Origin of the sequence: Actinopolymorpha sp. B11F2, assembly GCF_040195635.1 — a bacterium.
In the GTDB taxonomy this organism is placed as follows: Bacteria; Actinomycetota; Actinomycetes; order Propionibacteriales; family Actinopolymorphaceae; genus Thermasporomyces.
The window spans coordinates 456776-513445 of sequence record NZ_JBEFTX010000002.1; the positions used below are offsets into that span (position 1 = coordinate 456776).

General features: G+C 68.8%; 53 protein-coding genes (2 of these 53 only partly in view). 28 read left to right on the top strand and 25 right to left on the bottom strand.

Annotated features, from left to right (window positions below):
* From ABN034_RS05960 to ABN034_RS05970, 3 genes are all read left to right on the top strand, one after another.
* Positions 1–296: the end of a sigma-E factor regulatory protein RseB domain-containing protein gene (locus ABN034_RS05960; protein WP_349689962.1), read on the top strand. 1111 nt of this gene lie to the left of the window's left edge; 296 of the gene's 1407 nt are visible here — the last part of the coding sequence; its start codon lies off the left edge, out of view; it ends in the stop codon at positions 294–296.
* Between the two features lie 61 nt (positions 297–357).
* Positions 358–1752: a S1C family serine protease gene (locus ABN034_RS05965; protein WP_349689963.1), complete on the top strand. Its 1395-nt coding sequence runs from the start codon at positions 358–360 to the stop codon at positions 1750–1752.
* 109 nt (positions 1753–1861) lie between these two features.
* On the top strand, positions 1862–2413 hold the full coding sequence (locus ABN034_RS05970) for a sec-independent translocase (protein WP_349689964.1): 552 nt from the start codon (positions 1862–1864) through the stop codon (positions 2411–2413).
* 192 nt (positions 2414–2605) lie between these two features.
* Here ABN034_RS05970 and ABN034_RS05975 read toward each other — a convergent pair whose 3' ends face one another.
* From ABN034_RS05975 to ABN034_RS06010, 8 genes are all read right to left on the bottom strand, one after another.
* Positions 2606–3757: an Mrp/NBP35 family ATP-binding protein gene (locus tag ABN034_RS05975; protein ID WP_349689965.1), complete on the bottom strand. Its 1152-nt coding sequence runs from the start codon at positions 3755–3757 to the stop codon at positions 2606–2608.
* A 9-nt stretch (positions 3758–3766) separates the two neighbouring features.
* Positions 3767–4315, bottom strand: a complete 549-nt coding sequence (locus ABN034_RS05980; RefSeq protein ID WP_349689966.1) for a DUF1003 domain-containing protein — start codon at positions 4313–4315, stop codon at positions 3767–3769.
* Positions 4305–5561: a magnesium transporter MgtE N-terminal domain-containing protein gene (locus ABN034_RS05985; protein WP_349689967.1), complete on the bottom strand. Its 1257-nt coding sequence runs from the start codon at positions 5559–5561 to the stop codon at positions 4305–4307. The genes ABN034_RS05980 and ABN034_RS05985 overlap by 11 nt, the downstream gene beginning before the upstream one ends.
* 130 nt (positions 5562–5691) lie before the next feature.
* Positions 5692–6267, bottom strand: a complete 576-nt coding sequence (locus ABN034_RS05990) for a hypothetical protein (RefSeq protein ID WP_349689968.1) — start codon at positions 6265–6267, stop codon at positions 5692–5694.
* A gap of 1157 nt (positions 6268–7424) precedes the next feature.
* Entirely contained in the window at positions 7425–8213 is a 789-nt protein-coding gene (locus ABN034_RS05995; protein WP_349689969.1) for an ABC transporter permease, read from the bottom strand.
* Positions 8210–9265, bottom strand: coding sequence for an ATP-binding cassette domain-containing protein (locus ABN034_RS06000; protein ID WP_349689970.1), 1056 nt, complete (start codon positions 9263–9265; stop codon positions 8210–8212). Before ABN034_RS06000 ends, ABN034_RS05995 begins: the two co-directional genes overlap by 4 nt.
* A 218-nt stretch (positions 9266–9483) precedes the next feature.
* Entirely contained in the window at positions 9484–10230 is a 747-nt protein-coding gene (locus ABN034_RS06005; protein ID WP_349689971.1) for a PadR family transcriptional regulator, read from the bottom strand.
* A gap of 289 nt (positions 10231–10519) precedes the next feature.
* Positions 10520–11668, bottom strand: coding sequence for a magnesium and cobalt transport protein CorA (locus tag ABN034_RS06010; RefSeq protein WP_349689972.1), 1149 nt, complete (start codon positions 11666–11668; stop codon positions 10520–10522).
* A 603-nt stretch (positions 11669–12271) separates the two neighbouring features.
* Between ABN034_RS06010 and ABN034_RS06015 the strand changes: the two genes are divergently transcribed.
* A complete protein-coding gene (locus tag ABN034_RS06015; protein WP_349689973.1) occupies positions 12272–12754 on the top strand; it encodes a YflT domain-containing protein in 483 nt (160 codons plus the stop codon).
* Between the two features lie 34 nt (positions 12755–12788).
* The gene (locus ABN034_RS06020; RefSeq protein ID WP_349689974.1) at positions 12789–13364 is read left to right on the top strand and encodes a histidine phosphatase family protein; all 576 of its coding nucleotides are present in this window, start codon (positions 12789–12791) and stop codon (positions 13362–13364) included.
* A gap of 17 nt (positions 13365–13381) precedes the next feature.
* Here the strand turns inward: ABN034_RS06020 and ABN034_RS06025 are convergent, their stop codons facing one another.
* Both ABN034_RS06025 and ABN034_RS06030 read right to left on the bottom strand, forming a co-directional pair.
* Positions 13382–14323: a helix-turn-helix transcriptional regulator gene (locus ABN034_RS06025; protein WP_349689975.1), complete on the bottom strand. Its 942-nt coding sequence runs from the start codon at positions 14321–14323 to the stop codon at positions 13382–13384.
* A 92-nt stretch (positions 14324–14415) separates the two neighbouring features.
* A complete protein-coding gene (locus tag ABN034_RS06030; protein ID WP_349689976.1) occupies positions 14416–15294 on the bottom strand; it encodes an alpha/beta hydrolase in 879 nt (292 codons plus the stop codon).
* Positions 15295–15421: 127 nt separating this feature from the next.
* On the opposite strand from ABN034_RS06030, the gene ABN034_RS06035 reads away from it, so the two are divergent.
* From ABN034_RS06035 to ABN034_RS06050, 4 genes are all read left to right on the top strand, one after another.
* Complete coding sequence (locus tag ABN034_RS06035; RefSeq protein ID WP_349689977.1) at positions 15422–16057, top strand: DUF6758 family protein; 636 nt, start codon at positions 15422–15424, stop codon at positions 16055–16057.
* 62 nt (positions 16058–16119) lie between these two features.
* The gene (locus ABN034_RS06040; RefSeq protein ID WP_349689978.1) at positions 16120–16998 is read left to right on the top strand and encodes a PHP domain-containing protein; all 879 of its coding nucleotides are present in this window, start codon (positions 16120–16122) and stop codon (positions 16996–16998) included.
* A 98-nt stretch (positions 16999–17096) separates the two neighbouring features.
* Positions 17097–18080, top strand: coding sequence for a RecB family exonuclease (locus ABN034_RS06045; RefSeq protein ID WP_349689979.1), 984 nt, complete (start codon positions 17097–17099; stop codon positions 18078–18080).
* A gap of 52 nt (positions 18081–18132) precedes the next feature.
* A complete protein-coding gene (locus ABN034_RS06050; protein WP_349329827.1) occupies positions 18133–18387 on the top strand; it encodes a hypothetical protein in 255 nt (84 codons plus the stop codon).
* Here ABN034_RS06050 and ABN034_RS06055 read toward each other — a convergent pair.
* On the bottom strand, positions 18356–19072 hold the full coding sequence (locus ABN034_RS06055; protein ID WP_349689980.1) for a helix-turn-helix transcriptional regulator: 717 nt from the start codon (positions 19070–19072) through the stop codon (positions 18356–18358). The genes ABN034_RS06050 and ABN034_RS06055 overlap by 32 nt on opposite strands.
* 417 nt (positions 19073–19489) lie before the next feature.
* Between ABN034_RS06055 and ABN034_RS06060 the strand changes: the two genes are divergently transcribed.
* Positions 19490–20188 carry a L,D-transpeptidase gene (locus tag ABN034_RS06060; protein ID WP_349689981.1) on the top strand — a complete coding sequence of 233 codons (699 nt, stop codon included), beginning with the start codon at positions 19490–19492 and terminating at the stop codon, positions 20186–20188.
* Positions 20189–20345: 157 nt separating this feature from the next.
* On the opposite strand, the gene ABN034_RS06065 is transcribed toward ABN034_RS06060, so the two are convergent.
* A complete protein-coding gene (locus tag ABN034_RS06065; protein ID WP_349690061.1) occupies positions 20346–22136 on the bottom strand; it encodes a DEAD/DEAH box helicase in 1791 nt (596 codons plus the stop codon).
* Positions 22137–22337: 201 nt separating this feature from the next.
* Here ABN034_RS06065 and ABN034_RS06070 point away from each other — a divergent pair, with 201 nt between their 5' ends.
* Positions 22338–23081 carry a ferritin-like fold-containing protein gene (locus ABN034_RS06070; protein WP_349329824.1) on the top strand — a complete coding sequence of 248 codons (744 nt, stop codon included), beginning with the start codon at positions 22338–22340 and terminating at the stop codon, positions 23079–23081.
* Between the two features lie 23 nt (positions 23082–23104).
* On the opposite strand, the gene ABN034_RS06075 is transcribed toward ABN034_RS06070, so the two are convergent.
* The 6 genes from ABN034_RS06075 to ABN034_RS06100 all read right to left on the bottom strand — a co-directional run bounded on the left by ABN034_RS06075 (position 23105) and on the right by ABN034_RS06100 (position 28557).
* Positions 23105–23380: a GlsB/YeaQ/YmgE family stress response membrane protein gene (locus ABN034_RS06075; RefSeq protein ID WP_349689982.1), complete on the bottom strand. Its 276-nt coding sequence runs from the start codon at positions 23378–23380 to the stop codon at positions 23105–23107.
* Positions 23381–23590: 210 nt separating this feature from the next.
* The gene (locus ABN034_RS06080; protein WP_349329822.1) at positions 23591–23818 is read right to left on the bottom strand and encodes a DUF3107 domain-containing protein; all 228 of its coding nucleotides are present in this window, start codon (positions 23816–23818) and stop codon (positions 23591–23593) included.
* Between the two features lie 120 nt (positions 23819–23938).
* Positions 23939–24550: a TetR/AcrR family transcriptional regulator gene (locus ABN034_RS06085; protein ID WP_349329821.1), complete on the bottom strand. Its 612-nt coding sequence runs from the start codon at positions 24548–24550 to the stop codon at positions 23939–23941.
* 108 nt (positions 24551–24658) lie between these two features.
* The gene (locus ABN034_RS06090) at positions 24659–24826 is read right to left on the bottom strand and encodes a hypothetical protein (RefSeq protein ID WP_349329820.1); all 168 of its coding nucleotides are present in this window, start codon (positions 24824–24826) and stop codon (positions 24659–24661) included.
* A 148-nt stretch (positions 24827–24974) separates the two neighbouring features.
* Positions 24975–25895, bottom strand: coding sequence for a non-homologous end-joining DNA ligase (gene ligD, locus ABN034_RS06095; protein ID WP_349689983.1), 921 nt, complete (start codon positions 25893–25895; stop codon positions 24975–24977).
* A gap of 376 nt (positions 25896–26271) precedes the next feature.
* On the bottom strand, positions 26272–28557 hold the full coding sequence (locus tag ABN034_RS06100) for an immune inhibitor A domain-containing protein (protein WP_349689984.1): 2286 nt from the start codon (positions 28555–28557) through the stop codon (positions 26272–26274).
* Positions 28558–28901: 344 nt separating this feature from the next.
* On the opposite strand from ABN034_RS06100, the gene ABN034_RS06105 reads away from it, so the two are divergent.
* Positions 28902–29843: an aldo/keto reductase gene (locus tag ABN034_RS06105; protein ID WP_349689985.1), complete on the top strand. Its 942-nt coding sequence runs from the start codon at positions 28902–28904 to the stop codon at positions 29841–29843.
* Positions 29844–29965: 122 nt separating this feature from the next.
* Here the strand turns inward: ABN034_RS06105 and ABN034_RS06110 are convergent, their stop codons facing one another.
* On the bottom strand, positions 29966–30697 hold the full coding sequence (locus ABN034_RS06110) for a hypothetical protein (RefSeq protein WP_349689986.1): 732 nt from the start codon (positions 30695–30697) through the stop codon (positions 29966–29968).
* A 154-nt stretch (positions 30698–30851) separates the two neighbouring features.
* On the opposite strand from ABN034_RS06110, the gene ABN034_RS06115 reads away from it, so the two are divergent.
* The 3 genes from ABN034_RS06115 (at position 30852) to ABN034_RS06125 (ending at position 32596) form a co-directional block, all read left to right on the top strand.
* Complete coding sequence (locus ABN034_RS06115; RefSeq protein ID WP_349329815.1) at positions 30852–31154, top strand: hypothetical protein; 303 nt, start codon at positions 30852–30854, stop codon at positions 31152–31154.
* Entirely contained in the window at positions 31151–32062 is a 912-nt protein-coding gene (locus ABN034_RS06120; protein WP_349689987.1) for a hypothetical protein, read from the top strand. Before ABN034_RS06115 ends, ABN034_RS06120 begins: the two co-directional genes overlap by 4 nt.
* Before the next feature lie 72 nt (positions 32063–32134).
* Entirely contained in the window at positions 32135–32596 is a 462-nt protein-coding gene (locus ABN034_RS06125; protein ID WP_349329813.1) for a YbaB/EbfC family nucleoid-associated protein, read from the top strand.
* Here the strand turns inward: ABN034_RS06125 and ABN034_RS06130 are convergent.
* Positions 32553–33518, bottom strand: coding sequence for a DUF418 domain-containing protein (locus ABN034_RS06130; RefSeq protein ID WP_349689988.1), 966 nt, complete (start codon positions 33516–33518; stop codon positions 32553–32555). The genes ABN034_RS06125 and ABN034_RS06130 overlap by 44 nt on opposite strands.
* 390 nt (positions 33519–33908) lie before the next feature.
* Here ABN034_RS06130 and moeZ point away from each other — a divergent pair, with 390 nt between their 5' ends.
* Both moeZ and ABN034_RS06140 read left to right on the top strand, forming a co-directional pair.
* Positions 33909–35081, top strand: coding sequence for an adenylyltransferase/sulfurtransferase MoeZ (moeZ, locus tag ABN034_RS06135; protein ID WP_349689989.1), 1173 nt, complete (start codon positions 33909–33911; stop codon positions 35079–35081).
* A 32-nt stretch (positions 35082–35113) separates the two neighbouring features.
* On the top strand, positions 35114–35419 hold the full coding sequence (locus ABN034_RS06140; RefSeq protein WP_349329809.1) for an MGMT family protein: 306 nt from the start codon (positions 35114–35116) through the stop codon (positions 35417–35419).
* A gap of 158 nt (positions 35420–35577) precedes the next feature.
* Here the strand turns inward: ABN034_RS06140 and ABN034_RS06145 are convergent, their stop codons facing one another.
* Positions 35578–36111, bottom strand: a complete 534-nt coding sequence (locus ABN034_RS06145; RefSeq protein ID WP_349689990.1) for a GbsR/MarR family transcriptional regulator — start codon at positions 36109–36111, stop codon at positions 35578–35580.
* Between the two features lie 174 nt (positions 36112–36285).
* Here ABN034_RS06145 and ABN034_RS06150 point away from each other — a divergent pair, with 174 nt between their 5' ends.
* From ABN034_RS06150 to ABN034_RS06180, 7 genes are all read left to right on the top strand, one after another.
* Positions 36286–36480 carry a hypothetical protein gene (locus ABN034_RS06150; RefSeq protein WP_349689991.1) on the top strand — a complete coding sequence of 65 codons (195 nt, stop codon included), beginning with the start codon at positions 36286–36288 and terminating at the stop codon, positions 36478–36480.
* A 149-nt stretch (positions 36481–36629) separates the two neighbouring features.
* Entirely contained in the window at positions 36630–37550 is a 921-nt protein-coding gene (locus tag ABN034_RS06155; RefSeq protein WP_349689992.1) for an ABC transporter ATP-binding protein, read from the top strand.
* On the top strand, positions 37547–39160 hold the full coding sequence (locus ABN034_RS06160; RefSeq protein WP_349689993.1) for an ABC transporter permease: 1614 nt from the start codon (positions 37547–37549) through the stop codon (positions 39158–39160). Before ABN034_RS06155 ends, ABN034_RS06160 begins: the two co-directional genes overlap by 4 nt.
* A 141-nt stretch (positions 39161–39301) precedes the next feature.
* Entirely contained in the window at positions 39302–40120 is an 819-nt protein-coding gene (locus tag ABN034_RS06165) for a class I SAM-dependent methyltransferase (protein WP_349689994.1), read from the top strand.
* Between the two features lie 281 nt (positions 40121–40401).
* The gene (locus ABN034_RS06170; protein WP_349689995.1) at positions 40402–41520 is read left to right on the top strand and encodes a LacI family DNA-binding transcriptional regulator; all 1119 of its coding nucleotides are present in this window, start codon (positions 40402–40404) and stop codon (positions 41518–41520) included.
* 34 nt (positions 41521–41554) lie between these two features.
* Positions 41555–43177, top strand: coding sequence for an FAD-dependent oxidoreductase (locus tag ABN034_RS06175; RefSeq protein ID WP_349689996.1), 1623 nt, complete (start codon positions 41555–41557; stop codon positions 43175–43177).
* Between the two features lie 134 nt (positions 43178–43311).
* Positions 43312–45282 (top strand): ABC transporter substrate-binding protein, encoded by a 1971-nt coding sequence (locus ABN034_RS06180; RefSeq protein WP_349689997.1) that lies wholly within the window; start codon positions 43312–43314, stop codon positions 45280–45282.
* 78 nt (positions 45283–45360) lie between these two features.
* On the opposite strand, the gene ABN034_RS06185 is transcribed toward ABN034_RS06180, so the two are convergent.
* Positions 45361–45822, bottom strand: coding sequence for a MarR family winged helix-turn-helix transcriptional regulator (locus ABN034_RS06185; protein WP_349689998.1), 462 nt, complete (start codon positions 45820–45822; stop codon positions 45361–45363).
* Positions 45823–45931: 109 nt separating this feature from the next.
* Here ABN034_RS06185 and ABN034_RS06190 point away from each other — a divergent pair, with 109 nt between their 5' ends.
* The gene (locus tag ABN034_RS06190) at positions 45932–46567 is read left to right on the top strand and encodes a class I SAM-dependent methyltransferase (RefSeq protein WP_349689999.1); all 636 of its coding nucleotides are present in this window, start codon (positions 45932–45934) and stop codon (positions 46565–46567) included.
* Between the two features lie 880 nt (positions 46568–47447).
* On the opposite strand, the gene ABN034_RS06195 is transcribed toward ABN034_RS06190, so the two are convergent.
* Positions 47448–47696, bottom strand: a complete 249-nt coding sequence (locus ABN034_RS06195) for a hypothetical protein (RefSeq protein WP_349690000.1) — start codon at positions 47694–47696, stop codon at positions 47448–47450.
* 263 nt (positions 47697–47959) lie between these two features.
* Between ABN034_RS06195 and ABN034_RS06200 the strand changes: the two genes are divergently transcribed.
* Entirely contained in the window at positions 47960–48124 is a 165-nt protein-coding gene (locus ABN034_RS06200; RefSeq protein WP_349690001.1) for a hypothetical protein, read from the top strand.
* A gap of 169 nt (positions 48125–48293) precedes the next feature.
* On the opposite strand, the gene ABN034_RS06205 is transcribed toward ABN034_RS06200, so the two are convergent.
* Positions 48294–48659, bottom strand: a complete 366-nt coding sequence (locus tag ABN034_RS06205; protein WP_349690002.1) for a hypothetical protein — start codon at positions 48657–48659, stop codon at positions 48294–48296.
* A 2-nt stretch (positions 48660–48661) separates the two neighbouring features.
* A complete protein-coding gene (locus tag ABN034_RS06210; RefSeq protein ID WP_349690003.1) occupies positions 48662–49345 on the bottom strand; it encodes a hypothetical protein in 684 nt (227 codons plus the stop codon).
* Between the two features lie 298 nt (positions 49346–49643).
* On the opposite strand from ABN034_RS06210, the gene ABN034_RS06215 reads away from it, so the two are divergent.
* Together ABN034_RS06215 and ABN034_RS06220 are read left to right on the top strand one after the other, a co-directional pair.
* Positions 49644–52934 (top strand): ATP-dependent helicase, encoded by a 3291-nt coding sequence (locus ABN034_RS06215; RefSeq protein WP_349690004.1) that lies wholly within the window; start codon positions 49644–49646, stop codon positions 52932–52934.
* Positions 52935–52998: 64 nt separating this feature from the next.
* On the top strand, positions 52999–56670 hold the 5' portion of the coding sequence (locus ABN034_RS06220; protein WP_349690005.1) for an ATP-dependent helicase. The gene runs 6 nt beyond the window's last position; the window shows 3672 of its 3678 coding nt (coding positions 1–3672); it begins with the start codon at positions 52999–53001; the stop codon falls past the right edge of the window.

Below are 56670 nucleotides of genomic sequence, written 5' to 3' on the forward strand. Positions count from 1 at the left end.
TCAGCGGCGCCTCGGTGTTCCAACAGCGGGGGCGGCTTGACGGGTCCGCGCTCGACGGCTTTGCGGAGATCCGGGTGGACCGGGCGAAGATCTACGTGCGATACGGTCTGTCGTCGTACGCGGTCTGGGCGCATGACGACCTGGTTTACACCGCGGTGTGCGATACGCCTGATGCCGTGGATGCCGTGGTTGGGGCGTTTCCGCACAGTGATCCCACGCGAGATGGGACCGGCCTTGCACAACGACTGGACCGGGGGATGTCCCGGATGGTCTCCTGGTTGAATCCCTTCGAATAACGGTTGACGCCTGCGGTCCGGTGCCACATCGGGGTGTGACAAGGGGAAAGGGCGGGGCTACATGACCGAGCGACGTGATCGTCCGGAAGGTCCTCGCGACGAGGCCTCCGCCGTCCCGGGCAACGGGGAGGCGGTAGCTACTCCGCCGAGCGGATCGGCTTCCCCCACCCAGCAGGTCCCCGCGCAGCGGGCCGGATGGGTGCAGCACTTCCCGGCTGAGCGTCCCGACTTCGAGCCGCCGCCGCCGTGGGCACGACCTGTCCCGGGCGGCAGCCACAACGGTGCGGGACCGGCCAACCGGGCGCTCGGGGTGCCTCCCACCAGTCCAGTCCAGGCGAAGGAGCCGTGGTTCGGGCGCTATCCGCGGCGTGCGGTCCTGGTCGCGCTGGCGGTCACGATCGCCCTGGTCGCCGCCGCTCTCGGTGGGACGGCGGGCGTCCTCGCGACCCTGCAGTTCGGCCCGGCGCTCATCTCTACCGAGGCGCCGGCGAGCGAGGACGACCTCGGCGCGGAGGGCAAGGCGTTCCCGAAGCCGGAGAACGTCGCCACCGTCGCGCAGGCCCTGCTCCCGAGTGTGGTTCAGATCAAGGCCACCGGCGGACCGGGCAGCGCCAGCGGGTCGGGCTTCGTGATCCGCAAGGACGGCTACATCCTCACGAACAACCACGTGGTCGCGCCGGCCGCGAGCGGCGGCACGATCAAGGTGTCGCTGCACGGTGGCGAGGAGGTCCCGGGCCAGATCGTCGGGCGGAGTCCGGCGTACGACCTGGCGGTGGTCCGCGTGAAGGACGTGGAGAACCTCAAGCCCGTGGCACTCGGCGACTCCGACCGGGTGCGGGTCGGTGAACCTGTCGTCGCGCTCGGCTCGCCGCTGGGCCTCACGGGCACCGTCACCACCGGGATCGTGAGCGCCCGGAACCGCCCGGTGACCGCTGGCGGAGCGGAGTCGGAGATGTCCTTCATCAACGCGCTGCAAACCGACGCCGCGGTCAACCCGGGCAACTCGGGCGGTCCGCTGGTCAACCTCAAGGCCGAGGTGATCGGGGTCAACTCCGCAATCGCGACCGTCGGCGACCAGGAACCGTTCAGCGGGGGGGAGCAGCAGGGCAGCATCGGCCTCGGCTTCTCCATTCCCATGAACCAGGCGCGGCGGACCGCCGACCAGATCATCCGTACCGGCCACGCGGTCTACCCAGTGGTGGGTGCGGTGGTCGACGTACGCCACGAGGGTCCCGGCGCCCGCCTCGGCGACATCCAGCCGGACAGTGCCGCGGCGAACGCCGGTCTCGCGCGAGGCGACCTGGTGACGGTGATCAACGGGCACAAGGTCACCGGGGCGGACGACCTGATCGTGCAGATCCGCAGCTACGTACCAGGCCAGCGGGTGGAAATGGTGTACCAACGCGGCGGCAAGGAACGTAAGGCGATCGTCACTCTCGGCAAGGAAACCGGCTAGCGGTCAGGGCGCCGTCGCCTGAGCCGGTGCTGGGCTCCTGGACTGGCCGGGGGAGGACCTGGCCAGCCGTGCCCGGCCGTCACCTGGACGGGAGGGTTACGCTGGGCCCGTGTTCGACATCGGTGCCCTGGAGTTCGTCGTGCTGGCTGTTGCCGCGCTGTTCATCTTCGGGCCCGACCGGCTGCCCGACATTGCCCGGCAGGCCGCTCGTGGCCTCCGCCAGGTCCGCAACATGGCGGCCAACGCCCGGCGGGAGCTGAGTCGCGAGCTGGGGCCGGAGTTCGAGGACCTGGACATCCGCGATCTCAACCCGCGGAACTTCGTTCGCAAGCATGTGCTCGATGATCTCGACGAGGACGACCTGCGGATCGACCGCGATCTCGACATCCGCGACGACCTCCGTGTCGACCACAAGCCAGCGAAGTCCACCACGTCCAAGGTCAACGGGTCGACGAACGGCTCAGGGACGACGAGCAAGAGTGGGACGAGCGACGGCGATGTGACGGTGGCGACCCCCGACGGCGTGGATGCCGGAGCCGAGGGCACCGACACGCTCGTCGAGACGGCACCCGCGCCCGAGGCGGACGCCGAGCTCGAGTCCGAGACGGGCGCCGACCACAAGCTGGTCACCGTCCCGCCGTTCGACACCGAAGCCACCTGACTTTCCGGCCGCCCCGGCAATGACCACGCTGCCCATGTGAGTGCCGGGCAATGACCACGCTGCCCACGTGAGTGCCGGGCAATGACCACGCTGCCCATGTGAGTGCCATGTGGAATAGGCGTCGGTGCCTGTCTGGTTGCCACTGGCCTGCTCAGCGTGGTCATTTGCGCCCGGTGCGCCGCCGCAGCCGCCTTACCGCGAAGTCGGCGTGATGGTGAGGGAACGCCCCACCAGGCTTGGCCGACGGTCGGCGAGTTCCTTCGCCAGACCGTGCAGGACCTCGGAGGCGGCGGCATCGGGCTGGTCCAGCACCACAGGGACGCCGGAGTCACCACCCGTACGCAGCCGCGGGTCGAGGGGCACCTCACCCAGCAGCGGAACGTCGTAGCCCAGGCGTTCGCTCAAGGTCGCGGCCACGCGGGTGCCGCCACCCGTGCCGAAGACGTCGATCCGGTGGTTCGGACCGCAGTGCGGGCACGGCAGCCACGACATGTTCTCCACCACGCCGACCACCTTCTGGTGCAGCATCGACGCGATCGTGCCGGCGCGTTCGGCAACCTCGGCCGCGGCTTCCTGCGGCGTGGTCACCACCACAACGTCCGCGTTGGTGAGTTGCTGGCCCACCGAAATCGCCATGTCCCCGGTGCCCGGCGGCAGGTCGAGCAGCAGCACGTCGAGGTCGCCCCAGAACACGTCGGCGAGCATCTGCCCCAGTGCGCGGTCGAGCATCGGACCCCGCCAGGCGACGACGTGCTGGCGGCCCGGCTTGAGCATGCCGATGCTCATCACCTTCACGTCGTACGCAGGGACCGGCATGATCATGTCCTCGACCCGCGTGGGCCGCAGGTCGGCGATCCCCAGCATCGACGGGACGGAGTGGCCGTAGACGTCGGCGTCGAGCAGGCCGACCTTGAGCCCCTGGCTCGCCATCGACACCGCGAGGTTGACCGTGAGCGACGACTTGCCGACACCGCCCTTGCCCGACGCCACGGCGTAGATCCGAGTGAGCGAGTCAGCCCGCGCGAACGGGTTCTCCTTCGCCTGAGTGGACCCCCGGAGCCGACCCTGCAGCTCCTGGCGCTGCTGGTCCGACATCACGTCGAGGGTCACCTGGACGTCGTTCACCCCTGGTAGGGCGGACAGCGCATTGGTGACGTCCCGGGTCAAGGTCTCCCGCATGGGACAGCCGGCGACGGTGAGGAGCACCGTGGTGACGGCCGTGCCGTCCGGGCGTACCTCGGCGGACTGCACCATGCCGAGCTCGGTGATCGGCCGGCGGATCTCGGGGTCGTTCACGCCGGCCAGGGCGGCCTGGATCTGCTCCTGGGTGGGCAGGCTTGTCATACCCCGATGCTACGGGCCGTCGCCGCGTTGTTCCGGGCGGGCACCGCGAACGGCGCGCTCGTCGAGCTCGGCCAGGAGCGAACGCAGCTCTGAACGCAGGTAGTCACGGGTCACGACCTCGCTCATCGCGAGGCGAAGGGACGCCACCTCGCGGGCCAGGAACTCCATGTCGGCGCGGGTGCGGATGTTCATGTCGCGGTCCTGGTCGTACTGCACGCGGTCGCGGGCCTCCTGCCGGTTCTGCGCGAGCAGGATGAGCGGTGCGGCGTAGGACGCCTGGGTGGAGAAGAACAGGTTCAGCAGGATGAACGGATACGGGTCCCAGTGCAGCCCGAAGATCCCCACCAGGTTGACGGTCACCCACACGATGACGAACGCCGTCATGTACGCAAGGAAGCGGGCGGTGCCCATGAACCGCGCGAAGCCTTCGGCGAAGCGCCCGAAGATCTCCGGGTCGTAGCGCGGGCGGAACGTCCGGCCAGGCTGGCGCGGGATGTCCAACCGCCGCGAGTGCGGTCCGGTGCCAGGGCCGTCGCCCGACCACGGGTCATGAGCCACGGTTCACCTCTGCGAACCGTTCCCGCCAGTCCTCCGGCAGCAGGTGGTCGAGCACGTCGTCGACGGAGACGGCGCCGAGCAGCCGGCCGGACTCGTCGACGATCGGGGCGGCCACCAGGTTGTACGTCGCGAGGTAGCCGGTCACGTCCTGCAGCGAGGACTCCGGCGACAGCGGCTCGAGTTCGGTGTCGATGACGCCGGAGACGAGCGCGGACGGTGGCTCCCGGAGCAGCCGCTGGAGGTGTCCGACGCCGAGCCACCGCCCAGTGGGCACCTCGAGCGGGGGCCGGCAGACGTACACCTGTGCGGCCAGGGCCGGGGTGAGGTCGGGGTTGCGGACCCGGGCGAGTGCCTCGGCGACCGTGGCGTCGGGCGGCAGGATGACCGGCACGCTGGTCATGAGGCCGCCGGCGGTGTGTTCTTCGTAGGTCAGGAGGCGGCGGACGTCCTCGGCCTCCTTGGGCTCCATCAGGGTGAGCAGGTGCTCCGCCGTCTCCTGCGGCAGTTCGGCCACCAGGTCGGCGGCGTCGTCGGGAGACATCTCCTCGATGACGTCGGCGGCGCGTTCGACGTCGAGGCCGCGGAGGATCTCCACCTGGTCCTCCTCCGGCAGCTCCTCCAGCACGTCGGCGAGGCGTTCGTCGGCGAGTGCGGCGGCCACCTCGGCGCGGCGTTTCGGCGGCAGGTCGTGCAGAACGCTCGCCAGGTCGGCGGCCCGCATCGACTCGAACGTCGCCAGCAGATGGGTCGCGCCCTGGTCCTCCTCGGGCAGGCTGAGCCCGGTCACGGCGTCGACGTCGACGACCAGGGTCTGCCCGCGCCGACCGAATCGCTTGGCCGGCTTGCGGATCGCCACCTTGGTGATCAGCCAGTCCCGTGTCCTGGCCTGCTCCATGCCGAGGTCGAAGACGGTGACATCCTCGGCGGTCTCGCGCAGCGTCACCGTCTTGTCGAGCAGCTCGCCGAGCGCCAACGTCTCGGTCGGGCGCTGCTGGAACCGCCGCATGTTGATGAGCCCGGTGGTGACTATGCGGCCGACGTCGATCCCCAGGACCCGCGTCATGGGGACGAAGATGCGCCGCCGGCCGAGAACCTCGACGACCAGACCGAGCACCCGCGGCGCTCGGCCCTGCGGGCGTAGCGTCACCACGACGTCGCGGAGCTTTCCCACCTGGTCGCCGCGCGGGTCGAACACGGCCGTGGACGCCAGCCTCGCGAGGAACACTCTGCTCGGGGTTCCGCTCACGATGCCCGCGCCCCCTTCGGCTTCGGCGTACCACGTCGCCCTGGTCAGGCTAACCCGGTCGCTGACCTGCGTACTTGCTCGCGCGAAGAAAGCGCCCAGCGGAGGCTACAGGGGATGCCGTGGCGTGTGCTCAGGACAGGCGCGGACGTCCCCGCGGCCGCTTGTGCACGACCCACGGGAGGCGCCCGGTCGTGGTTGCGGGACTGTCCGGTGGCGGAACGGCCGTGTCGTCGGTGGGCATCCGGCCCGGTCCTTCGAGGACCTCGCCGGTCGGGGTGAGCCGGAGGATCGTGTCGGACGCACTCCAGCGTTCGAGCAGGTGGGCGGCGTCGGTCGCGTTGAGCCGGTCGCCCGCGAGCGCGGCCGCCGCGCCTTCCCATTCCGGCGTACGCGGAGTGAGCTTTCCGACGCGGGCCCGCCAGGTGACAAGGCGGGCACGGCTGTCCTTCGCCCGGCAGGTCACCGTGGTGGTCTCCGCTTCGGCGAGTCCGGGAACGTGCTGCTCGATCTCGCCCAGCCGCCCTTGCTGGCGGTCTGCCTCCGGGCCGGCGATGACGACGTAGGCGGCGCCGTCGTGCCAGACGTGCCAGGCCGGCCGCGCACGCGCATGGTCGCCGTAGCGCAGCCAGATGACCGAGGACTTGCGCGTCGACTCTTCCACGAGTGCCCGAAGGACCTCGGGCGAGGGCTGGTGCTGTGCTGCCACGTGCACGAGGCTCCCACATGGTGATCCGGGCGGCTACCCTGCCGCCATGGATGGGTACGGCACCACTCCGCCGGCGCCGAGGACCGGACCCGGAAGTGGGGGAGATGCCGCCCGGTCGCGCTGGCGGCGTTTCCTGGCGGCGGACCCGACCGACGGGACTCGGCTCGCGATCCCGTCCTCGGCAGGCGTCATCCGTCGTGAGGGCCGCGACATCCTTGTTCCCCCTGACATCACTCATACCGATCGGGTCCGCGTCTGGCGGTCGGCGCAGCGGTGGCTCACTCACACGACCGAGCGGGTCAACGCCGTCGGGGTCGTTTTCGTCGTGGGCTTTGGGCTGCTCTGGCTCTTTCTCGTCCTGCAGCCGAACATCGATCTGGTGGCGCGGGCCGTGATGCTCCTGCTGGGCACCCCGGCAGTCGGTCATGTCGCCTGGCAGGTACGGCGGCACGTCAACGGGCGACGCGACGACGCCGAGGTTCGACCGCAGGTGATCATCCCCGACCAGGACCTGCACGAGAAGGATCGGCGGGCGATGCGCGAGGTGGTCGACGCAGTCCTCCTGGTCGCCTGCTCCCGTGCGCAACGGGACGGCCAACTCGGTGACGGTGTCGCGCTGCTCGGCGGTGAACAGTGGCGGATCGCGAACGCGCTGGTCCAGTTGGCGGCGGCGAGGCGGCTGCTGGGCGAGACCGGAGGTGGCCTGCCCGAGCACGCCGCGGCGGTGCGTACGGCCGAGGCTGCCATCGCCCGCCGGATCCAGGCGGTCCACCGGTACGCCGAAGCGGTGCAGCGGGTCGACCAGATGCTCCTCGCCGTCGATGCCGCGGTCCAGTCCGAGACGATCCATCACCGGGTCCGCGACGCCATCGCCGCGCTCGGTGACGACCAGGGTCTGGTCGACCTCGTGAGCGACGCGTGGCACTGCCGAAGCTGGCGTGCGGGCCGCCCTCGACGCACTACGCGACGAGGCCGAGTCACTGCGCGCGATGTCCACGGCCCCCACCACCCCCGTGATCATGATCGTGATCAGGGAAGGTTTTGTCGGCGTATATGCCGGTTTCCGTTCATGATCATGGAAGAGGCCGCCACCTACAACCGAGCGTCACCTACACCGAGCGCGACCTACACCGAGCGCGACCTACACCGAGCGCGACCTACACCGAGCGGTGGTACGAACGAAACGCCCGCGTGGCAAGGAATCCGAGCGCTCCCGCGAACACCGCCAGGTACCCACAGTGCAGGAGCACCGCGCCCCACTCCGGATCGGCCGACAACGCCCCACGACTGGCTGTGGCCGCCCAGTCGACGGGATTGAAGGTGGCCGCCCGCTGGATCCACGCCGGCGCGATCTCCTTCGCCATCAGCGTCGAGGACAGGAACGACATCGGCAGCACCAGGAACTGCGACGCCGCGATGAGCGACTCGCGCCGGCGCACGAGCAACGCGACCGCGCTGGAGAACGAACCGAAGCCCACGGCGAGCAACACCGCGACGCAGACGGTCACGGCCACCCCGGCCACCCCACCTGGGTAGCGCGCACCCATCGCCAGGCCGATGCCGACGACGATGAGCACCTGGATCGCGAGGCTGGCCGCGAGATGGGCCATCTTGCCGGCGAGGATTGCGCCCCTGCTGGTCGGCGAGACGAGGAACCGGTTCATGACGCCGCGTTCCATGTCGTCGATCAGGCCCATGCCCGTCCACGCACTCGTGAAAAGCGCCGTCATGACGACGATCCCGGGCGTCATGAAGGTGATGTACGAACCGCCGGCGAATCCTGGAATCTCCACGACCCGCTTGAAGAGTTGGCCGAACAGCAGCAGCCACACAAGGGGCTGGACCAGCGACACCGCGATGTACAGCGGCTGCCGCAGCAGTGCCCGGATCTCCCGAAGGGTGAGGTTTCCGGCCTGGACGAACGTGGCAGCCATGGGGGCACTCATCGGCCGACCTCCTCGGTGTGGCGCGTGGCGGTTCCGTTGCTCAGCTGGCCGTCCCGCTCGTCGAACCGCCGTCCTGCGTACCTCAGGTACACGTCGTCTAGCGACGGTCGGGCGACAGTGACCGACGCGACGCCGACCCCGGTCGCTTCGAGGGTGGCGAGAACGGCAGGCACCGACCGTGCCCCATGATCGGCCCGCGCGCGGACGCTGGCACCGTCCACGCTGATCTCGCGGATGCCGTCGAGGCGGCCGAGGGCGGCGGCGATCTCGATGTCAACCGCGGGTTGCGCAAACTCGACCAGGATCGCGTCGCCGCGCAGCTCACTCTTCAGGCGTTCGGGGCTGTCCTGGGCCACGATCGCGCCGCGGTCCACGATCGCCACCTCGTGGGCGAGCTGGTCGGCCTCGTCCAGGTAGTGCGTCGTCAGCAGAATGGTCAGTCCGTCGTCGCTCGCCAATCGGCTGATCTCCTTCCACATGTCGGCGCGCGCGTGCGGGTCGAGGCCGGTGGTCGGCTCGTCGAGGAACAGAACCTTCGGTGTATGGACGAGGGCGAGCGCGACGTCAAGCTTGCGTTGCATCCCACCTGAGTACGTACGCGCCGGCCGATGTGCGGCGTCACCGAGCCCGAACCGTTCCAGGAGTGCACGAGCCAGGGTTCTGAGGCGTTTGCGTGGTACGCCGTACAACCGCCCCTGCAGGTAGAGGTTCTCGCTCCCTGTCGCCTCGGGATCGAACTGCGGCTTCTGCGAGACGTAGCCGATCGACCGGCGTACGGCGTCGGGGTGCCGAAGCACGTCGTGACCGGCGACTGTGGCGGTTCCGGCGTCCGGTCGGGTCAGCGTGGTGAGGATCTTGACGGTCGTCGACTTGCCGGCGCCGTTCGGGCCGAGCAGCGCGAAGACCGTGCCGGCTCCGACCGAAACGCTCAGGCCGGTCAGAGCGCGAACCTTTCCGGCGTAGGTCTTGGACAGATCGCGGGCCTCGATGGCGAAGCCGTCTCGGCTCGGCGGTGCCCCGCCGGGCGGGGACGTGGTAGTTGTGCTGGACATGCGGTGGTGAACCTCCCATGGGACTACCTACTGGGACGGTCCGGTCCGGCGAGCGGTCCTCGCGGGTGGGCACGTGAGACACGGCCTAAGGTGGGAAGTGCGGTCTTCGGGTCGCGAGGGTTCGTTCGTACGGACCGGAACGATGCGGAGATCTCGGCCCTGGCCCAGGTGTTGCCGCACCTGTGCCAGGGCCTTCGTGTGTTGGCGCTGCTCTGGTCTCAGACGCTCTTGAGCCTCCCTTTCCGGCCGGAGGCCTTCCGTTGTGGGACGTCGGCGGTCGTGTCCTTGTCTGCACCGCCCACACCCCGTGTGTCACTGCCTCGTGTGTCGTCGGCCGGTACGTCGCGGGCCGGGTCGGCGAGGTCGGGCGGGGTGTCATCGGTGTGGAACGCCCGCCAATCTGCGAGGCCGTCGAACGAACCGTCGCGGATCTCGCCGACGAGCTTCCTGGTCCAGTGCAGGTCGGTCTCGAGATGGGTGCGTACGTAGTCCCACTCGATCCAGAACAAGCGCGGCAGCGACGGCGCGCTGGCCTTCAGGATGGCCTCGGAGGAAGCGAGGGAGTGCTCGAGCTGGACGCAGCGCTGGTCGAGCAGGTCGACCACCTCTTCGGGCGGGAGGCCCGGGAGAAGGGAGAGTCCGGCCTCGAACTGTGAGAACTCCTTCACGGGAATGGCCAGGAGCTCGGCCAGCCAGTCCTCGAACTCGGCTCGGCCGGCGCTGGTCGCGCCGTAGACCGTGCGTTCGGGCCGTCGGCCGTCGCGGACCGTCTTCTGCGGCTCGATCAGGCCATGGGCCACCAGTTTGTCGACGACCGAGTAGAGCGAGCCGTAGTTGAGCTTGATGCTGCCTTCCTTGTTGCGTTCCCGGAGCGTGCGCGACATCTCGTACGGATGCATGGGGCGCTCGAGCAGCAGGGACAGCACGGCGAGGGCGAGGGGGTTGGACACCTTGCGCCTCGTCATCCGGTCCTCCTTGCCTCGGGCCCGGTCCTCGGGGCCGTGCCGGTGCGGTGGTGGGTCAGTCGCGGCGCGCGGTGGGCCGTGGAGGTGGCCGACCGCCTCTTCGCCCTGGTTGCACCGAATACTCTGCATCGAGTATTCGGGCGAGGTCATTCGATGTCAAGGCATCTGGCGACGCCGCGGCCGTGATCATGCGTGACGAATGGCAGCTTCTCGGCTCGGCAACCAGCCATTCGTGACACCTGATCATGAAACGGCCGAGCGATAGCGTCGGGCAGCCGGACCCGAGGCTTCAGAGCCAGCCGTTGCGCTTGAAGTAGCGGTGCAACGTCACACAGATGACGAGCGTCACCAGCAGGACCGCCGGATAGCCGAACCGCGAATCTGCCCCTGGTAGGTGGGTGAAGTTCATGCCGTAGATCCCCGCGATCATCGTCGGCACCGCCAGGATCGCCACCCACGCCGAGATCTTCCGCATGTCCTCGTTCTCGGCGACCGTGAGTTGAGCAAGGCTCGCCTGCAGGATCGACGTCAACAACTCGTCGAAGGCGGCGACCTGCTCGCGGACCCGGGTGAGGTGGTCCTCGACGTCGCGGAAGTACTCCCTGATGTCCGGCGCCACCAACCGCAGCGGCCGCTCGGCAAGGTGGCGCAACGGAACGGTCAACGGTGCGACGGCCCGCTTGAGCTCGAGGACCTGCCGCTTGAGCTGGTAGACCCGGCCGACGTCACGGGCGCCACGCGCCGAGAAGACCGAGATCTCCAGCTCGTCGATGTCGTCCTGCAACCGGTCGACGGCTGCCAGGTAGTCGTCGACCACCCGGTCGGCCACGGCGTGGAGCACGGTGGACGGACCGTGCGCCAGGTGCTCGGGGTTGTCCTGGAGTTGGCGGCGTACCTGGCCCAGGTCACTGTGTTCACCGTGGCGGACCGTCACCACGAACTCCGCACCGACGAACGCCATCACCTCACCGGTCTCCACCAGTTCGCCGGATGTGGCGACCTGGCCCTGTGGTGCGTAGCGCACGGTCTTGAACACCGCGAACAGGGAGTCGTCGTAGCGTTCGAGCTTCGGTCGCTGGTGCGCGGTCACCGCATCCTCGACCGCCAGGGGATGCAGGTCGAACTCGTCGGCGAGGCCGGCCAGCTGGCTCTCGGTCGGCTCGAAGAGACCGATCCAGACGAAGCCGCCACCCTGCCGTGCCCGGCGTACCCCCTCGGCGTACGACGTGACGTCATCCTGCCGCTTGCCGTCGCGGTAGAACGCCCAGTCGACGATCGCCTGTTCGGGACTGGTCGTCGTCGCCCCCGCGTCAGCGGACGGCACGACGAGCCGGTCGGGCAGGGATCGGCGGCGGATCGCACGCATCATCGCGCGGGCGCGGCGCCCTGCGAGCACGGCGTTTCGGGCGGGACGGACAGATGTGCTCGATGCTGCCATGGTCGACTGACCTCCTCGTCGGCGGAAACGGCAATGAAGGCGCCCACGATGTGAACGTGGGCGGCGGAGGTCCTCCGAGGCCGCTCTGGACCAGACGAGATCGAACCGGGCTCGTGTCGACGGTCAGCCTCGGGCGGATGTCAGGGCGTCGACCGCCTGCTAGCGCGCGAGCTCAGATCGGCGTCGGAGGACGCTGGTACTGCAGGGATAGGCAGGTTTCACCTGCGACCACCTCCTCGACGCCGGGCCCTCGCAAGGGCAAAGCCAGCCGCGACCTCGGCCTTGGCCGGAATGATCACGCATGGGTGATCATTCCCCACGACTGGTGGCGAATTCACCAAGCATCGTGGGGAATTGCCAACCTTGCCTGATGATTGACTTCGAGAGTCATAACAACCGGGCGATGTCGCGACAAGACGACGCGAACCGCGGCCAGTTTACCAGCGGCAAAACCGCCGATCTTGCGCATCGCCCGCAACAGGTGGGGCATCCTCGAAGGAGAACACTTCAGCTGCCGACGACGAACCGCGACTGGTCGATCTTGCGCGTACGGGCAAAGACGGCCCGCGGACCGGTGAGACCTTCGAGAGGAAGGTGTCCACGATGGCTGCTCCGCTTCCCGAGCCGCCCAGCGGCCTCAAGGTCGGGTCGTACCCCAATTACGCGGACGCGCAACGCGCGGTCGACTACCTGTCGGACAACAAGTTCCCGGTCGAGAACGTCACGATCGTGGGCAGCGACCTGCGGTTGGTCGAGCGAGTGACGGGCCGTCTCACTCAGGGCCGCGCCATCGCCGTCGGCGCCGGCGCCGGCGCGTGGTGGGGGCTCTTCGTCGGCATCCTGATAAGCCTGTTCGCCAGGACCGGGGGCAGCGCGCTCGCCCTGGTGATCACCGGAGTCGTGATCGGCGCGATCTTCGGCGTCATCTTCGGCTGGGTCGGCTACCGCGCGACGGGCGGCCACCGCGACTTCACCTCCCGTACGCAGGTGGTCGCGTCGACCTACGACCTCCTGTGCCAACCGCAGAAGGCGGAGGAAGCGCGCAACCTCCTCGCCAAGCTGGCCTTGCACACAGGCACCCTGTGACGAAGGAGCCAGCCGTACGCACTGCGAGCGCCGGATGACCCGCGGCCAGCCCGACCTGTGGGTGGCCAGGCATGGCGAGACCGAATGGAGTCGTACGCGCAAGCACACCAGCGTGACCGACCTGCCCCTCACCGCCGAAGGCGAACGCGCGGCGCGGGAGCTGCGGACCCGGTTGGCCGGTACGTCGTTCGACCTCGTCCTCACCAGTCCGCTCCTACGTGCCCGCGACACGGTCCAGCTGGCCGGCTTCGGGGACCGTGCTGAGGTCGATGCCGACGCCCACGAGTGGAGGTACGGCGAGTACGAAGGCCTGACCACCGCGCAGATTCAGCGGGACAGCCCTGGCTGGACCATCTGGACCCATCCGGTGCCTGGTGGGGAGAAGGCGTTGGAGGTGGCCGAGCGGGTGGACCGGATCATCGACCGGGTACGCACGGAAGCCGGCGAGCGCGCCCTGCTCTTCGCGCACGGCCACCTCCTGCGGGTCTTGGGAGCCCGCTGGATCGGTCAGCCCGCTGAGGCCGGCGCCCACCTGGTCCTCGACACCACGACTGTGAGCGTGCTCGGCTGGGAACGCGACACTCCCGCCATCCTGAGCTGGAACGCCTGACCCGCCGCATGCCGGACCTACGTGTTGGCGGCGACGAATGCCTGTGCCATCGCGACCGCGTCCGTGCGTAGCGCGGCTGGTTCGACGACGATGACGTCATTGCCGAGGGTACGGATCACGTCGAGGGCGTTGTCGGGATCTTCCACCACCAGTTCGACGTCGGACCAGCCCTCGGTGTCGGGCTCGGCGATGGTGCGGGACCGGGCCTGCACCCACTGGGCCCGAAGGAGTGCGTTGCCGCGGAGGCGGAGCTTCACCGCCATGCGGCCGAACGTCTCGGCGTACGCCGCCACCGCGTCCTGCCAGTGCCGCACAAGGTCGAAGTCGGCAGGACGGACGAAGCACTTCTCGGTCACGCTGAGACTGTGCAGGCGGGACACGCGGTAGGTCCGGATGGCGGTGCCGCGGAGGGCCAGCAGATACCAGGGGGTGCCCTTGCAGACCAGGCCGAGTGGCGCCAGTTCGATGGCCGATGTGGTCGTGCCGTAACGCACGAGGATCAGCCGGTCGGCCCAGATCGCCTGGTGCAGTTCGGGAAGCAGCGGTTCGGCCAGCGCCTCCTGTCCCCAGGGCACCAGGTCGACATGAACCCGCTGCCGTGCGTGCTCGGCACGTTCCCGAGCGGTCTGCGGGATCGCCGCGAGCAGCTTGCGTTGGGTCGCGGTCGCGACCTCGCTGAGGCCCAGTGCGGCCGCCGCGGCCGGCACGCCGGTGAGGAACAGCGACTCGGCCTCGTCGGCCGTGAGCCCGGTCAGCCGGGTGCGGTAGCCGTCGAGAAGGCGGTAGCCGCCGTCGTTGCCGGGCTCGCCGACCAGGGGGATACCGGCGGCGTTCAACGACTCGACGTCGCGGTAGATCGTACGTACGGACACTTCGAGGGTTTTCGCCAGCTCCTCCGCTGTCATCCGGCCCCTGGCCTGGAGCAGCAGGACGACGGAGATCAGTCGGCTTGCCCGCACGCGCCCCAGTGTGCAGTACGCCACGGACGCTCTGAACCTCCGCCGGCCCACCACCCGGGTGGTCCGGGGGAGGTGCACGCTCGCGGCAACCGTCAGAAGTTCCAGGCGAGGAACTCGAACTGCTCAGGCACCATCCGCCGCCAGTAGCCGGCCGTGTGCGCCCCCGGCTGGAACCCGCCCGCCGGCCGCGTCGGCAGGCCGTCGACGAACGCCTGCGTCGCGTCGACGAACGGATCGTCGCGCCCGCAGTCGACCCGGATCCGGATGTCCTCGAACGCCGACGGGTCGGCGAAGACGTCATGGGCCCGGAAGTCGGTCTCGCCGTCGAACGCACCTTCGGGCACCTCGGCGTAGTCCTGCCACAACGCCGGACTCGACACCACGACAGTCGCGATCCGGTCGGGGTGCCGCTCGGCCAGGAGCAGGGCACCGTAGCCGCCCATCGACCAGCCGATCAGGCCGATGCGTTCGGTACGCAGGCCGCGAGCGGCAAGCTGGGGGAGGAGTTCGGTGAGGATCATCGCCTGCGAATCGCGGCCGTCGCGGCGGCGATGCCAGAAGCTGTCCGGTCCGCCGTCGACCGAGACGACGACGAAGGGCGTGGGCCACGCGGCGACCGCGGCCGCGAGGTACCGGTCGAGGCCGAGTTCGTCGAACGCGAACCGGTGGTCACCACCCCGGCCGTGCAGGGCGAGGACGACGGGGAGCCGGGCGTCGGTGGGTACGCCGGGAGGGTACGCAATCGACCATCGCACCAGGTCGCCCTTGCACGCGCGGGAGGCGTACTCCTTGTCGACCCGGGGACCTGGTCTGACATGGGGGATGACGCCGTCCTCGCCGGTGAGTCCCAGCGCGGTGTGGAGGTAGACGCGGCCGGGGAGCATGCGGGCCTCGACGAGGCCGACACCGGCGGTGCCGGCCGCGAGGAACCCCGCGCCGGCGGTGAGGAACGAGCGGCGACTCGAAAGCATGCGGGCCATCGTGGCATGCGTACCGTGCCGGCGATCAAGGCCTGTGAGGACCGGATCTGTACGTGATCTGTACACCTCGCGGCGTCCACCCTTGACCTGCGCCGTCTCAGGGAGGAACGTCGTACGCATGAAGGGCGATCCAGTTTGCCCGAGATGTCAAGGATCCTTGCGTGCCCCGTCGCCGTGGGACACGAACTGGAACTGCGGGGCGCACGGACCGGTACCCCCGTTGCGTCCGTTCAGTCAACCCTCGGCGGCTTTCGTACGCTGGTTGGCCTCGCGGTCGCGGCTCCCGATCTGGTTGCCGTGGCCGATTCCCCACGGATGGGTCATCACCGGCGTCGGCCACGCCGGCAGCGAGGTCGAAGGCGTCCGCGCCACGGTCGTCGCATGCAGCGGGCCGAACCCACTCGGCGGGCCCGGGGAGCTGCTGCTGGTGGCCGAGGAGATGGGCATCGGGTTGGGCGCGAGCTATGCCGGACTGTCGGGTGCGGACCCGGGCGACGCGTTCGGTGACGGCGCTCCGCAGGCGAAGGTCCAGGCCGGTGGCCGGCCGACGCCGCTGTGGTTCGTCCGCGGGCCTGCTGATCGCGCTGTCTACGCGGGTGAGGCGGAGGGCTTCTGGTTGTGGCTGGTCTTCCACCCCGAGACCGCCGGGGCGCTACTGCTCGAACCGTTCAGCCTCGCGGACATGGGCACCTTGGGGCGCGAGGTCGATCTGCTTCCTTACGGCGCCCTGACGCCTCGCCTCGGCGGCTCCTGAATCCCTGGGTGGGTACGCCCTAAGGTGTGCCAGATTGTTCGCACGCCTCTCGGGAGCCCTCGGTGCGCATCGACCTGCACACGCACTCACGCTGCTCGGACGGTACCGATTCGCCGGGCGTCCTCGTCGACCACGCGGCGGCGGCCGGGATCGATGTCCTGGCGCTGACCGATCACGACACGTTCGCCGGGTGGGACGAGGCGCGCGCGGAGGCCGAGCGCCGCCGGATCGGGCTCGTGGTGGGCGCCGAGGTGTCGTGCCGCCTGGCCGCTACGAGTGTGCACATGCTGGCCTACCTACCCGATCCGGGCGAGCCGGAGCTGCAGGCCATGCTGGAACGCGTGCGCGAAGGGCGCAACGCCCGGGTTCCGCTGATCCTCGAACGCCTGCGTGCCGTGGGGGTCGTACTCGACGTCGCCGACGTGGCCGCCCAGTCGCGGGAGGCGACGTCGCTCGGACGGCCACACGTGGCCGACGCGTTGGTGGCGGCTGGTCATGTCGCGAACCGGCGGGAGGCGTTCGACCGCTGGCTGAGCGAGGGAAAGCCGGCGTACATCACGAGGTACGCACCGGAACCGGCCGAAGTGGTCACCCTGATCATCGCGGCCGGCGGAGCACCCGTGCTGGCGCATCCGCGCGGGCGGGCCAGCCGCAAGGTGCTGAGCGACGATGTGATCGCCTCCCTCGCCGACGCGGGCCTGGCCGGTGTCGAGGTGGACCATCACGACCACGACGACGCCGTACGCAGGGCCTTGCGCGGGCTCGCAGGCGACCTCGACCTCGTGGTCACCGGGTCCAGCGACCATCACGGGACCGGCAAGGACGGCCACGAACTGGGCAGCTGCACCACCAGTGAAGGTGAGTTCCTGCGCCTGCTCGACCGCGCGCGGGTCAACGCCGAGCGGTCGGGACGGGTGGTACCGCAGCCCTACCTGCCGTGACGTCCCTCTCCGTTCCACCTGTCACCGCCCTTGTCGCGTGGGTCGCTGTGCGAGGGGGCGAGGGCGGGTTGTGGGTGGTCGTTGGCAGGATGGCCTGCATGGGGGCACGACAACAGCAGTTGGGCTTCGAGGCCATGCCGCGCCGGCTCTTCCGAGCGACGCCGACCAGGCTGCTCGGTTGGCTGGACTGTCCGCGGCGTTACCGCTTCACCTACCTGGAGCGACCCACCCCGCCGAAGGGTCCGCCGTGGGCGCACAACAGCGTGGGTGCGAGCGTCCACACCGCGTTGGCCTCCTGGTGGCGGCTGCCGGTGCATGGGCGTACCCCCGATGCAGCGGGCAAGATCCTGCAACGGGTCTGGATCGACGAGGGCTTCCGAGACTCGGCTCAGAGCGACCGTTGGTGCGACTACGCCCGCCGGATGGTGGAGCACTATGTCACCGGCCTCGACCCCTGCGACGAGCCGATCGGGGTCGAACGCACGGTTGCCGTGACCACGCCGTCGCTGGCGCTGTCCGGCCGGATCGACCGCGTGGACGCCCGCCCGGTGAGCAAACCCGGCGACCAACGCGACACTCCCGGGGACCAACGCGACGCTGCCGACGAACAAGGCGACACTCCCGGCGACCAAGGCGACCCTGCCGGCGAACCGCCCGGCGATCCCGGAGAGGTCGAGCTCGTCGTCGTCGACTACAAGACCGGTCGCCGCAGCCTCACTACGGCCGACGCGCGGAGTTCACTCGCGCTCGCCGTCTACGCCGCCGCGACTGCACGCACCCTCCACCGCCGCTGCCGGCGCGTCGAGCTGCATCATCTTCCGACCGGCACTGTCGTGTGGTGGGAGCACAGCGCCGAGTCGCTCACCCGCCACATCGCTCGGGCCGACGGGATCGGGGCCGAAGCGGCCGAAGCCGAAGCCGCTTACGCACAAGGGCTTTCGCCGGCTGAGTGTGAGCGAACCTTTCCGCCGATGCCAGGGCCGCAGTGCGCATGGTGCGACTTCTCGGCCCACTGTCCCGAGGGACGTTCGGCATACCCGAGCAACCGGCCGTGGGACGGTCTCGACACGGCTGTGGGCTGACGGGGTCGGCAACGGCTCGCCGGGTAGGGATTTGCCGCTTACGGTAGGAACCATGGATCTGCTTCGCCTGCTGGCAGAGCCGCGCAAGCTGCTCGGTGGGCTGACCATCGCGTTCACGGCGCTCGCCATGCTCTGGGTGTTCGGTCAATACGACGGACGCCTGCCGGCGGCGACCGCGTTGCTGATACCCATCGTGGTGCTGAGCGTCCTCGCGTGGCAGAAGGACCGTGCACTGCGGGGATGGCTCTATCTGCTGGCTGCGTGGGCGTGCGGCTTCATCGCCTACGGCGCGCTGTATCCAGGTTGATGACCACGCCGACGGGACCCGCGTCTGGCGGTGGAGCGCCAATCGCGGGCAGATCCCGGCCGACGACCGGATCCGGAGTCAGGTGCGCGGAGCGGACCCGATCCAGTCGGAACCACCGCACGGCGTCGCGACGCAGGCACCATCCGACGAGGTACCAGTGGTCACCGGTGTGCGTCAGCTCCAGGGGTTCGACGCGGCGCCGGGTCGACTCGCCCTTCGCGTCGACGTAGTCCAGGACCACGACGCGCTGCTGGCGCAGAGCCTCGTCGATGACACGTGGTGCGGGTGCGGACTCGGTGGCGGGGCGCTGCGTACGGCCGAGTAGTTTCACCACCTCGTGGCGCGACTCCATGTCCAACACGGCGGCGATTTTCTTGAGTGCGGCGGCACCGTCGGGGGCGATCAGGGCTTCGGAGTTGGCCGCGAGCGCCGCAGCAACCGCCATCGCCTGTGCATGAGTGAATTTCACCGGAGGCAACGTGTCCTCGGCCTCGAGGACGTAACCACCGCTGGGCCCGTTTCGTGCCCTGATCGGAGTGCCTGCCTGCTGGATGGCGGTGACGTCGCGCTTGATGGTGCTGACGCTCACCGCGAACCGCTCGGCGAGATGCTGCGAACTGCACCCTCTCGGCCCGGCGCGGCGCAGTTCCTCGGTCAGGGCGTGGAGACGATCTGTCCGGTTCACCCGACAACAGTGGCACAAGGTGCCGACAGAACCGGCGACATGCGGGGCGCCACGGGGTTCCGTTTTGGACCTGTTGGACTGTGCGTACGCATGAAGCACCCATGGGACGGACTCCTCCAGGAGTAGCTGCTCGGCTGGTGCAACAGCGGTCCGCGTGCCCGCATGCAACACAACGCTGGTTCGATCCCGCAGTCCTCGTCCCAGCGCGGTCCCCGATCGATCTCGAGTGGAGATACCACTACGCTGTGATCCCCAGCAGTCGAAGCCAGGTCCCGTCGAAGCCAGCGCGGATGGACGAGGTCGAAAGCTGGTCATTTACCCCAATACGATGGGGGCGGCCCGCACTGGGGTCGTCTGACCTAGCCTGTTGATAGCTCACGGCTGGACTGCTCGCACGCAGCGTGAGGAGGATCGTCGATGAGGCACGCCGCCCGCCGGTCACGCCGGTTGGGACACCGCCGAATCCTCTCGGCGGGCCTCTCGGTCCTCACCCTCACGGTCGCTCTGCTCGGCGCGACGGGTCTCATCCCGGTCGGCACGACCATCGTGCAGCCCGCCGCCGATACCGTGCAGGACAGTCAGCGCGATCTGGCGGATCGGGCAGGCGGTCCCCTCCGAAAGGCTCCGGACCCGACACCGCATAGCGGGACGAGTCCTACAGCGAAGGCATGGACCGCTTCACCGGCCCCCACGACGTCACGGCCAGACGCCCTCCCCGTCGGCAGCGGTACCGGCACCCGTGTCGTCTATGCCCTGAAGGCCAACCGGGTCTGGTTGGTCAAGGGAGACGACACCGTCCTACGCAGCTATCTCGTGTCAGGGACGAAGTACGGCCAGGTCGAGCCCGGCAGGTACCAAGTCATCCGCAAGCGCCGCAACACGACCAGCTATCACGGCACCGAGCGGATGGAATACATGGTGACGTTCACCTTCGGCGAGAACGCCGCGATCGGGTTTCATGACATCCCGATCAGCATCGCGACCGGCGAGCCGGTACAGACCCTTCGTCAACTCGGGCAGTCCTTGTCCGATGGATGCGTACGCCAGGCACGACCCGACGCCAAGGCCCTGTGGGACTTCGCGCCGACGGGGACTCCCGTCGTCGTCCTGGCGTGAGCGGCGGCCGGACCGCATCAACCTGCGCGTAGGCCTTGAGCTTCGGCACCGCCATCGGTGCGGAACATGAGGTTGGAGCGGCACACGACGTCAATTGTCCAGCGCATGCTCATGACGTACCGATCATGAGGGTCGCATCGCCGGAGAACGGGCGGGCTCAGCCGGACGCTTTCTCGCCGTGTCCAGCGCCCTCTGCGCCTCCAGCGCCCCCCGCCGCATCAGGAGAGGTACGTCGGCGCCGCAGTCGGAACCTCCGGCGCTGCGCGGTGCGAGAGGTGCCCCCGCCTTCTCCGGTCGACGATGACGAGGCCGGAGCGGCGGGCTGCCGTGCGTCGGTCACCGTGTCTGTCGATGTTCCCGACGGTGCCGTGGTGCCGGTCGCATGGTGCCTACCGGTCGCGGCAGTGCCGGTCGCATGGTCCCGGTCCTTCGCGATGTCGGTGTCGGCATTGCCCCGAGAACCAGTAGGTCCGGCCGCTGCCTCGGTGCCGTCCGCGGGGTCGGAGGGTCCCGCATCCTTCTCCGCGACGACGACTCCTGAACGGAGTCGTCGGCGCCGGCGGCCCCGGCTGGACCGGCCCTCACGGCCGACCTGTTCCCGCTTGTCGTCCCTGGTGGTCGTCCGGTCAGAAGCCTCGCCGCGTCGCCCACGCGAGCGTCGCCGGCCCGCCGGCCCGTCCTGCCGGTCACGTTCGCGCTTGTCCCTACCGGCCTTGTCGCGGCTGGGGCCGCGGGGTTCGCCCACCCGGCCGGTCGCGTCCTTCGGGATGCCCAGGTCGTGGAAGAGATGCTCGGAGGTGGAGTACGTCTCCACCGGCGCCTCGAACGGGAGACCGAGCGTGGCGTTGATGACCTTCCATCGAGCAAGGTCCTGCCAGTCGACGAACGTCACGGCGATGCCGGATGCCCTCGCTCGTCCCGTACGCCCGATTCGGTGGACATAGGTCTTCTCGTCGTCGGGACACGTGTGGTTGACGACATGAGTGACCCCCTCGACGTCGATCCCGCGGGCCGCGACGTCGGTGGCAACCAGGACGTCGACCTTGCCCGAGCGGAACCGCTCCAGCGCCCGTTCCCGGGCGATCTGGCCGAGGTCACCATGGATCGCGGCCGCAACGAAGCCACGGTCAGCGAGGTCGTCGGCGACTTTCTGCGCGCCACGCTTGGTGGTGCAGAAGATCATCACCCGGCCGCGGCTCTCGGCCTGGAGGAGTCGCGCCAGGATCTCGGCCTTGTCGAGATCATGGCAGCGGTAGACGAACTGCGCCGTCGCGGGCACCACCTGACTCTCGTCGGCGGACTCCGCGCGCACGTTGACCGGGTGCCGCATGTGCCGCCGGGCCAGCTGCACCACGTCGCCCGGCATCGTCGCCGAGAACAGCATCGTCTGGCGCAGCTCGTGAGTCATCTTGATCAGGCGTTCGACATCGGGCAGGAAGCCCAGGTCGAGCATCCGGTCGGCCTCGTCGAGGACCAGCACCTTGACATGGGAAAGGACGAGTGCCCGGCGGTCGGCGAGGTCGAGCAGCCGGCCAGGGGTTCCGACCACGACGTCGACGCCGGACTTCAGCATGTCGAGCTGTGGTTCGTAGGCCACCCCGCCATAAACCGTCAGAACCCTCGCGCCTCGGATCGAACCGGCCGCGGTGAGGTCGGCCGTCACCTGGAGGGCCAGCTCCCGCGTCGGTGCCACGACCAGCGCCTGCGGCTTGCCGGGGGCGTCCAGGTCCTCGTAGTCGCGGTCCCGCGGGCTGACGATGCGCTGCAGTAGGGGCACGCCGAATGCGAGCGTCTTGCCGGTGCCGGTTCGCGCCTGCGCGATCAGGTCAGCACCAGTGAGCGCGATCGGAATCGCCATCTCCTGGATGGGGAACGGCTCCGTGATCCCGACGCGATCGAGCGCGTCGACGATGTCAGGGAGCGCGCCAAGTTCTTTGAAAGTCGTCAGAGCTTTTCGCCTCTTGTTCGTACGCCGTGGCGTGTCGGAATCGGGCCCGCCCTCGGGCGGCCGGAGCGGCAAATCGCCCGCCGGATGCCCGGATCACGGGAAGCCCTCGCCACGGAGTCTAACCGCCGCCGGATCCAGGGGGCCTGGCAGGCGTCGTCGCACCGCGTACTCCGTCCCGTGTCACCCCTTAAGCTCAGGCCCATGAGCGCGAAGGACAGCGAGGCCAGCCGTAGGGACGCGCCAGCCGGGGGAGCAGGGGCGAGCGGTGGGGTGGCGGCACAGGAGGATCCGGTCTACCGGCCGGCGGTGATCGACCTCCTTGGCGTCCTCGCCTACGGCGAACTCACCGGATTCGAGCGGCTCGCCGACGATGCCACGATGGCGCCGACGCTGGGCGACAAGGCGGCCCTCGGTGCGCTCGCGGTGACCGAGTTCCACCACTTCGAGCGGCTCCGCGACCGGCTCCAGGAACTCGGGGTCGAGCCCGTGTCGGCGATGGAACCTTTCCGCGCGGCCCTCGACGAGTTCCACCGGCACACCGCGCCGGCCGACTGGCTGGAAGGACTGGTGAAGGCGTACGTCGGCGACGGGATCGCCACAGACTTCTACCGCGAGGTCGCGGCCTTCGTCGACGCCGACACCAGAGCCCTCGTGCTGGAGGTGCTAGAGAACTCCGGACACGTCACCTTCGTGGTTGATCGGGTACGCAAGGCCATTGCCGACGACCCTCGCGTGGGTGGCCGGCTCGCGCTCTGGGGACGCAGACTCGTCGGCGAAGCCCTCTCCCAGGCACAACGCGTCGCCGCCGAGCGGGACGCGCTCGTGGCCCTGCTCGTCGGCGGCGTCGACCGACCCGGGATGGACCTCGCCGCCATCGGCCGGATGTTCGCCCGCCTCACCGAGCAGCACGCACACCGGATGGCCACCCTGGGCCTGCAGTCCTGACTGTCTGTCCGCTGGGCGCGCCTCTAGTGCGAGATCTTGCTCCCGCGACGGGCCATGACCGAAGACGCGATGGCAACGAAGATCACAGCCACGACGACGCTGATGAGCCAGCGGAGCCAGTCGATTCCTGACGTGGCTGCGACTCCGAAGACCGTGGCCAGCCAGTAGCCGACCAGCACCCCCGCGACACCGCAGATCACGGTCAGCCACAGCGGAATGTTGTCGCGGTTGCTCGGAGCAACCCACTTGCCCAAGAGGCCGATGATGATTCCGGCAATGATGACGCCGATGATGCTCATATGGCCCCCCTCTCTTTGTGACTCACCGTACTCCCGCCCGTGGTGCCCCCGGTGGTGCCGGAAGTCCCGTTCTGGTGAGGGGGTACGCGAGGTATCCGCCGTGCGCCAGCGGGCCCGGGGTTGCGGGACATCTGGGCGAAGGTACGCAGCAAGGCGTCAGTCACCCATGCTGTGACAACGACGGATCCTGTGTCGGGCCGGACCTGGGGGTCACATGGCGCCGAAGCCGACCCGCCGCTCTTCCTGGGCCCCGAGCTCGACGTAGGCGATCCGCTCAGCGGGCACCAGGACCCGGCGACCGCGCTCGTCGGCCAGGCTGAACAGGCCGTCGTCGCTTTCGAGCGCCTTGCTCAGGGCGGCCTCGATTTCGTCAGGACCCTGATTGCTCTCGAGCACGATCTCTCGCGGAGCGTGCTGGACGCCGATCTTGACCTCCACGGCCCACCTTCTCTTCGTTTCGTGCACTTCGTTCGGATCGCGCACCGCAGGAAACTGCGGCATCCGCGCCGGCACAGTCGAGGCTAGCCGACGGTTTGCGGGTGGGGTTCGTGGCGTCGGTCAGTCGGCGCGGGGGAAGCCGCGGATACCGCGCCAGGCGAGCGTGGTGAGGAGCTTCGCGGCCTCGTCACGGTCGATGGTGCCGCCGGCCGACACCCAGTAGCGGGCTGTGACCTGCGCGAGCCCGGCCATTCCGGCAGCGAGGAGCATGGCCTCCTCCCGTGGGAGGCCGGTGTCTTCGGAGATGACCGCCGAAATCGCCTCGGCACAGGCGCGGCTCACCTTGTCGACGCGTTCACGGACGGCCGGTTCGCTGGTGAGGTCGGACTCGAACACCAGCCGGAACGCACCGCCGTCGTTGCCCACGAAGTCGAGATAGGCGTCCATCGTCGCCGCGACGCGTTCCTGGTTGTCCTGGGTGGAGGCCAGGGCGGTGCGTACGGCGTCGACGAGTGCGTCGCAGGAGGCGTCAAGGAGCGCGAGGTAAAGCTCCAGCTTGCCCGGAAAGTGCTGGTAGAGCACGGGTTTGCTGACGCCGGCCCGTTCGGCGATGTCGTCCATGGCGGCGGCGTGGTAGCCGGCGGCGACGAAGACCTGCTGGGCGGCGTCGAGAAGCTGGGCGCGACGTGCCTGGCGGGGGAGCCTGCCACCCCGGGGGCGAATGTCCGACATCGTCACTTCGACTCCTCCTCTGCCGACCTGACGTCGGCTCCCCCGGCGGCTGAGGTCAACGGTCGGTGATCATACCGGCGCTTTGGGCAGACTTCGGTCCGCGAGTTGTCAGCGGTAGTCCTCGTCGTCGAGAGCAACCTCGTGGTGCTGGTCGGCCGCATCGGCCTCGGGAGCTTCGAGGTCGAGTTCCTCGCCCTCGTGATCGAGCGGGGTCTCGGTTGCCTCGTCGTCCTCGACTTCGATTGCGTCTTCGAACGGGACCTCGACGTCGGTCATGGTGCGCGCCTCCGTTCTTGCGGATGAGATCGTGGCTGATCGGATCCCTGACGTTGCGGTTCTCCGAACGACACTAACTCCGAACCGGGCGGGTGGGTACGCAGAACACGACAGTCCGGGCGGATCTGCCCAGATCCGCCACCCCTGATCAGGGGAGGCGCTGGGGGGCCGAGCCGAGGTCGGCGAAGAGGTCGCCGAGGCTCTCCACCCGGTCCAGGACCTCGTCCGGACTGAACGTCAGATCGGCCGCCCGGCGGCAGCCGTCGACCTCGTCCCAGGTGAGCGGCGTGGAGACGGTCGGGGTCTCGTTGCCGCGCAGGGAGTACGCCGCGACCGTGGTCTTTGCCGGATTGTTCTGGCTCCAGTCGAGGAACACCTTGCCCGGGCGGGCAGCCCTTGTCATGGTGGCGACGACCAGCTTCGGGTGCTCGCCGGCGAGTTGCTCGGCGAGCCGCTTGGCGTAGCCGGAGGTGGCCTCGCCCGGCGTCTCGACCAGTGGGACGTAGAGCTGCATTCCCTTCGACCCTGACGTCTTCGGCCAGGCCCGCAGGTCGTCGGCCTCGAACAGGTCGCGGAGCAGGAGCGCCACCTCGCAGCACTGCACGAGGTCGGCCGGCGGCCCCGGATCGAGGTCGATGACAAGCAGGTCAGGCTTGCGGATCCCGCCGCGAGGGCCGACCTTCCACTGGGGTACGTGCAGCTCGAGCGCGGCGAGGTTGGCGAGCCAGACGAGGGTCGGGAGCTTGTCGACGACGACGTACTCCACGTCCTCCGTACCGCGGGTACTCCCCGGTGAGGGAATCGTCACTGTGCGGACCCACTCCGGTGTGCCGCGTGGTGCGTTCTTTTCGAAGAACGGTTGCTTGTGTACGCCATCGGGCCAGCGCTTGCGCGTCAGCGGCCGGTCGGCGACGCGGGGGAGCAGGGCGGGGGCGATCCGGGTGTAGTAGTCGATGACCTCGCCCTTGGTGAACCCCGTCGTCGGATAGAGCACCTTGTCGAGGTTGGACAGCGCGAGGACCTGGCCGTCGACGCGTACACGGACCGAACTCGTCTTCGCGGGTGCCATATCCGCCATCCTCGCCGTCACACCGACGAAGCGCCACCTGTCCGCGGAATGGGACCCGATCACGGTCCGTTGTCGTGCCCTGGGCTTGGGCGGGGCCTTCGGCCGCTTCGGCCACTCCTGCAAATGACCACGCTGCCCATGCTTGTGGTGTCCGGACAGGTGTCGGTACCTGTTCCAGCTACCAGCAGCATGGGCAGCGTGGTCATTGTCGGACGCCGGCCACCACCTACATGGGCAGCGTGGTCATTTGTCGGACGCCGGCCACCACGAGCATGGGCAGCGTGGTCATTTGTCCGGCGCCGGCTCCGCGCAGGATGGGCGGGCATCGTACTCACGCATCCGCCCGCCCACACCCGGCTCCCTGATCGGTAAGGGCCTAGTCCGCTGGGCGGACCGCGACCGTCATCTGGCTGCCGTTGGCCGACTGCTTGGTGACCACGATCCTGACGCCGTAGCCCGCCACCTTGACGCTCTTGCTGGGGTTGGCGGCGTTCCAGTAGGCGTTCGGCTTGGAGTCGTTGAAGACCGCAATCGCCTTCGACGCGGGGACGTCGGCCATGACCACTCGGACCTGGTTCCCCTTCTGGATCTCCTTGCTGAGCGTGAGCGGCTCGGTCTTCTCAAGCCCGAACGTCGCGTCGTAGGAGTGTGCCCGGCCGTTGGCCAACGAGCCGTCGTCGTAACGGACCACCGCCGGTCGCGCGTCGACGGGCAGGATCAGACCTTCACCGGGGTGGGTGGAGGTGTTGTTGTTCTCCTGCTTCTCGTTCCAGTACGTGATGAGCAGGCCATTCTGGTACGGGTAGTGCTGTACCCAGTCGGGCTTGCTGATCGCGCGGTTGAAGTTGTACGGGCCGGTCTCCAGGTTCGCGTCGAAACCGATGTACTGACGGTTCTCCGCGAGGTAGTAGGTGCCCTTGAGCTCCGTGACACTGCCGCCGAACCTGGTCCAGTTGCCGGTCCAGCCGTTGGTGCCCGCTTCCACGTCGTCGAAGAAGACCTGCGCACCGTCGGCGGTGACCGCGATGTCGTCCAGCATGGGCCCGGCCAGGTGCACACCACCGTCGGTCGTGTAGCGGAACCGGAACTGGATCGACTGACCGGCGTACGGCGTCAGGTCGTAGGTCAGGTCGACCCACTCGCCGTCGGAGGTGCCATCGACCGGCTCACCGACACCCTCCCAGTGGGTGCCGTCCGTCGAGACCTCGGCGCGGAGGAAGTCGTAGCCCTCCTCGATGTCGTACCACGCCTTGGCGGTGATCGACGCGCTGGACTTCCCGGTCAGGTCGATGGTGCGCCGGAGAATCCGGTTGAGGTCGTCGGCACTGCCTCCCCACCACTCGAAGGACCCGGAGAACGGGTCGTTGTAGTCGGTGGTGACCGACTCCTTGGGCAGGGGTACCACCAGCGCCTGCGGTTTGTCCGTGGACAGGGCGGCCGGGCCGAGCACCGTGGTCGACGCGCGGTCGGGTGAGACGACTTCGTAGTCGAGCCAGCCGAGTTGCAGCTTCTCCCAGGCGCCCATGTAGCCGGGCGAGGTGCCGATGTCGTCCTCGCCCTTGTTGAGCCACGAGCCGGACGACATCAGCGACCAGAATCCGGTGCTGTTGTCGCCGCCCGCGGTGTCGTAGAGGTCGGGCAGACCGAGGTCGTGGCCGAACTCGTGGGCGAAGACGCCGAGGCCGCCGTTCTCCGGCTCGGTGGTGTAGTCGCCGATCCACATGCCGGTGTCGCCGATCGGGACGCCGCCGCGCGGGTTTCCGTCGGGGCCGTCGTTGAGGCCCTGGAACGCGTACCAGCGGTGCGACCAGATCGCGTCGCCGCCCTGTGCGCCGCCGCCGGCCTCCTCACCCTCGCCCGCGTGGACCGCCTGGAAGTGGTCGACGTAGCCGTCGGCCTCGTCGAAGTTGCCGTCACCGTCGAAGTCGTAGCGGTCCCACGTGTCGAACTGCGCGAGGTACTCCTTGATCTCGGCAGCCGACTTGCCAGCGGCGACCTGGGCGTCGTACCACGCCTTCGCGGTGTCCTTGACGTAGTTCCAGTAACCGTCGGACTGGGCGATCTCGTTGCTGCCGTACCGCGCTTCGTTGTACGGAAGCTGCACCCAGTCGCTCACGTCGCCGGCCACGGTGTAGCGACCCTGCGACTGCGCGCGGTAGAAGGTCGACATCGACTCGCCGTCCTGACCGAAGAAGAGGTCGAGGTAGTAGTCGCGGCTGAAGTCGGGCGCCCACGAGGTGGTGTTGTCACGCCGGCGGTCGGGCTCGGCGATCTGGTTGGCCACCGGGCCAGGGGAGCCCCCCGTGCGCGGATCGGTCTGGTCGCCGAACGCCGTGAGGATGGTGAAGATCTTGTCGGTCTTCTCCATGCTGACCTGGGCGTAGTCGCCCTTGGCCATGCGTACGACGTCGGACTGGCCGCGACGTTCGACCTTCGCCTCGCCGCGCAGAACCTTCTCGATCGCGGCCTTGCGGGTTTCGCGGAGCTTCTCTGCGTACGGGTTGGGCAGGTCGTCCGGCGCGTGCTGACGGGCGGGCGCCGGGTCTCCCGCGGGCGGCGAGGCGACCGCGGGGATACCGGCCGCGGTGGCGGCCAGCGTGGCGAGGGCGGCGACTGCTGCGGTGGCGGCTGTCGCGACCGCGGTGGATCGGCGAACTCTCACTGCACTCCTTCCAGGCGGTCCTGCCGTCCGCGCGCCCGGACAGCGGGACCGGGGTCCGAAGCCAGAGCGAGTCGTGGGCCCCCGTTGGCCGGGAGCGACGCAGGTTGCGTACGCGAAGGGCCGGCCGGTGACTCCTGTGGGAAGCCGATGACTCACATGGAAATGGGTGATCCGAGAAAGCTGACACATCATGACGGTTTGGCGGCGGTTGTGGAAGCTTTTGCACGTGATGCGCTGAGATGAGCGGTCCAGGGCGATGTGGCCGCCGGCAGTGCCCGGGTGGTCCGCGACCGGTCGGGTCACCGGCGACGTCGCTGGTCAGGTGGGCCGTAGGCTCTCTGGACATGCGCTATCGACCCTTGGGACATTCAGGACTGCAGGTATCCGTCGTCGGACTCGGCTGCAACAACTTCGGCGGCCGGCTCGATCTCGACGGCACACGGGAGGTCGTCGACGCGGCCCTCGAGGCCGGCATCACCCTTTTCGACACCGCCGACGTCTACGGCAAGGGCGGCTCGGAGGACCTGCTCGGGCAGGTGCTCACCGGACGCCGTGACCAGGTGGTGCTTGCGACGAAGTTCGGCGGTGACATGGGCTACGGCGCGGCTGCCGGGGCGCGGGGCGGCCGGGCGTACATCCGGCGGGCGGTCGAGGAGTCGCTGCGCCGGCTGCGTACGGACTACATCGACCTGTACCAGATCCACGTACCCGACTGGCACACCCCGATCGCGGAGACGCTGTCGGCACTCGACGAGCTGGTGAAGGAAGGGAAGATCCGGTACGCCGGGCACTCCAACTTCCGTGGCTGGCAGATCGCCGAAGCGGCGCACGTGGCGCGGGAGCTGGGCGTGGCACCGTTCGTCTCGGCGCAGAACCACTGGTCCCTGCTCGAACGCGGTGCCGAGGCCGAGGTGGTCCCGGCGTCTCGGCACTATGGCGTCGGCGTGCTTCCGTACTTTCCGCTCGCCAACGGTCTGCTGACCGGCAAGGTCCGACGTGGGCAGCCGGTGCCGTCGAACTCCCGCCTGGCCGCCCGTGAGGGCTACGTCACCGATGACAAGCTCGACCGGGTGGAGGCGCTGATCGCATGGGGCGCCGAACACGAAGGGCGGTCGCTGCTGGAGATCGCATTCGGCGCGCTCGCCGCCCAGCCGGGCTGCGGTTCGGTGATCGCAGGGGCGATGTCGGCCGAGCAGGTCAAGGCCAACGCCGCCGCCGGTGAGTGGGAGCCGACGGCCGCGGAGCTGGCCGAGATCGACGCGATCGTCCCGCCGCCCGGCCGCTGAGGCTCGAGTCCCTTTGCATGAGGGGTCCCCTGCCGCGAACCTATTGGCGCAGGGGTGCCCTCATCCAGCGTGGGGTTGCCGCAGGGGTCCCCTCATCCAACCCGGGCTTGTGCCAGGGTCCCTCATCCCAGCGTGACCGGGCGACTCTTGGCGTCACCCGGAGGTAGGGACCGGCCGATCCAGAATCGGATCACCTGCAGCACGCCGATGACGACCAGGAACACGGGAATGAGCAGCCACGGTCCCTGAATCACCAGCAGAACGATGGCGACACCGCCCAGGCCCGAGAAGAGGTGGAGCCAACTCCGCGTACTCCTGATCCGTTCCCGCCGCCGGAACTGATCCGTGCCCAGAGGTGCGCTGGCGCTCGTCAGCGACGGCGCTGTGGGGTTCGGGGCAGGCGGCCGGGTCGGCGCCACATGCGGTACGCCGAGCAGCTCGGAGAAGGCCCGGTGCCGGTCGTTCGGGGACCGCGCCGGATCGGAGGCGGCCGCGGCGAGCGCGGTCTTGTCCTTCTCACCCTCAGTGGAAACGAGGAGATGACTCTCGTGGAACGCCCTCGCGAGTTCGTCCACCTGGTCCGGGCGATCGACCGCGTCGACCACCGAGCCGTTTGCACGGTGGAGGGACACTCGGCAGTGCTCGGCGTCGACCGTCCAGACCAGTACGCCGCGCCCGAGCAGGTTGGCGAGCAGTGGTGCGAACTGGCTGGCAGTACGGGGTTCCATTGGCACCGTGGTCCAGCCCTGCGCGTGTTCGATGCCGGTGCGATCCGACCAGCCCGGCGCGAGCGTGGTGAGCGCGTCGATCACGCTGTCGGTGTCCGCGGCCGTCTGCAGAATCGTGTAGTCCACATGTTCACACTAAAGGACCGGTCGCCGTTGCGCGTGACCTGACGGAGCCCCTGATGAGCGCGTCGGACGTGGCGGTGGTGGCGTTCGTCGGGTTATCCACAGACAGGGACCGACCACGTCCCGCGGCAGTGTTCTGGACCCGTACGCTGCTCCCATGGGACCGAGGGCAGTGGACTGGGACTACGTCAGCCAGTTGGGTAAGCGAATCGAACGGTCGGCCAACGACACCATGCCGCAGGCGAGCCGGCTGGCGGCCGACGCCCAGGACGCCATGATGGCGGCCGGCCAGGGCGGAGGGATGTTCGTCGTCGCGTCGTTCTTCTTCGGCTCTGAATACGTCGAGCAGTCGTTCCAGATCAAGCAGGAGATCTCGGCCGAGATCAATGATGCTGCTCAGAAGACGTCCAGGAACTGGGAAGCGACCGAAGTGAACTCCACGATCAGGGATGGCGGATGAGCAACTCGTATGACTCGATGGCCGGTGCGGTGGGTCCCGGCAAGGAATTCGGCGAGATCGCCTTCTACTCGTCGCTCGCCGCCTGCTCGGCGTTCCCCGAGTTGCTGCTGCCCGTCTCGGCGGCCAAGAGTGGGATTCTCCTTGGCGCCCTGCAAAGGATCTCCGGCCAGGTCTCGAAGCGCGCGACGCGGACGACTCGGGTGATCCGCCTCGGAAAGGCGGAGAGCATCGTCAGCGACTGGATGCCGAGCGACTCCCTCACCAGCGTGCCGATGCGCTTGGCCCTCATCCGCACCGACACCGCCAAGATGATGGAGGCGTGCTCGATGATCCACGAGTCCGCCAAGTTGGGCAGCCAGCTCTACGACGAACTGCAGCAGCACGGCGACAGCATCACCGAGCAGAACTGGAAGGCGGCGGACCAGGAAGAGTTCGCAAGGCTCCTCACCGTCCACCGCGCCGGCATTCTCGCCACCGCCCAGCTCGGCTACGTTACGGCGGCGATGACCGGGGTCGTCGCGATGCTGCGATTTCTCCAGCTCACGATCGCCATGGCGATCATGGTGGCCCTCGCCGCGATGGCGATCACGTTCTGGATCCTGATGGCCATCCCCTTCGGCCAGGGTGCGGCGATGACTATCCGCAACTTCGGCAGGCCGTTGATCAAGACCGTGCAGACCATCATCCGGGTGATGGACGAGATCATGATCAAGGTGGGCTGGGCCCATGCGGGTCTCGTCGGCGTCATGGGACTGAACGCCGCTGCCGTGGACGGTTACAAGATCGGTGAGATCGAGGGCGGTGGCTGGCAGAACCTCGGCGACTCCGCGGTGGACATCGTCGGCAACATGCTCGAGAAGTACAAGCGGGCCGGCCTCAAGGGACTCAGCAACTTCAGCGGTGTCTGACGAGCGGGATACACGCCCTGGCGGCAAGGGCTGGCTTCGCGTTCTCGGCTATGGGCGTAGAGGGGCAAGTGCATGACATCGGAGAGCTTCGATCTCAGGGATCTGCTGCGGAGTCCGGAAGAGATCATGGCCACGCAACGCGAGCAGTTGGCGAAGGCGGAGGAGCTGCAGCGCCGGATCGGCGAGGTGACTGGCTCGGCGACGAGTGAGGACGAGCGGATCTCCGTGTCGTTCAACGAAGCGACCGGTGTCGAAGAGCTGAAGCTGGATCCTCGGGTGATGCGCATGCCCTCGGAGGACCTAGCCGCGGAGATCCTGCGACTGGTGAATGCCGCGCGGGCCGATGCGCAGGGGCAGATTCAGGTAGTCCTCGACGAGACCTTCGGTGGGGACGGCCGGCCGGACCCGGAGGAGATCGGCGAGCAGGTTGCCGAGTTGCAGCAATCTCTCGACGAGATGATGGGCGACACGATGCGGATGGACGGCGAGCTCACCAGCGTCCTCGAGCAGATGCGCAAGCTCGCTGGCGAGTGAGTCGCGGAGTCCCTCGTTGCGCGGTTGTTCGGTGCGCGCCGTAGAGGAGTCGGCGCAGGAGCCACTCCGCGGGTCCGCGCCGGCCGGACCGTTCCACGGCGTACGCCCCGACGACGGTGACCAGCCAGACGCAGCAGGCGAACCCTGCCATGGTCGCGCTCCCCATCACCGCGCCGAGTCCGATGCCCCACGCGGCGAGCAGAGGCGAGAAGATCAGCGAGTGGGTCAGGTAGCAGGACAGTGACCGGCTGCCGACGGCCGCCACCGCGACAACGGCACGCGGCCGCCGACGGCGGACGGACAGCTCGTGCGCGACCAGGGCGATGGCCGCGACGTATCCGAGTCCACCGGCGATACCCGTGCCGTCCCGGACCAGAGTCAGTGCACCCTCCTGCGTGACCGCGGCCGCCGGCACGTCCCAGATCCCCACGTGGGCAAGCGCGGCGGGTAGGCCGCCCAGCCAGCCGACCGGCATACCGACGGCCGCAGTCCACCGCAGGAGCCGAAGGTGGCGGCGTGGTTCCTCCAGGATGCGCCGCCGCGCCGCCCAGAACGCGAGCAGGACAAGGCTCATACCTCCGAACGACAACAGCCCGCCGCCGAGCGTGACGAACACCCAGGTGGTGAGCCGAGTACCGGCCGCGGCGAGCAGGTCCTCCTCGCCTGATGCGTACACCTCGGTGGTTGGCTCCGTGGGGGGCACGCCAGGCTGAGCGAGATCCCCGCTGACGAGCGCCCAGATCCCCGGGACCGTCACCACCACCATGACGAGCCCCGCGATCGCGCTCCACACCAGTAGCGTGAGGTCCCGGCGGCGCAGGAACAGCCAGCCCAGCAGGAGGCTCATCACGCCGTACGAAGGTCGGCCATCCTGAGCAAGCTCGGCCTCAACAACCGGGTCCAGATCGCCCTTCTCGTCCACGACGCGGGCCTCCTGGACGAACCCGGCAAATGACCACGCTGAGCATGCCCGTGTGATTCGACCGGGTGGGGTCTGGGCGTACGCGGTGATTGACCACGCTGAGCATGCCCGTGGAACGTCACCAGGCATCGACGCGCCGCCCGGCTACCAGACACCTGCTCAGCGTGGTCATTTGCAGGTGGAAGCGCGCGGTCAGAGGCAAAGCAGCACGTTGCCTTCGCCGACAGGCGGCTCGGTTGGGAACCCCTGCGGGGAGACGCGGAGATCCACGTACGGGGCGAGGTGGAAACCTACCCGCCCCGGAGGGGTGGAGAATCCGCATGCGGGAACATGGAGGAGCACGCGCAGGTTGGTGCCAGAAGAGGATCCCGACCACCCGAGGAGACAGTTGTGTCCCTGCCGCCGCTCGTAGCCCCCGCTCCCGACCTCAGCGTCGACGAGGTACGCCGATACTCGCGGCACATCATCATCCCCGACGTCGGCATGGACGGTCAGAAGCGGCTGAAGAACGCGAAGGTCCTCGTCATCGGCGCCGGCGGCCTCGGCAGCCCGGCCCTGCTCTACCTCGCGGCGGCCGGTGTGGGCACGCTCGGCATCGTCGACTTCGACACCGTGGACGAGTCGAACCTCCAGCGCCAGGTGATCCACGGCCAGAGCGACGTGGGCAAGTCCAAGGCGGTGTCGGCGAAGGAGTCGATCGCCGAGATCAACCCCTTCGTCAAGGTCAACCTGCACGAGGTACGCCTTGACTCCGACAACGCCCTCGACATCTTCGCCGGCTACGACCTCATCCTCGACGGCACCGACAACTTCGCCACCCGCTACCTCGTCAACGACGCGGCCGTGATCCTTTCCAAGCCGTATGTCTGGGGCTCGATCTTCCGCTTCGAGGGCCAGGTCAGCGTGTTCTGGGCGGAGCACGGCCCGCACTACCGCGACCTCTACCCCGAGCCCCCGCCGCCGGGGATGGTGCCCTCCTGCGCCGAGGGCGGCGTGCTCGGAGTCCTCTGCGCATCCATCGGCTCGGTCATGGTCAACGAAGCCGTCAAGCTCATCACCGGCATCGGCGAGCCGCTGGTCGGCCGGCTGCTGATCTTCGACGCGCTCGAGATGGCCTGGCGCGAGCTCAAGGTCAACCGCGATCCGGAGACGGCGCCGGTCACCGAGCTGATTGACTACGAAGCGTTCTGCGGTGTGATCTCAGACGAGGCGGCGGAGGCTGCGGTGGATTCCACGATCGACGTACGCACGCTCAAGGACTGGCTCGACGCCCGGGCGCGAGGTGAGCGCGACTTCGTCCTGGTCGACGTCCGTGAACGTAACGAGTACGAGATCGTCAACATCGACGGTGCCGTGCTCATCCCCAAGGGCGAGTTCCTGACCGGCGAGGCGTTCGAGAAGCTGCCGAAGGACAAGCAGGTCGTCCTTCACTGCAAGGTCGGCGGGCGTTCGGCCGAGGCGCTCGCGGCCGCGAAGGGTGCGGGCTTCTCCGACGCGGTACACGTCGCCGGTGGGATCTCCGCGTGGGTCAACCAGATCGAGCCGGACAAGCCGTCGTACTGAGTCTCGTTCCTACGAAGGGGGCAGGGCGCGGGGTGCGCGACGACGAGTACGTCGAGCAGGTGCTGTCGGTCGTGGAGCGGATCCCGGCCGGCCGGGTCATGGCGTACGGCGACATCGCGGAGTACGTCGGTTCCGGCGGACCGCGGCAGGTCGGCTGGGTGATGTCGCACTACGGCGGTGGCGTGCCGTGGTGGCGGGTGGTCCGCGCCGACGGCCGGCCCGCCGACTGCCACGTCGGCGAGTCGGTCCGCCGGTTGCGTTCGGAAGGTACGCCGTTTCGTGGACCGCGGAGCGATCGCGTCGACATGGCCAACGCCCGCTGGGACGGCTCGCCCTGACCGTGGTGCCCTGGCATTGTGTGAGGGGTCCCTTGTCTGGCGTACCTATTGGCGCAGGTTCCCCCTCATCCGACGTTGAGGTGGCACAAGGGTCCCCTGTTGCGAACCTGTGGGCGGAGGGGTCCCCTCATGCGAGGTTGAGTTGGCGTAGGGTCCCCTCATCCGAACCTGGTGCCGCGCTGGACGGCGTCACGAGACGCGTTGTCGCGTGTGGTGGCCTTGGCGGCCTGCCACCTCTCGAAGAGGCTGTCCATCTCCGACTCGATGAAGCGGTAGAAGGCGCCCATCTCCGCGACCCGGCGTCCGGACGGCGTGTCCGGACCGCCGAGAGCCTCGACACCCTCGTCGGACAGGTCGGCGACGGTCTTGACCATCCCTCTCCGGCTGATGCTGGACTCGTACCAGACATCGTTCGGCAGCCGGTAGTGGTGCGTACGCGTCCCACGCACGGGTTCCCGAACGACCAAACCAAGATGCAGGAGATACCGGACGGCGCCAGAGATCGCGGCCGGGCTCACATCGAGGCGTTCGGCGAGTTCTGCGGCTGTCAGGGAGTGTTCGTCAGCGGCCATCATCGCCGCGAGCACCCGGCCTGGCATGCGGGGTACGCCCATGTCGGCCAGGGTCATCGCCAGGTGCTCGACGAAGCGGCGTACGGCATCCTCGTCCCGTTTCGGGTGTTTTCCTGTCACCGCCACCTCCGGGGACCCGACCGCTGGTCTGACCGCGTTCGCGAGCTGAGATCACCTACGTAACAAGCTTCACGAAGTTGTGAATCTAGTGTAGCTTCAAGTTGCTCGCGTCCGGAATTGTCCACCCGAGAGATCCTCGAGGGCCGGCGCGGGCACGTGATGGAGAGAGGCGTGATGAGCGCAGTCCAGGTCGCCGCACGAGAGCGGTGGTTTGTCGATGCCCTCACGCATGTCCGGCATCCGATCCGGGACGACGCCGCCCGTGCCACGTGCGGCGTCGACGGGCGGATGCGGTCATCGGAGATGGCCGCGCGCAAGGCGGACTCGGATCCGCCCCGACACCAGGCCGGTGAGTCGCGGCTCGGCTGAGCCGCCTTGAGGACTCCCGTCGCGGAGTCCCGGATCACCCGGCAGAGGTGGTCCTCGTCCCCTGTCGTGCAGGAAGTCTGCTCGGCATGCCTGCTGTTTCCGATGCCATTCCGCGCGCCACAAGCGCCCCACCACGAACAAGGACTTCGATGACTGACATGGCCATCGCGGTGTCCGGCCTGTGCAAGAACTTCGGCCGTACCCGCGCTCTCGACGACCTCGACCTGAACGTACGCACCGGCGAGGTCCACGGCTTCCTCGGCCCCAACGGCGCCGGCAAGACCACGACCATCCGGGTCCTGCTCGGTCTGCTCCAGGCCGACGCGGGCCGCGCCGAACTGCTCGGCGGCGATCCCTGGCGGGACGCGACCAGGCTGCACCGGCGACTCGCGTACGTGCCGGGCGACGTCACCCTCTGGCCCAACCTCACCGGCGGCGAGGTGATCGACCTCCTCGGCCGGCTGCGCGGCGGGCTCGACAAGAAGCGACGGGGTGAACTGCTCGAGCGGTTCGACCTCGACCCGCGCAAGAAGGGGCGTACGTACTCCAAGGGCAACCGGCAGAAGGTCGGGCTGGTCGCCGCGCTCGCCTCCGACGTCGAGCTCCTCATGTTGGACGAGCCCACCTCCGGCCTCGACCCGCTGATGGAGGAGGTCTTCCAGCAGTGCATCGAGGAGGAGAAGCGGCGGGGCCGGACCGTCCTGCTGTCCAGCCACATCCTCGCCGAGGTCGAGGCGCTGTGTGACCGGGTGACGATCATCCGGCAGGGACGCGCAGTCGAGACCGGCACGCTGTCCGAGCTGCGCCACCTCACTCGTACGTCGATCGCCGCCGACCTCGCGGGCCCGCCCAACGGGATCCGCGACCTCGCCGGCGTGCACGACCTGGAGGTCGACGGCACGAGGGTGCGGTTCGAGGTCGACACCGCGCAGCTCGACGCCGTGCTCCGCCAGCTCACCGCCGTGGGGGTACGCAGCCTCACCAGCCAGCCGCCCACCCTCGAAGCACTGTTCCTCCGCCACTACCAGGACGAGCTGAACGGCGCGCAGGTGTCGGAGGTGACCCGATGACTGTCGGCCAGAACCTCGTCGGGACGGGCGGACTGATCCGCCTGATCCTGCGGCGGGACCGGGTCCTGCTGCCGCTGTGGGTGTTCCTCCTGGCGCTGGTCCCGGTGAGCGGAGTGGCGGCGACTCGGGAGCTCGTGTCGACGCAGGCCGAGCTCCAGCAGTACGCCGACACCAGCGGGACCAATCCTGCCTTCCTCGCGTTGTACGGGCCGTTGTACGACGTGAGCCTCGGCGGGGTGATCGCCCAACGGATGGGGATGTTCCCGGTGATCCTCGCGCTGATCTGCGCGCTCACGGTGATCCGGCACACTCGAACCGAGGAGGAGGCCGGACGGCGCGACCTGCTCGGCGCCACCGTGATCGGCCGGCAGGCCAACCTGGCGGCGGCCCTGATCGTCGTCCTAGGAGCCAACCTCGTGCTGGCACTGGTGATCGCCCTCGGCATGATCGGCCAGGACCTGCCGGTGGCGGGGTCGGTCGCCTTCGGTCTGAGCTTCGCGCTCGCCGGCTGGGTGTTCGCGGCCGTCGGCGGTGTCGCCGCCCAGCTCACCGAGGGGGCCGGTGCTGCCAGAGGACTCGCGCTGACCGTTCTCGGAGCGGCGTTCGTCCTGCGCCTGGCCGGCGACATCGGCGGTGAGGGCAACGGCGCCTCCTGGCTGTCCGGTCTCTCGCCGATCGGCTGGGCGCACCAGATCCGGTCGTACGGCGACGAGCGGTGGTGGATCCTCGTTCCAGCCGGAGTGCTCGTGCTGGGCCTGGTGACTGCGGCGTTCCTGCTCTCGGCCCGCCGGGACGTGGGCGCCGGCGTTCTTCCGCCGCGGCTCGGTCCGGCCTCAGCTTCGCCGCGCCTGCGCGGCACGCTCGGGCTCGCCTGGCGGCTGCAGCGCGGACTGCTGGTGAGCTGGACAGCTGGGCTGACGGTGCTCGGCCTCGTCTACGGCGGCGTGGCGTGGGGTGTCCGCGACATGCTCAAGGGCAACCGGGAGATGGAGGAGATCTTCGCCCGCATGGGCGGCTCGGCCGGCATCGTCGACGCGACCCTCGCAGCGATGCTGGGCATCATCGGCCTGATCGCCTCGGCCTACGCGATCCAGGCGACCCTGCGGATGCGGGCGGAGGAGACCAGCCTGCGGCTGGAACCCGTTCTCGGAACGGCGGTCGGCCGGGTCAGGTGGATGGCGAGCCATCTGGTCTTCGCTCTCCTGGGGCCGACCGTCGCACTCGCGGCGGCGGGGCTGGCCGCCGGCTTCGTGCACGGGTTGAACGCCGACGATGTCGGTGGTCAACTGCCGCGGGTGTTCGCTGGCGCGATGGTGCAGTTGCCGGCGGTCTGGACGCTGGCAGCCGTCGCCGTCGCGTTGTTCGGCCTGCTGCCCAGGATCGCGGCCGCGAGTTGGGCCGCGTTCGGCCTGTGCCTGTTCCTGGGCTGGGTGGGGGCGCTCCTGCAGCTCGACCAGGTGCTGCTCGACGCCTCGCCGTTCACGCACCTCCCCAAGCTGCCCGGGGGTGACGTGACGGCGGAACCCTTCGTGTGGCTGGCAGGTGTCGTGGTCGTGCTGGTGGCGGTCGGGCTGGTGGGCTTCCGTCGGCGCGACGTCCCGGTCACCTGACGCCGGGCGGCGCGCCGCTCGTCGGCCCGGGAGCGTGAGTTGTCAGAGGTATCTCGTCCTCCATGGCGGGATACCTCTGACAGGTCGGCGGGATGGCGCTTTCGTTCGTACGCCGGCGACAACGGATGAGGAGAGTGTGCGATGGCGGGCCACAAGGTGGATCTGAGCGGGGCGCCGGAGACGATGCTCGCCACGCTGTACGGCCGTGCACTCGACGCGCGCGCGGCGGACCCGATCCTGGGGGACCGGCTCGCCGACGAGATCGTCGGACGGGTCGACTACGACTTCAGCAAGCTGAACGTGACACGCAACGACGCGATGAGCATCGCGGTCCGGGTCAAGTACGTCGACCGGGTGGCGGCACAGGCCCTCGCGACCGAGGGCCGTGTGACTGTCCTGCACCTGGCATGCGGGCTCGACACGCGGGCGTTCCGGCTCGACCCGGACGCCCGCCTCGAGTGGTACGACGTGGACTTTCCCGAGGTGGTCGAGCTCCGTCGTGTGCTCGTGCCCGACCGCGCCCGCTATCACCTGATCGGATCCTCGGTGACGGCCGAAGGCTGGCTGGAGGAGGTCCCGGCCGATCAGGCGGTTCTGGTCGTGGCGGAGGGACTCATGCAGTATCTCGAGAAGGACGACTTCATCCGGCTCGTCCAGCGCATCGTCGAACGCTTTCCCCACGGGCATCTGGTCTTCGACTCGTGGAACTCCCTTGCCGCGCGGTTCGGCGGACATGTGCGAGCGATCAAGGCGACCGGCGCAAAGACCGGCGGGTGGGGAATCGACGACCCACGTGAACTGGAGCGGTGGGTGCCGGGCCTGTCCTTCGTCGGCTCCCAGGACTTCATGAACCTGCCCGAGCTCACGAGGGCGCCATTGCCCGCACGGGCACTCGTCAGGCTGATGCGGCACGTCAGGGTGCTGAGGGACCTCGGGCTGATCTTGACCTACCGCTTCTGAGGTTTCGCAACCCCGATCCTGCAATCTCTGCGCTGCCTGCTGGTGCCACCCGCCTTCTAGTGCCACCCGGCTTCAGGTGGTGCACGGCTTCAGGTGGTGCACGGCTTCAGGTGGTGCACGGCTTCAGGTGGTGCACGGCTTCAGGTGGTGCACGGTCTTAGGTGGTGCACCGGTGTTGGCCGGGGCTGGACTGTTTGACCGCGACTGGTTCCCCTCGCCGTACTTATGCGCAAAAGTGCTTGTACGCAGGAACGCTGATGCGCATAAGCGGAGGATCGACAGTGGCAGACGACCGAGGCACGCCACGGCGCCGGCAGAGCGACATCGCGCGCGCCGCCGGCGTCTCGCAGGCCACGGTCTCGATGGTCCTGAACGGCCGGACCGGGCGCGGTGCCGCGATCCGGCCCGAGACCCGGGAGCGCGTACTGGCCGCCGCGGCCGAGCTCGGCTACGCCGGCAATCCCGCCGCCCGCAGCCTCGCCGGCGGGCGCAACCGGCTACTCGGCGTCTTCACGTTCGAATCCGTCTTTCCCGCGGAGAGCGCCGACTTCTACCACCCGTTCCTCGTCGGGGTCGAGCGCGCCGCCGAGGCGGAGGGGTATGACCTCATCCTCTTCACGAGTGCTGCCGGACCTGACGGTCGCCGACGCATCTATCGCGACAACTTCAACCGGCTCCGGATGGCCGACGGGTGTGTCCTGCTCGGCTACGAGCGTGACCGCTCCGAGCTCGACCGGCTCGCGGGCGAGGACTTCCCCTTCGTCGTCATCGGCCGGCGCGACGTTCCCGGACGTGACGTCGCCTACGTCGCCGCGGACTACACCACTCCCACGGCCGAGGCGGTCGGCCGGCTGGCCGCGCTGGGGCACCGTGCCATCGCGTACCTCGGATCCGGGCTCGACGCCGAGCATGTCCTGGACCGGGAAGAGGGCTACCGGCAGGCGCTTGCGGCGCACGGTCTCGACCCCGATCCGCGGCTGTACGTCAGCCCGGCGCGGTCGCTTCGCGTGGACGACCTGCATGGGCTGCGTGCTCTCGGGGCCACGGCCTTCCTCACCGAGGACGACTCGATCCTGCGCCGGCTTCTCGAACTCACCAGCTCCGTCGGACTTCACGCGCCCGACGACTTCTCGCTCGTCACGCTCGTCGACCCGTCGCCGCTCCGACCGGACGCCGACGTGAGCGGACTCCGCGTGCCGCGGCTGGAAATGGGAGCCGCGGCCGTACGCATGCTCGGCGCGATGCTCAGCGACTCGCCCGAGATGGGCGCCGCCGGTGCGGATGGTGCGGATGGGCGGCGCCTCGTCCTTCCCTGCGACCTCGCTGCCGGCACCACCACAGGTCCGCCACCGAGTCCCCGCCCAGGTTCGCCACCGAGTCCGCGCCCGAGCCGCCAGTGAGCCAGCAGTCCGGCACAACGAGAGGGGTCAAGCCATGAGGCAGATCGAGACCGACATCGCCGTGATCGGTGGGGGACTCGGCGGTGTCGCGGCCGCGCTCGCCGCCACCCGTGCGGGGCACCGCGTGCTGCTGTCGGAGGAGACGTCCTGGGTCGGTGGCCAGCTCACCTCCCAGGGCGTACCGCCGGACGAGCATCCCTGGATCGAGCAGTTCGGGTGTACGGCGAGCTACCGCCAGCTCCGCGACGGCATCCGCGACTACTACCGCCAGTGGTATCCGCTCACGTCGACCGCCCGGGCGGCTCGCCACCTCAATCCAGGCGACGGTCGGGTCAGCCGGATCTGCGCGGAGCCTCGTGTGGGCCATGCCGTCCTCGAGGCGATGCTGGCCCCCGCGCGCAGCGCCGGCCGCCTCGACGTACGGCTGCACCACCGCCCGGTCGCAGCCACTGCCGACGGCTCTCAGGTCACCAGCGTGACACTGCGCGACGCCACCTCGGGCGAGGATCTCGTCGTGGTCGCGCCGTACATCCTCGACGCCACCGAGACCGGCGACCTGCTGCCGCTGACGGGTACGGAGTACGTGACCGGCTTCGAGTCCCAGGCCGACACCGGCGAGCCGAGCGCGCCCAGCGAACGCCAGCCCGCCAACATGCAGGCGGTCTCGTGGTGCTTCGCCGTCGACCACGAGGAGGGTGCTGACCACACGATCGACAAGCCCGACAACTACGCGTTCTGGCGGGACTACCAGCCGCCGTACTGGCCGGGCCGGATGTTCGAGCTCGTTGCCCCCAACCCGCGGACTCTCGAACCGATGCACCGCACGGTCATCCCGCACCCCGAGGACGACCCGTCGCTCGCCGGGACCGGCAAGGGACGGCGCGGCGACCAGGACCTGTGGACGTTCCGGCGGATCCTGGCCCGGCACCAGTTCGAGCCGGGTGCGTTCGCGAGCGACATCTGCCTCGTCAACTGGCCGATGATCGACTACGAACGCGGGTCGGTGTTCCCCGTGGACGGTCTGGTCGACGAGGCGGCGGCGGGCCGTCACCTCGAGGGTGCCCGGGAGATGAGCCGCTCGTTCGTCTACTGGCTCCAGACGGAGATGCCGCGTCCGGACGGCGGGACCGGGCTGCCGGGCCTGCGGCTGCGGCCGGACGTGATGGGGACGCACGACGGCCTGGCGATGGCGCCGTACATCCGGGAGTCGCGCCGGATCGTCGCGGAGTACACGGTCGTGGAGCAGGACGTCTCCCTCGCCGTGCGTGGTGAACAGGGCGCCAAGCGGTACGCCGACTCGGTGGGCATCGGGTCGTACCGGATCGACCTGCACCCGTCGACCGGCGGCGACAACTACATCGACGTGGGCTCGTGCCCGTTCCAGATTCCGCTCGGTGCGCTGTTGCCCGTGCGAGTCACCAACCTGCTGCCCGCCAACAAGAACATCGGGACGACGCACATCACCAACGGCTGCTACCGGCTGCACCCGCCGGAGTGGAACATCGGCGAGTCCACCGGCCTGCTCGCCGCGTACTGCCTGACGCATCGGGTCACACCGCACCAGGTCCGCGCGGACGACACACGGCTCGCCGACTACCAGCGGGTGCTGGCGCAGCACGGCGTCGAGATCGCCTGGCCCGACGTCCACGGCTACTGAACCCTGCTGTCACCGCACGACCGTACGACCGCACACTGCGCGACCGCACCTCCGTACCACCGCACCTCCGCACCACCGCACCGCAGACTCACCTACCCACTACTCGTCCCCAGCTGTGCGAGGGAGACGCCGCGATGACGCGACGGATGGATCGACGACAGGTACTCATGACCAGCGGCATGCTCTCGATCGCGGCCGCGCTACCAGGATGTAGCTTCTTCTCCTTCGACCCAGGAAGGGAGGAACAAGGGGCTCCGCCGTCTGCCAAGAACACCGGAGAGGCTCCTTCGCTTGCCGAACTCGTCAAGCAGGGCAAGCTTCCGCCGCTGCGCGAACGGCTGCCGGACAAGCCACTCGTCGTCGCGCCGGTCGAGCGGATCGGCACCTACGGCGGCCAGTGGCGTAACGCCCTCATCGGTCCGGGAGACGCCTTCCGGCTGGGCTACACGCTGGCGTACGAAAATCTCGTCCGATGGGATCTGTCGTGGAAGAAGGTGATCCCCAATGTCGCGGAGACGTTCACCAGCAACGAGGACGGCACACGTTTCGAGTTCCGGCTTCGCGAGGGCATGAAATGGTCCGACGGGAAGCCCTTCACCGTCGACGACATCGTCTTCGCGTATGAGGATGTCCTTCTGGACAAGGAGATCAGCCCTGAGCCGCCGCCGCTGTTCGTCTCCGGCGATAAGCCGGCGCAGGTGGAAAAGGTGGACGAGCGGACGGTCGCGTTCGTGTTCGCCGAGACCAACGGGCTCTTTCTCGACCGCCTGGCCTCGGAGACCTCGAACGCCCTGACCCGGATTCCGCGACATTATTTCCAGAAGTACCACAAGAAGTACAACCCGACCGCCGACGCGGACGCGAAGGCCAAGGGCTACGACAGTTGGCTCGCCCTCGTCCAGGCCGAAGGCGACGCCTTCGGTGGGCTCTGGCAGGCGCCCGACGTCCCGCGGCTGCACGCCTGGTTGCCGAAAGGCCCACTGGGCAAGGGAACCCGGATCACCTTCGACCGCAACCCGTACTACTGGAAGACCGACGACGAAGGCAACCAGTTGCCGTATCTCGACGGGGTGGTGTTCGACCTCGTGAGCGATGCGCAGGTGCTGCTGCTCAAGGTCCTCAAGGGCGAGATCGACATGATCGACCGGCACGTGACGACGACCGAGAACAAACCGGTACTGGCGCGCGACCGCGAGTCCGCCGGATACCGCTTCTTCGACCTCGTACCAGACAAGCTCAACACGATGACCATCATGCTGAACCTCACCTGTCCCGATCCGGTGAAGCGGAAGATCTTCGGGAGCAGGGACTTTCGGATCGGACTTTCCTACGCCATCAACCGCGACGAGATCATCCGCGCCGTGCACGCGCGGCAGGGTGAGCCCTGGCAGGTGGCACCCACGGCGGAGAGCGAGTTCTACGACGAGGAGATGGCGAAGCAGTACACCGAGTACGACGTCGACCTGGCGAATCGGCACCTCGACAAGGCGGGCTTCGCCGAACGCAACGGCGACGGCGTGCGCCTCGGGCCGGACGGTGAGCCGATCACGTTCACGGTGCAGGTCGGCAGCGGCGCCGGAAAGCCCCACCTGGCCGACAGTCTGGAGATGGTCCGCGGCCACTGGCGAGAGGTCGGTATCGAGGCAAACATCAAGCCCGAGGACCTGACGTTGTTCAACGAACGCCTTTCCAGCAACGCGATCGACGCCACCGTGTGGGACGGTGACGGTGGCCTCGACGTCATGCGGACGCCGGCGTACTACCTACCGCTAGGAGGGAACACGACGGGATACGCCGAGGGCTGGGCGCAGTGGTACCACTCGACAGGCAAGGCCGGCATGCGGCCCCCAGCGCCGACGCGACGGCAGTTCGCGTTGTACGACGAGATGTTGACCGAGGCGTCGGCGGACCAGCGCAGCACGCTGATGAAACAGATCCTCGCCATCACCAAGGAGGAGTTCTACACGATCGGCATCTCGACGGCGTTACCTGGATACGGTGTGGTGAAGAACGACTTCCGGAACATGGTGGACGAGACGTTCTTCGCCGCCAATTTTCCGTATCCGGGTGTGACGAATCCGGAGCAGTACTTCCTCGAAGCCTGAGGCGGCACATCCGCGGGGCTCGCGCAAGGTTCGGGTTCGTGGACCCGCACGATGATGCAGGCGGGATGAGCCCAACGGTCAGGCGTGAGCGTCGTCGTCGGCCGTGAGGTCCTGCCGGATCGCGCGCACCAGTGCAGGAAGTCCGGTCAGCAGGGCGTCCCGCTCGGCCGGGCTCATCGCGGCGACCCACCGGACGTAGTGCTGGTGAAAGTGGCGGCCCATGCGCGCGTGGACCGCTCGTCCCTGGTCGGTGAGCCGGAGCCGGTAGAGACGGCGGTTGTCGGGATCGCGTTCGCGCACGAGGAGCGCCTTGCGATCGAGGTCGGCGACCATCCGGCTGACGGTGCTCTTCTCGAGTCGGAGGCGTTCGACGAGATCACGTTGGGACAAAGGCGCGGCGACGTCGAGTTCGTGCAGGGCGAACGCCTGTGACATGGACACCGACTCACCCGGCAACGTCTGGTCCGGCTGGAGCAGGCCGGCGACCTGGATCAGCTCCATCAGGGCTTCGTGGAGGCGTACCGACGCGTCGTCGGTCATGGGCGGGGCACCTCCTCGACGCGGGGCCTGGCACGGCGAGAGTTGCTCTCTACAACTATCAGGCGTACCGTGACTCCATAGTTGTACCGCACAACTCAGAGGAGCCGCCATGCGGGCGCACCGCCACCTCCATCCCGGGAACACGCCGGCGATGTTCCATGGACGGAACAGCCGAATCTACGACTTCGTGGCCAGACGGTTGCTGCGGCGGCTCTACCGCCGGATCGCCGAGGACGTCACCGACGCCGTGCCGGACGGTGGCGCGGTGCTCGACGTCGGCACCGGTCCCGGAGTCCTCCTGGTCGAGATCGCGAAGCGGCGCGCCGATGTGGAGCTGACCGGAATCGACCTGTCCGCCGACATGGTGACGGCGGCCAACCGCAATCTTCAGGACTACGGCGACCGGGCCGTCGCCCGGGTCGGCGATGTGACCGGCCTCGAGTTTCCGGACGACTCCTTCGACCTGATCGTCTCGTCCTTCAGCCTGCACCACTGGGACGACCCGGAAAATGCGGTGCCGGAGCTCGCCAGAGTCCTGCGTCCCGGCGGAAGGCTCTACCTCTACGACTTCACACACGCGCCGTTCGACCTGGTGGCGTCCAGCGCGCGTGAACGGGCCCTCTTCCACGACGGTTCGAGTACGCAGACCGCGATGCGTACCGGCATTCCGTTCTTCCGGCGATGCACCCGGCACGTCATGGTCGCCGGTGACGTGATGAAGGGCAGTAGCCCGGTCACGCCGTGAGTGTGTCCACCGTGGCCGCGACCGCCGCATCCCGACTGATGTGCCCGGGGAGTTGCACCGGTCCGCCGTGGTCGCGATCCAGCGCTGGTTGGCGGCATCGTGCGTACACCAGTAGTGGTCTTCATGCGCCGGGGCGGCGTCGTTGAGCACTGCCCGGAGGTCACAGGGTTACTGACCGGCCGGATCGGTCTTTGCGAGGACGTCGCGGGCGAAGGCCACGAGCAGCCGCTGAGGTGTCGTGTCATCGGTCTGGGACGGGTCGTATCGGATATGCAGGATGTCCGGCCCTCGCACGGCGTATATCTCCAGGTTCCCTGTCTTCTCGGATGCGCCGTAGGCGGCCCAGGCGCAACGCCTATCACCTACCGTGTCGAGACCCGGCATCGGCACCTTCGCGCCGCCCGGCGGCATCTTCGTTTTGGCTAGCTCTTTGCAGCTTTCGTCGATGCCCCGAGAGGCGACTTCCTCCGCTGCCCTGGAACCAATTGGCGCGGATCGGCTGAGCTGCACCGTGAGTGCGTCATACCCCGATGCATCAGAATCGGTTTCTCGCTGCACCCGACAATATCGCCCCGTGACGAGTGGTCGGACGTGACTACCGGCTCCCGGACCAGCTCGGCGATTCGTTCCTTGCCGACTGTCGCACACAGGTCTCTCGGCGGAGGCGGCGGAGTCGGAAGTTCCGTTGTGAGGAACCGGCTGGACAAGAGGTAGGTCAGCCCGAGCAGCACAGGAATCCCGATGATCGAAATCGAGAAGATCGCGAGCAGCACACCTCTGCTGGCTTTCCGTGGGTTCGGGGGCGGCTGCGCGACACCCGGTTGGCGAGGTGTGTTGCTCCGCCCACATTCACCGCCGGAGCGAGTACGTGAATCGGACATCAGGCCTCCTTCTTGTCCCAGCGCGTCGGGTCGCCGATGACCGCCTTAGACCGCGGCCAGTGACCACCGGGAAATGCCTCACTGTTGTTCAACAGGGCCTCGACCTCTGCAAATGAGCTCATGAAGTTCGCCATCATTTCGCGGAAGTTCTCCAGGGCGTCGGCAACACCCTTCACCAGAGCAGCGGCGGCCTCGACCGGCACCGAGAGAATGTCGGGCGTCGCGGCGTTGTCCAGCGCCGTTGCCACGTCCGCAAGTGTGCGCGCATCGTCAGGCCGACGCGCACCCAGAATTGCGTGACGTGACTGGCGCATTCGGTGAGCGGTTGGTTTAGCCCATTTGCGATCTGGGCGATGTGGGAAAGTGCGGCCTTCTGATCGGGCAGGAGATCCTCGTACGCCTTCTCGGCATCACCCGTCCAGTAGTCGACCAACAGCATCTGGCTGTTGCCGTACCTCCCGGCTTCTTCGCTCACCGGTAGACCGATCCCCGAACCCCAGGTGCCAGCGGCATGATTGAGTCTCCAGGGATTGCCAACTCCTGCGAGGTAGCCATGGATCCTGCGGCGTTCGTTGTCAAGGACTTCCAGAGCGTCGCCGATGTTGTCGTCGAACCGATCCTGAAGGAGTGCTATTGCCGATCCGGCAACGAGGGGACCGAGTATGGGGCCACCTAGCAGCATGGCTCCTCCGCCGACAGCAAGGGTTCTGATATCGAGACCGTGCAGCGACTCCAGGGTCTTTCTGATGCTCTCGAGACCCGATTCGATCGCCTTCTTCACTACCTCGGGTGTCTGTTCGTCCCACGGAGACTCCAGCCAATCCGTAGTCGCGCTGCCGCTCATCTCAGTTCCCTCCATCTATGGACCGCTCGATGTACGTCGAGGTTCCGTGGTTGACGTCCTCGTTCTCCTCAACGTTGCGGGCCACGGTCAGGAGGTGCGACTCCATTGTGTCGAAGCAGCTCTGACCCTCGCCGAGCAGGCGGATGACCGTTTCCAACAGCTCCTTGTAGGTAGCGCTGATGTCCTTGAACCTTTGCGCAGCAGTGACATGTTCGGCGACAACGGAGAAGGTGTGTCGGTCGAGTTCGAGAGTCTTGGCCACCTGTTGTGCCTTCTTGAGCACATCGGCGGAGTCTCCCCAACGTTTGGCATCCTGCCGCATCAGGTCGATGTCGTAGCTGGCTGAGTTCGCGCGTGGTCCGGGCACGGTCAGTCCTCCTCCTGTCGCAGCCACCGCGCCAAGCGGGCGGGGTCGTTGGTCAAAGCCATGATGCGGTCAGCCGCCGGCGTCTGGGACGGTTGGTCGGATCCAGGCGCAACGTCGAGCGATTCGTAAGCCGCCTGAAATGCTTCCCGAAGAGCCTCGACCACACGTTCGGTCGAAGCCGAGCCGAGCCACCTCTCGCTGAGGGTGAGCCCGGAAATGGCGCCGGATGTGTTCAACGTGACCGAAACATTCCGGCGGTCATCGCTCCCGGTGTGTCCGGGATGAGAGTCGGCGCCGTCAGCAGTCGTGGATTGCAGCCGGCTGATGGTAGCGGCAGCTTCGGAGTTGACCGACTCCAATAGGTCGGCCACCCGATGCCAGGCATCGCGCTGTCCCTCAGGCGTCAGTCCCGCCAGCGCATCCGGCTCCAGGAGTGGTGCACTCGCGGTGGGGGGATGGTCTTCGGGCACATTGGTCCGCGAATCGAGGTAGCTGAGGCGCCCCTGGATGACGGCGTACATCACCGCCTCAGCCATTCCGGCGACACCCAGCTTGTCTCGCCAACGCGTCGTCAGTGCAACGTCGGTCAGACGTCCAGACTGAGGATCCAGCCGCACCTGGACGCATCCGGTCGGGTCAGTCGCGGTCAGCTCGCCGGATGGCTCCTCACCGTTGTCGTCACGCACTCTCGCGAACCCCGTCCTGCGGCTATGAGCACGAACCGGCTTATGTGCGGTCACACAGTACGCATTCACGGACAATCTCGACCACTACGCGATCCGGCGCCTGTGGAAGATCCACCGAAAGGACGCGGTGTGGGACGTCTGTTCATCGTTGGAGAGTGCGGAAGGGGCAATAGTCACGTCTCGTCGGAGTCCAACACCATGGCGATCCCCTGCCGGATCGACCACGTTTGCCGCCACCGGACGCGGCAGGCCGGCGTCGGTCGTTGCACTGTCCGTGCTTTCTGATGGAATGCCGAGCATGTCCGGAACGCATCGAGTCGCCACGAGCGGGCGCGCCGAGGCGGCTCCGACCTATCGACTGGTACGGCGTACTCACGACAGACCTGCGACGCATCAGACCGCGCCCGCACTCGACGACGCACAACGCCAGGTCGTCGAGCATCGGGGCGGTCCCTTGCTCGTGCTCGCCGGCCCGGGCACGGGCAAGACGACGACGCTGGTCGAGGCGGCCGTCGACCGGATCGAACGCGACGGGCTCGATCCGGCGCGCGTGCTGCTCCTGACGTTCGGGCGCCGAGCGGCGGCCGAACTGCGGGACCGGATCGCCGCGCGACTCGACCGCACGATCCGCGAGCCACTGGCGCGGACGTTTCATTCCTACGCCTTCGGCCTCTTGCGCGGTGAGGCGGTCCTGCACGACCGGCCGATGCCGCGACTGCTGTCCGGCCCTGAGCAGGATCTCGTGATCCGCGACCTGTTGCGCGGCGACGTCGACGAGTTCGGGGCGAAGGACTGGCCGAAGCGGCTGCGACCGGCGCTGCTCACCCGCGGCTTTGCCCAGGAGCTGCGCGACCTGCTGCTCCGGGCGGCCGAGCGTGGGTTGGACCCGAGGGCACTCGGGGCACTGGGTCGCAGAGAGCGTCGCGACGACTGGGTGGCGGCCGCGAAGTTCGCCCGGCAGTACGCCGCGATCACCGCGCTCCGGCCCGAGGCTCCGGCCTATGACCCGGCCGAGCTGGTCCGCGCGGCGGTCGACCTCCTCCGTAGCGATCCCGAACTGCTCGCGCGGGAGCGGGAGACGCGCACTGCCGTGTTCGTGGACGAGTACCAGGACGCCGACCCCGCCCAGGAGGAGCTGCTGTCGTTGCTCGCCGGGGGCGGCCGCGACCTGGTCGTGGTCGGCGATCCCGACCAGTCCATCTATGCGTTCCGGGGTGCGGAGATCGACGGGATCCGCCGGTTCACCGAACGCTTCCGGCGCGCGGACGGCGAGGAGGCGGACACGGTCGCCCTCGGTCGCTGTCGCCGGTCCGGTCCGGTGCTGCTGAACGCGTCCCGGCGGTTCGCCCGCCGGCTCGGCGGCCCCACGGCCCACCGGGCATTGGTGCCCGAACCGGAGCTGCCCAAGGGTGAGGTCGAGGTGCACCTGCTGCGCTCGGCCAACCAGGAGGCCGCCTTTGTCGCCCAGCAGCTCCGCGAAGCACACCTGGTCGGCGGGGTGGCCTGGTCGCGGATGGCGGTGCTGGTCAGGGCGGCGACGCACATTCCGCTGCTGCGTCGCGCGCTGACGTCGGCCGGTGTACCAGCGACGGTAAGACTGGAGGAGATGCCCCTCGTCGACCAGCCGGCCGTCCGACCGTTGCTCACCCTGCTCGAACTCGCCGTCGGCCGGTGCGACCTGGATCCGCAGCTGGCAGTCGACCTGCTCGGCAGTCCGTACGCAGGTGCCGACGCGCTCGCCCTACGGCGCCTGCGTCAGGAGCTTCGCCGGTACGAGTTGTCCACCGGTGGGGGCAGGTCGTCGTCCGTACTCCTGGTCGAGGCGCTCGACGACCCGGCCGCGTTGGTGGACCTGGACCCGGTCGCCACCGCTCCGGCGGCCCGGATCGCCCGCCTGCTGACCGCGGCACGCGAGGCGATCGCCGTCCCGGCGGCGACGGCCGAGACGGTGCTGTGGGCGATGTGGTCGACCAGCCGGGTGGCCGACCGGTGGGCGCGGCTGGCAGCCGGCGCCGGACCGGGCGGAGCGGCCGCCGACCGAGACCTCGACGCCGTGACGGCACTGTTCGACGCCGTGGCGCGATTCGTCGACCGGCTGCCGGCGGCGGGGCCGGAGGTGTTCCTCGATCACGTGCTGGGTCAGGAGATCCCGGCCGACACGCTCGCGCCGCGGGCGCCCGAGGGCGAGACCGTTGCCGTGCTCACCGCGCACGCCGCGAAGGGCCTCGAATGGGACGTGGTGGCGGTCGCCGGCGTACAGGAAGGCGTCTGGCCCGACCTGCGGCTGCGGGGATCGCTGCTCGGCTCGGAGTCTCTCGTCGACCTGGTGGCCGGCCGCGACGCCTCGCCGGTGACGACCGTGAGCCACCTGCTCGCCGAGGAACGCCGGCTGTTCTACGTCGCGGTGACGCGTTCGCGGCGACGGCTGGTGGTGACGGCGGTGTCGAGCGAGGAGGCGCACCCGTCCCGGTTCCTCGACGAACTTCTGCCGTGGACCGGCGCGGGTGACGAACGCCCCGTCACGCGCGTACCGCGAGGGCTCGACCTGGCCGCCGTCGTCGCCGAGTTGCGTTCGGTCGTCTGTGCTCCTGCCGCCGGTGCGGACGGTCGTGCCAGGACTGACGGCGCCGACAGTGGGGACGGAGCGAACGCCGCGGATACGGGGGGCCGAGCGAACGATGCGGACACTGCGGACCGCAGAGGCGACGATCAGCGACGGCGGGCCGCGGCGTACCAACTTGCCCGCCTCGCGGCCGCGGGCATCCGCGGCGCCGACCCCGCACAGTGGTACGCCTTCGCCCCGCTGTCCGACGACCGGGCGCTCCGCGGCGCCGGCGAGACCGTGCGCGTCTCGCCGAGCAAGGTGGAGGCATTCAGCCGGTGCGCCCTGCGCTGGCTGCTGGAAAGCTGCGGCGGCACCGCGGGCGACGCGCTGAGCCAGGGTGTCGGCACGCTGGTCCACGCGCTCGCCTACGAGGTGGCGGCCGGAAACGTCGACGTGGCGGACCTGCCCGAGGTGTTCGAACAACGGTGGGCTCTGCTCGACACCGGCACCGGGTGGTACTCCGTCAAGGAGCACGACCGGGCCGCGACGATCGTCGAGCGGCTGGCCGGCTGGCTCCGCGCCAATCCCCGCGAACTGGTCGCCGCCGAAGAGGACTTCGAGGTGGACATCGGCCGGGCCCGGCTCACCGGGCGCGTCGACCGGCTCGAACGCGATCCCGACGGACGTCTCGTCATCGTCGATCTCAAGGCCGGTCGAAGCAAGCCGGCGGCCGCTGACCTGGCCGAGCATCCACAGCTCGGTGCCTACCAACTCGCCGTCGCCAAGAAGGGGTTCGCCACAGCGGAAGGCGAACCCGGTGGGGCGATGCTCGTCCAGCTGGGCAGCGGTACGAAGGTGTCGGAGCAACGCCAGCCCGCGCTGACCGACGCCGAGGATCCGGACTGGGCGGAACGCCTGGTCGCGGACACCGCCGAGGGCATGGCGGGCGCCGAGTTCCCCGGAACCGAGAACCGCTGGTGCGGAGTCTGCGTATCGCGCCGGTCGTGCCCAGTCCACGCCGAGGGTGGGCAGGTGACACCATGACCGAACGAAGTGAGGTCATGAGTAGGCACAGCGCCTTGGTCATGGGACCGACGAAGGAGGTCCCATGACGACTCAGCTGGGTCTGCCGCTCCAGCGCGAGAGCGGCGTCCGCTACACGGCGCCTGAGCTCGCCGGCCTGCTTGGCCTGCACCCGCCGACGCCCGAGCAGGCGGCGGTCATCGAGGCGCCGTTGGAACCCGGCGTGATCGTGGCGGGCGCGGGATCGGGCAAGACCGAGACCATGGCGACCCGGGTCGTGTGGCTGGTCGCCAACGGGTTCGTACTCCCTGAACAGGTTCTGGGTCTGACGTTCACCCGCAAGGCCGCCCGCGAACTTTCCGCGCGGATCCGGCGCCGGCTCTCCCAACTCCGCGCCCGTGGGCATGTGGAGCTCGACGGCGACGTCGACGGGTCGCCGGGCGATGTCACGGTGTCCACCTATGACGCCTACGCGCAGCGCATCGTCGCCGAACACGCGTTGCGGCTCGGGCGAGAGCCAGGCTCGCGACTGGTGACGCCGGCGATGGCCTGGCAGTACGCCACCCGCGTCGCCGAGTCCTACGACGGGTCGATGGACGCCGTCGATCAGGCGTTCTCGACCATTGTCAACGCTGTCTTGACACTGCACGGCGAGATGAGCGGCCACCTGGTGTCGGCTGAGAGGATCATCGAATTCACCGAACGCCTGCACGCCTCGGTGGCTGCCAAACCGTCGGTCGCGCGGACGCGCAAGGCGTTGTACGCAGACGTGGCCGACGCGCTGGCCCGGCAACGGACCCGGCTGCAGATCCTGCCCCTGGTGGCGGCGTTCGAGGAGGAGAAACGACGTCGGGAGGCGGTCGACTTCGCCGACCAGGCGGCGCTGGCGGCCAAGCTGGCTGAAGGATTCGCAGAAGTCGGGCAGCAGGAGCGGGCCCGCTATGGCGTCGTCCTGCTGGATGAGTACCAGGACACGAGCCACTCCCAGCTGGTGATGCTGCGCGGGCTCTTCGGCGGGTCGACGGGACATCCCATCACGGCCGTCGGCGATCCCTGCCAGTCGATCTACGGCTGGCGAGGGGCGAGCGCGGCGACGCTGACGGCGTTCGGCCGCCATTTTCGTACCTCCGACGGCACGCTCGCCCGCACTCGGGAACTGACGACCAGCTTCCGCAACGGCTCCGCCGTACTCCAGGTCGCCAATGTGCTCGCCGAACCGTTGCGTCAAGGCGGTCTTGACGTACGCGAGTTGACGGCGCACCCGGCCAACCGCCGCGGCAAGGTGGTCGCGGCGCTTCATCACACCGTCGACGACGAGGCGCGCGACATCGCGCAGCGGGCCAAGGCGATCTGGGATGCGGACGCTCGCCTGCGAGCCCGGGGCAAGCCCGGCCGTACCGTCGCGGTGCTCATCCGCAAACGGAGTCAGATCGACCGGATCGCCCACGTGTTGCGGGATGCCGGCCTGCCGGTCGAGATCGTCGGCGTCGGTGGTTTGCTCACCACGCCTGCGGTTTCCGATGTCGTGGCCACATTGCGGGTGCTCGCCGATCCGGGTCGGGGCGACGCGCTGATGCGGCTGCTTACCGGCGCGCGCTGGCGGATCGGCCCGCGGGACCTGGCGGCCCTGGGCATGTGGGCGCGGATGCTGGCGGCCCGCACAACGGAGGCGGCCCGCACGTCCGAGGCGGCGCGGCGGGAGGACGCCGCGGCTGCCAGTACGGCCGGACCAAGGACGGAAGCCGTCGCGGAACCCGCCGCGGATGAGGTCGACGACGCGAGCATCGTCGATGCCCTGGATGCCCTCGACGCGATGCCCGCCCGCATGCTCCCGAAGGACGAGCCCGCGAACGTGGACGCGTCGGGCGAGGTCGCGTCGGGCGAGGTCGCGTCGGGCGAGGTCGCGTCGGGCGAGGTCGCGTCGGGCGAGGTCGCGCCGGACGAGGTCGCGCCGGACGAGGTCGCGCCGAACGCCGAGGGCGCGGACGAGGAGCGGCGGGACAAAGACGCGCCGAACGGCGGGAGGGCGTCGGGCGGCGCCCGGTTGTCCGGCGAGGGTTATCGGCGGCTGCGGGCGTTCGCCGACGAGCTCCGCTCACTACGTCGCCGGGCCGGTCAGCCGCTGGTCGATCTCGTGGCCGATGTCGTCCGTACCCTCGGCCTCGACGTGGAGGTCGCGGCCCGCACCGGTGATGTGGCGGTGAGCCGCGCCGACCTCGATGCGTTCCTCGACGTCGCGGTCGCGTTCGCTGAGAGCGGTGAGGGTGCCTCCCTGCCGGCGTTTCTCGCCTATCTCGACGCCGCCGATGCGGAGGAGCGCGGGTTGGAACCTGGCCAGGCGGAGGTGGCCGAGGAACGCATCCAGGTGCTCACCGTGCACGGAGCGAAGGGCCTCGAGTGGGACGTCGTGTTCGTCCCCGGTGGCGTCGAGGGCGTTTTCCCCGCCGCGAGTGCCAAGGACAAGGCGTGGCTCACCGATGTCGGCGCCCTGCCGTTCGCACTGCGTGGTGACGCCGACGTGTTGCCGGTGCTCGACGTCGAGCCGGCCGGCGACCAGCGCGAGGTCAAGGAGGCGTTCGACCGTTTCGCGCAGGAGTGCGGTGAGTGGTCCCGGCTCGAGGAACGCCGGCTCGCTTATGTCGCGACCACGCGAGCCCGCCAGCTGGTGGTGTGGTCGGGTTACCGCTGGGACGAGACCCGGCGTCCACGGGAGCCGGGCGAGTACCTGCGTGAGGTCGCCGAGGCGTGCCGCTCCGGCGCGGGGACAGTCCCTGTGTGGTGTGCCGACGTCGACGTCGCGGCGGGCAATCCCGTGACGGCGGATCCGCCACGACACGCGTGGCCCTATGACCCGCTCACTCCCGACCGGCGAGGCGACATCGCGGCCGGAGCCGCCTTGGTGTCCGCGGCCGCCGAGCAGATCACGGCGGGCCGTGGGTCCTTCGCTCCCGCGGCCGAAACCGGTGAACCTGCGGCGGTCAGCCAGACCGGGTCTGCGACGGACACCTCGGATGCCGCGGATGATTGGGCTCGCGACGTCGACCTGCTGCTGGCCGAGCGGGCGCGTCGCCAGGCCCGGCACGAACTCGTCGTCGAACTCCCCGAACGCCTGTCGGTGAGCCAGCTGGTCCAGCTACGCCAGGATCCCGACGCGCTCGCCCGGGCGATCCGGCGGCCGGTTCCCCGCGCGCCCAACCCGTTGGCCCGCCGGGGAACCGCGTTCCATGCCTGGCTGGAGGCGAGGTACGGCAAGCCGCAGCTGCTGGACGTCGACGAGCTTCCTGGTTCGGCCGACGGGCAGGCGGCGCCGGACGAGGAGTTGGCCGCATTGCAGCAAGCCTTCCTTGCCTCCGAATGGGCAGAACGGCAGCCGATCGAGGTCGAGGTGCCGTTCGAGCTGGTGCTTGCGGGGGTGGTCGTCCGTGGACGCGCGGATGCCGTCTTCTCTCTCCAGTCGGAGACGGGCCTTCCCGGCGCGGTGGAGACGGGACCTGCCGCGACATCAGACGCCGTGGGCGCACCCGGGATCGAGGTCGTCGACTGGAAGACCGGGCGTCCACCCACCGATCCCGCGGAGGAGGCCGCCCGCGCCGTCCAGCTCGCTGCGTACCGGCTGGCGTGGGCGCAGCTCACCGGCCTGCCACTCGAACGCGTCGGCGCGGCCTTCCACTACGTCCGCCACTGCCTGACGGTTCGTCCCGTCGACCTGCTCGACGCTGCCGGACTCGAAGCGCTGATCACGTCGGTGCCGCACGAG

What these genes read in the sequence shown, in the direction of transcription:
- ABN034_RS06075 (WP_349689982.1), bottom strand. Translation starts at nt 23,380, where the DNA reads ATGAGCATCATCGGCGTCATCATTGCCGGAATCATCATCGGCCTCTTG.
- ABN034_RS06020 (WP_349689974.1), top strand. Translation starts at nt 12,789, where the DNA reads ATGACCCGCGGCCAGCCCGACCTGTGGGTGGCCAGGCATGGCGAGACC.
- ABN034_RS06085 (WP_349329821.1), bottom strand. Translation starts at nt 24,550, where the DNA reads ATGTCGGACATTCGCCCCCGGGGTGGCAGGCTCCCCCGCCAGGCACGT.
- ABN034_RS06115 (WP_349329815.1), top strand. Translation starts at nt 30,852, where the DNA reads ATGGGACCGAGGGCAGTGGACTGGGACTACGTCAGCCAGTTGGGTAAG.
- ABN034_RS06045 (WP_349689979.1), top strand. Translation starts at nt 17,097, where the DNA reads ATGGGGGCACGACAACAGCAGTTGGGCTTCGAGGCCATGCCGCGCCGG.
- ABN034_RS06010 (WP_349689972.1), bottom strand. Translation starts at nt 11,668, where the DNA reads ATGGCAGCATCGAGCACATCTGTCCGTCCCGCCCGAAACGCCGTGCTC.
- ABN034_RS06180 (WP_349689997.1), top strand. Translation starts at nt 43,312, where the DNA reads ATGACGCGACGGATGGATCGACGACAGGTACTCATGACCAGCGGCATG.
- ABN034_RS06155 (WP_349689992.1), top strand. Translation starts at nt 36,630, where the DNA reads ATGACTGACATGGCCATCGCGGTGTCCGGCCTGTGCAAGAACTTCGGC.
- ABN034_RS06105 (WP_349689985.1), top strand. Translation starts at nt 28,902, where the DNA reads ATGCGCTATCGACCCTTGGGACATTCAGGACTGCAGGTATCCGTCGTC.
- ABN034_RS06030 (WP_349689976.1), bottom strand. Translation starts at nt 15,294, where the DNA reads ATGCTTTCGAGTCGCCGCTCGTTCCTCACCGCCGGCGCGGGGTTCCTC.
- ABN034_RS06190 (WP_349689999.1), top strand. Translation starts at nt 45,932, where the DNA reads ATGCGGGCGCACCGCCACCTCCATCCCGGGAACACGCCGGCGATGTTC.
- ABN034_RS06175 (WP_349689996.1), top strand. Translation starts at nt 41,555, where the DNA reads ATGAGGCAGATCGAGACCGACATCGCCGTGATCGGTGGGGGACTCGGC.
- ABN034_RS06035 (WP_349689977.1), top strand. Translation starts at nt 15,422, where the DNA reads ATGAAGGGCGATCCAGTTTGCCCGAGATGTCAAGGATCCTTGCGTGCC.
- ABN034_RS06120 (WP_349689987.1), top strand. Translation starts at nt 31,151, where the DNA reads ATGAGCAACTCGTATGACTCGATGGCCGGTGCGGTGGGTCCCGGCAAG.
- ABN034_RS06165 (WP_349689994.1), top strand. Translation starts at nt 39,302, where the DNA reads ATGGCGGGCCACAAGGTGGATCTGAGCGGGGCGCCGGAGACGATGCTC.
- ABN034_RS06090 (WP_349329820.1), bottom strand. Translation starts at nt 24,826, where the DNA reads ATGACCGACGTCGAGGTCCCGTTCGAAGACGCAATCGAAGTCGAGGAC.
- ABN034_RS06185 (WP_349689998.1), bottom strand. Translation starts at nt 45,822, where the DNA reads ATGACCGACGACGCGTCGGTACGCCTCCACGAAGCCCTGATGGAGCTG.
- ABN034_RS06015 (WP_349689973.1), top strand. Translation starts at nt 12,272, where the DNA reads ATGGCTGCTCCGCTTCCCGAGCCGCCCAGCGGCCTCAAGGTCGGGTCG.
- ABN034_RS06160 (WP_349689993.1), top strand. Translation starts at nt 37,547, where the DNA reads ATGACTGTCGGCCAGAACCTCGTCGGGACGGGCGGACTGATCCGCCTG.
- ABN034_RS06125 (WP_349329813.1), top strand. Translation starts at nt 32,135, where the DNA reads ATGACATCGGAGAGCTTCGATCTCAGGGATCTGCTGCGGAGTCCGGAA.
- ABN034_RS06150 (WP_349689991.1), top strand. Translation starts at nt 36,286, where the DNA reads ATGAGCGCAGTCCAGGTCGCCGCACGAGAGCGGTGGTTTGTCGATGCC.
- ABN034_RS06200 (WP_349690001.1), top strand. Translation starts at nt 47,960, where the DNA reads ATGATTGAGTCTCCAGGGATTGCCAACTCCTGCGAGGTAGCCATGGAT.
- ligD (WP_349689983.1), bottom strand. Translation starts at nt 25,895, where the DNA reads ATGGCACCCGCGAAGACGAGTTCGGTCCGTGTACGCGTCGACGGCCAG.
- ABN034_RS05975 (WP_349689965.1), bottom strand. Translation starts at nt 3,757, where the DNA reads ATGACAAGCCTGCCCACCCAGGAGCAGATCCAGGCCGCCCTGGCCGGC.
- ABN034_RS06070 (WP_349329824.1), top strand. Translation starts at nt 22,338, where the DNA reads ATGAGCGCGAAGGACAGCGAGGCCAGCCGTAGGGACGCGCCAGCCGGG.
- ABN034_RS06005 (WP_349689971.1), bottom strand. Translation starts at nt 10,230, where the DNA reads ATGACGAGGCGCAAGGTGTCCAACCCCCTCGCCCTCGCCGTGCTGTCC.
- ABN034_RS06000 (WP_349689970.1), bottom strand. Translation starts at nt 9,265, where the DNA reads ATGTCCAGCACAACTACCACGTCCCCGCCCGGCGGGGCACCGCCGAGC.
- ABN034_RS05995 (WP_349689969.1), bottom strand. Translation starts at nt 8,213, where the DNA reads ATGAGTGCCCCCATGGCTGCCACGTTCGTCCAGGCCGGAAACCTCACC.
- ABN034_RS06050 (WP_349329827.1), top strand. Translation starts at nt 18,133, where the DNA reads ATGGATCTGCTTCGCCTGCTGGCAGAGCCGCGCAAGCTGCTCGGTGGG.
- ABN034_RS06060 (WP_349689981.1), top strand. Translation starts at nt 19,490, where the DNA reads ATGAGGCACGCCGCCCGCCGGTCACGCCGGTTGGGACACCGCCGAATC.
- ABN034_RS06215 (WP_349690004.1), top strand. Translation starts at nt 49,644, where the DNA reads ATGTCCGGAACGCATCGAGTCGCCACGAGCGGGCGCGCCGAGGCGGCT.
- ABN034_RS05965 (WP_349689963.1), top strand. Translation starts at nt 358, where the DNA reads ATGACCGAGCGACGTGATCGTCCGGAAGGTCCTCGCGACGAGGCCTCC.